This window comes from Mycobacterium sp. TKK-01-0059 (assembly GCF_000709305.1).
Classification (GTDB): Bacteria; Actinomycetota; Actinomycetes; order Mycobacteriales; family Mycobacteriaceae; genus Mycobacterium; species Mycobacterium intracellulare.
Map to the genome: position 1 here is coordinate 2,594,307 of NZ_KL446993.1, position 42,412 is coordinate 2,636,718.

Sequence of the window (42,412 nt, forward strand, 5' to 3'; positions counted from 1 at the left end):
CGCGAACGCGGGCGAAGCCCGGGTGAAGCGGGTCACGACCGTTGAAGTAGGAGTGATCGCGAACGCGGGCGAAGCCCGGGTGAAGCGGGTCACGATCATCGAAGGAGTCTGACGTGTACGACATGCCTACCGAAATCGATGTCCAGGCCGACGGCGCGCTGCGCATCATCACCCTCAACCGGCCGGAGTCGCTCAACTCGGTCAACGACAACCTGCACGTCGGGCTCGCGCGGCTGTGGCAGCGGTTGACCGACGACCCCACCGCCCGCGCCGCGGTCATCACCGGCGCCGGCAGGGCATTCTCGGCCGGCGGCGATTTCACGTACCTGGAAGAGCTGGCGAACGACGCCGAGCTGCGCGCGAAAACCATCCGGGACGGGCGCGAGATCGTGCTGGGCATGGCACGGTGTCGAATTCCCGTGGTGGCGGCCGTCAATGGCCCCGCCGTCGGGCTGGGCTGCAGCCTGGTCGCGCTCAGCGACATCGTGTACATCGCCGAGGATGCCTATCTGGCCGACCCGCACGTGCAGGTGGGGCTGGTGGCCGCCGACGGCGGCCCGCTGACCTGGCCGCTGCACATCAGCCTGCTGCTGGCCAAGGAGTTCGCGCTGACCGGAACACGCATCAAGGCGCCGCGCGCCGTCGAACTCGGACTGGCCAACCACGTGGTGGCCGACCCGGTCTCGGAGGCGATCGCCTGTGCGAAAAAGATTCTGGAACTGCCCCAGCAGGCGGTGGAGAGCACCAAGCGGGTGCTCAACATCCACCTGGAGCGCGCCGTGCTGGCCAGCCTGGACTACGCGCTATCGGCCGAGAGCCAGTCCTTTGTCACCGAGGACTTCCGGGCCAACGTCGCGAAATTCAACGCGGCCAAGAAAAACTGAGGCTATCGGCCCGCGGTGGCCTCAGGCGTCGTGGCGGCGCAGGAAGTCACGCATCACCGCGTCGAACTTGTCCGGCTCTTCGATGAACGGCATGTGGGCGCTCGACTCGAACAGCTCGAACCGGGATCCCGCTATGCGCTGGTGCATCGCAAACATGTGTTCCGGCGCGCATTCGTCGTAGCGGCCCGCGAGCAGCATTGTGGGCGAGGAGATTTCGGGCAGGCGCTCGAACACGTCCCAATCCCGGATCGTCCCGACGATGTGAAAATCGCTGGGGCCGAACATCGTCTCGAAGATTTCCGCACCCATGCCTCTGAACGCGTCCTCGAGCTCACGTGGCCAGGGTCGCACCCGGCAAAGGTAGGTTTCGTTCCAGGTGCGTATCGCGGCCTGGTATTCGGGCGCATAGGTGGTGCCGGCGGCTTCATGCCGGTCGATGGCCGCCTGGGTGGCCGGATCCAGCTCGGACTTCAAGCGCGCCACCATCTTCGCGAACTCCGGAATGGACGCGATGCTGTTCGAGATGGTGAGGCTGGCGACGCCCGAGGGGGTCGCGTCGAGCATGTACTGCTGGGCCAGCATCCCACCCCAGGAATTGCCGAAAAGATGGAAACGGTGCAACCCCAGAGCCCGCACTACGGCGTCCACCTCGGCCACCGAGCGATCCATTGTCCAAAGCTTGTGGTTTGGCAGGCATTTGGATTTCCCGCAACCCAGCTGATCCCAGAAGATGACTTCGCGCTGCGTGGCCAAGCGTCCCAGCGACCGCAGGTAGCCGTGCGGTAGGCCGGGGCCGCCGTGTATGACGAGCAGCGGCAGACCCGCGCCGCCGCCGGTCCGTTCGAACCACACTTCGCCGCCCGGGACCGCGATCCTTCCCTCAACCATTTATCCACCATCGCAGACCTGCGCGCTTTCCGCAGGACCGCCGCTCACGCAGGCGGGCGCATCGGTGTAAACCTGCTGTATGAGCGGCGCGGCGTCCCTGGCAGGATCGTCACCGTGGCAGCCAGCACGGCCGAGACCCACACAGGAGGAACGGCAATGACCAGCGTCGCAAACCCGATTCCACCGCAAGACTTTTCGGGAATCGTCGGGCACCGCTTTATCTACACCTACGCCAACGGATGGCAGTACGAGATGTACGTCAAGAACGCCACCACAATCGACTACCGCATCCACTCCGGGCATGTCGGTGGCCGCTGGGTCAAGGGCCAGGAGGTCAACCTCGTCCAGCTCGACGACGACAGTTTCAAGATCTCCTGGACCGAACCCACCGGAACCTGTGTGGCGGTCAACGTTCTGCCGTCCAAGCGGCGCATCCACGGCGTCATCTTCTTCCCCCAGTGGATCCGCGTGCACGGCGAGCGCACTGTCTGTTACCAGAACGAACACCTGGATGAGATGCGGGCCTACCGAGATCAAGGCCCGACCTACCCCATCTACGAAGTCCCCGAATTCGCCTACATCACCCTGTTCGAATACGTCGGTCCCGACGACGAGACCGTCATCGACACCGGCCCCGACCGCCTCCCGCCGGGATGGTCCGACCGCACCAACTGATCGGTCTTCGGCCGCTTGTTGCAACGCGTACTCTCGTGTTGAGAGAATGGTATTCTCGTGAATGTGCGGGTGGCTTTCACCGCCCGCACCCACCGGCCGAACTGGAGAAGACCCGTGCCTGAAGCCGTCATCGTGTCCGCCCTGCGCACCCCCATCGGCACCGCACGCAAGGGGACCCTGCGCGACACCAGCGCGTTCGATCTGGCGCACCACGTCGTCACCGAAGCGGCAACGGATCTCGACCCGGCGCAGGTCGACGACGTGATCCTGGGCGAAGGCCTCTACGGAGGCGGCGTGCTGGCGCGCCACGCGGCCATCACCGCGGGCCTGACCCAGGTGCCCGGCTTGGCCAACAATCGCCACTGCGCGGCGGGCCAGGCGGCCGTGCAGAGCGCGGCGGCGAGCGTGCGCGCGGGAATGGACGAGCTCGTGATCGCCGGCGGCGTGAATTCGGCGTCGACGTCGCCGCGGTCGCGGTTGCAGGTGGACGGCGACTGGGTCGACTGGTTTCCCCCCACCCACCCGGACCGCCCCGACGCGCCCAACATGGACATGTCGATCACCGTCGGCTGGAACGCCGCGGTCAAGGCCGGCGTGACCCGCGAGGAGATGGACGCCTGGGCGCTGCGCTCGCACCGCAACGCCATCGCCGCCATCGACGAAGGCCGTTTCAAAGAGGAGATCGTCCCCATCGACACCCCACACGGGTTGTTCTCGGTCGACGAACACCCACGACGCGACACCAGCATGGAGAAGTTGGCCGCGCTCAAGCCGCTGCACCCGGAAATCGAGGGCTTTTCCATCACCGCCGGCAACGCCTGCGGTGCCAACGACGGGGCCGCCGCGTTGACGATCGCCAGCGACCGGTTCGGGCTGCCGGCGCTGGCCACCATCCGGTCCTGGGCGTCGGTCGGCGTCGACCCGGCGGTCACCGGTTTGGCGCCGGTCGAGGCGATCCCGAAAGCTCTTGGCCGCGCTGGCCTTTCGGTCGCCGACGTGGACCTGTTTGAAATCAACGAGGCCTTCGCGGCGATGTGCGTGGCCACCATCAAGCTCCTCGAACTTGACCCCGAAAAGGTCAACGTCAGCGGCAGCGGCTGCTCGCTGGGGCATCCCGTCGCGGCGACCGGAGCCCGGATGCTCGTCACCCTGGTGCACGAATTGCGCCGCCGCGGCGGCGGGATCGGTGTCGCGGCGATGTGCGCGGGCGGCGGAATGGGCTCGGCGACGGTGATCGAGGTCGCGGCTCCATAATGCGTACATGATCATCGCTGAGCTGATCGACCGCGCGCGCAACGGATCTCCCCGCGCGGCGGGACGGCTGCTCAGCCTCGTCGAGGGGGAGCAGCGCGACGAGGTCCTGGCGGCGATCGGGCCCGCGCCCGAGCGCATGGGGCCCGTCATCGGCATCACCGGGCCGCCGGGCGCGGGCAAGTCGACGACGGTCGCCGCCCTGGTCGGCGCCTACCGCGCACGGGGTTGCCGGGTGGCGGTGCTGGCCGTGGACCCGTCGTCCCCGTTCAGCGGAGGAGCGCTCCTGGGGGATCGCATTCGAATGGCCGCGCATATCAACGACTCCGACGTCCTCATCCGCTCGGTGGCGACCCGGGGCCATCTCGGCGGGCTGGCGGCCGCGGTTCCGGCGGCCATCCGCCTGGTGGGGGCTATCGGCTACGACGTCGTCCTGCTCGAGACCGTCGGGGTGGGGCAGTCCGAGATCGAGATCGCCGCCGTCGCCGACCCGACCGTCGTCATTCTCAATCCCGGTGCGGGCGACGCCGTCCAGGCCGCCAAGGCCGGGGTGCTGGAGGTCGCCGACATCGTGGCGGTCAACAAGGCGGACCGGGACGGCGCCAAGCAGACGGTCCGAGACCTTCGGGCCGAGACCAGCGCCCCGATCGTTTCGCTGATCGCCGCCCAGGGTGAGGGCATCGACGAGCTCATGGGCGTCATCGAGGACCACCGCCGCACCGACAGCCGCGCCCGCCGGCTGGCCCGCGCCCGCGCACAGATCCTGTCGCTGGCCCAAACCCGGCTGCGGACCCAACCCGACCTCGACCGGCTCGCCGAGGCCGTCGTCGACGGCGACCAGGACCCCTACACGGCGGCCGACCGACTGCTCGCGCCCCGCACACCTCAGGCGGACTGACCACCCGTTTGTCCCCCGATCGGGGGAACGGGCATTCATCACCTTTGCGGACCGATCGGCGGAGGTATGCCGCGCACGACCGTCCTAGGTTGAGCGTCGAGCAGATCGCTTGAGACGGAGGAGGTCCGGCACATGACTTACACACCTGCGCTGCCGACAGTGTCTGGGCGCGACGACCGGCTGGAGCCGTATCGCCGGATGTGGGTCTTGCGGCTGCTCGACATGGCGCTGGAAGAGGCACGCGGCGACGGCCTGGTCGACGAGGCAGTGCGGATGGAATTCGGGCAAGAGGCGGTGGCCGTCGGCACGGTTGCGGCGCTTCGCCCCGGTGACATCGTCAATGCCACCGCGCCGCATATCCGGCACGCCCAGCACGTCGGCCTGGCCCTGCCACTGGGTCCGGTCATCGCCGAGACGATCGGCAAAGCCCGCGGCGCGTCGCGCAAACCCGGCGTTGCCGATTGGAAGCAAGCGCTGGCCAACGAAAGCGTTCTGGGGCAGTCGACCCTGTTCGCCCTCGGCGACGCCAATGCGCAGCGGATGACGGGCGAAGGCAAGGTCACGCTGTGTGTCGTCGGCGGTCGTGACGCGCACTCCGTCGAATTCACCACGGCCGCAAAGATCACCGTGACCTGGCGGCTGCCGGTGGTGTTCGTCGTGGAGAACATCCGTGGCGGGCCCGACGCGCGCCGGCGCGCCTATGAGACCGACGCGATGCCCATGCTGTCGGTCGACGGCAGGGACGTCGCCGCCGTGAGCGCCTCGGTCGCCGAAGCGGTGCAACGGGCGAGCGCCGGCGGCGGGCCCACCCTCGTCGAGGCGATCACCTACCGGACCAACCACCCCGTGGCGATGGATCCGCTGGTGTTTGCGCGACGGCAGCTGATCGCCGAGGGCGTCGACGCCGACCGGCTCTACGAGGTGGAACGCGGCGCCCGCCACCTGGTGGCCGAGGCGATCGCGTCCGCAAAAGCGTTGGTGCGGGCCGAGGCTGAGCGGGCGCCAAACCCCTGGTCGGCGGCTAGTTGAGCAGACCTTGTCGCATTGCCTCGGCGACCGCGGCCGCGCGATCGCTGACGCCGAGCTTCTCGTAGAGGCGCTGCACATGCGTTTTGACCGTCGACGGGGCCACGTAGAGCTCGCCCGCGATCGTAGGGATGCTTTGACCGCGCGCGATTCGGTTGAGCACCTCGCGCTCTCGCGCACTCAGCACGGGTGCCGACGGTTCCGCGCGCTGGCGGATTTCCGCGGCGAGGCCGCCGACGAGGGCGGGGGCCACGACGTCGCGGCCCTGCGCGCAGTCGAGGACGGCTTTGACGATCTCGCCGCGCGTCGAGTCCTTCAGCACGAACCCGGCGGCCCCCTGCTGCAGCGCCTGGTACACGATCGCCGACTCGTCGTGCGCCGAGATCAGCAACACTCGGGTGGCCAAACCCTGGGTTCGCACTGCCGCCGCCACTTGCGCGCCGTCCATGCCCGGCATCCGGTAGTCGAGCAGCGCGACGTCGGGTTCGTGCACCTTGATCAATTCCAGTGCCGCAGAGCCGTCTTCCGCCTCGGCGACGACGTTGACCGAGCCGCTCGACGACAGCGCGCGCACCACGCCCTCACGAAAGAGCGGATGGTCATCGGCGACGACCACCCGCACCGTTTCGGGGGCAGTCGCGCCAACCATGGCCGACAGTGTAGCGGTTTGCCAAGCAACGGCGTTCGCCTTTTCTGTGTCGGCCGATGAGTCATTTTTCAGTTTGCCCCGAGGTGGCGTGCCTTGATGAGTACGGTGATCGGGTGGCAGGGGCCGGTGACGCGGAACTGGAACGGGTGCGCACGATTCATCAATTGCGCTCGTATCGAATCGGCTCGGTGCTTCGGATCGGTGTCGTGGGACTGATGGTCGCGGCCATGATCATCGGCACCGACCGGCACGAGTGGCCGCAAGAAAGCGTGCTGATCGTCCTGTACGCGTGCGTCGCGGCCTGCGCCGCGGCGTTGGCCTTCGCGCCTTTCCGGCGATGGATCGGGATGGGCCGTTTGGTCGCGATCGGGCGACTGGAGCCGTTCGCGTTCACCGTCATCGACATCGTCGCGCTGACGGTCTTTCAGCTGCTGTCCACCGACGGGGTCTACCCGCTGCTGATCATGGCCATGTTGCCGGTCCTGTTGGGGCTCGATGTCTCTTCGCGTCGCGCGGCGGTGGTGCTCATCTTCTCCATGCTCGGGTTCGCGATCGCCGTGCTGCAGGATCCGGTGATGACCAGCGCGGTCCGATTGCCGGAGGCGGGGTTTCGGTTCCTGCTCTATGCGTTCCTGTGCTGCGCGGCCTTCCTGGTGGTGCGGATCGAGGAGCGGCATACGCGCTCGGTGGCCGGGCTGAGCGCCTTACGGGAGGAACTGCTTGCCCAGACGATGACCGCATCGGACGAGGCGGCGCGCCGGATCTCGGAGTTCATTCACGACGGACCGCTGCAAGACATCCTGGCGGTGCGCCAAGAGCTGGACGAACTGGATACCGCATTCCCGGGCGATGAGCGCATCGTGCGGGCATCGGCCGGACTGCGGCAGGCCTCGGAACGACTGCGGCAGGCCACGTTTGAGCTCCATCCGGCGGTTCTCGAGCAGGTCGGGCTCGGCGCTGCGGTCCAGCAGCTTGCGGAGTTCACCGCCGAGCGTTCGGGCATCGAGATCGCCACGGACATCGACTATTCGGCGCGCAATGCCATCGATCCCGTGGTGTTCGCGATGGTGCGTGAGTTGCTGTCCAACGTCGTGCGACATTCCGCGGCCCGCAACGCGTCGGTCAGGCTCGGGATCACCGAGGGGACCTGCGTTTTGCATGTGGTCGACGACGGCGTCGGGTTCAGCCCCGAGACCGTCACACATCGTCTGGAGGAGGGGCACATCGGCCTGGCGTCACACCGTGCCAGGGTGGAGGCCGCCGGGGGAGCAACGGTCTTTTTCGATGTCCCGGTGGGCACGCACGTCTGCGTCGAAGTGCCGCTGAAGGACTGACGGCGCTCGCACCGTCGGGTCGAGCCGCTTCGTCGGTCACACCAGTCACGCGGGCACCAGTTTGGTTGGCATGAAATGTGTTTGGTTTGCGCTATCGCCGGCGCTATCACCGACGAGGCTCTCCTATTGATCCTTAGCCGCCATCGCTGATGAGCAGGCGGTAGCCGGCGTCGAGCTGTTGTTGTTCAAGGAGTTCCGCGTGTCGTCGTTGCCATCGTCTCGAGCGCAGGTCGGCCGCGAGCCGGCCCAGCCCGTCGGCCAAGGCGCCTTCATCGGCGTAGGCCAGCATCGAGATGCCGGCGCGGACGGTGGCGTCGAGGTAGGCCTCGGGCCGGCGCCAAAAGGCGGCGCCGAATCCGTCGGTGCAGTCATGCGGTATCGGTACGGTGTGCACCTGCGCGCCGCCCAACAGCTCCACCAGTCGTTCAATCGGTACGTACAGCGCCTTGTTGATGCGAGCGGCGTCGGGCAGATACTCACGCAGCAACCAGAAGTCGTCGATCACTGCTTGATCCCAGGTGAATATCACGATTCGGTGGCGGCTGACCCGGCGCAGCTCGGCGATCCCGGCGGAGAGATCGCCCCAATGATGCACGGTCAACAACGCCATTGCGGCGTCAACGCACTTGTCCCGCAGGGGCAATGCCTCCGCCACGGCCTGGACACACGGCGCCGAGCCGGGAGGGCGCTGGGCGATCATCACCATGCTGGGCTCGATCGCGGCGACGGTCTGGCCCGGCTCGTAGGAACCGGTGCCCGCCCCGACGTTGACGACGGTGCCCATCGTGGCGAGCGCGTCGCGCACCTGCGAAGCGATCCGCGGGTCGGGCCGGCGGGTGCTGCGATAGGTAGCACCGATCCTGTCGTAGGCCACCATCAGCTCAGGATGACGCAGGTAGGGCCGATTGCGCCAGCATCACCGTGGGTTACGTTGCGAATCGCGTGCCAAAAAGGATTGGTGTGTAGCGAGGCAAGCTGCCACGCTGGAAGGGCCTTCGAACGAAAGAGCCCCAATGACCGAGCCGTTAAGCATTACGGTGGTTGGCGACTTCGACAGTTCCTATGGTCCTCATATCGCGACCAACAGCGCGATAAGCCACTCAGCGACATTGCTGGGTCTGCACGCCTCGATTACATGGCTGGCAACCGAATCGCTTGAAGCCGACCTCCGGCCGATCGTTGCCGCCGATGCGCTGTGGTGTGCTCCCGGTAGTCCATACCGCAGTTTGCGCGGAGCCCTTGCTGCTTTACGTTTTGGGCGCGAAAACCGTGTGCCGACGCTAGGTACCTGTGGCGGATACCAGCACATCGTTCTTGAATTTGCCCGCAATGTCCTCGGCTTCAAAGATGCGGAGCACGCCGAATACGATCCGTACGGATCGGTGTTGTTCATCTCTTCATTGACGTGTTCCCTGGCGGGCCGAACCATGCCGCTCAACCTCCAGCCTGGGTCACTGGCTGCGCAGTGCTATGGGAAGCGACGGATTTATGAAAATTACTACTGCGACTTCGGATTGAATGAAACCTATCGACCAGCGCTGGAAGCAGCCGGATTGCGCGTCACCGGAGTCGACGACCACGAAGAAGCTCGCGTCCTGGAGTTATCGGACCACCCGTACTACATCGCCACGTTGTTCGTTCCGCAGAGTCGCTCCACCGTCGAGGAACCTCATCCGCTCGTGACACAACTGTTGTCCGCGGCCGCCCGTAAACGCGCCGCGCAGCATGGTCAGCGAGGAGCTGGGTACGACGAGCGAGCCCCCAGTAACGCCGAGCGTGGGGCCTATGATCGAACTCGCGGCGGCTTTCGTACCTAGAGCCACGCTCGGCGCCCAAAACACGCTATTTCAGGTCGACGGACTTTCCGGTCGCGGCCGCGTGACCCGCACGGTAGCCGAAAACCATTGCCGGACCCAGTGTTCCGCCCGCGCCCCCGTAGGCCCGCCCGGTCACTCCGCCCATGGCGTTGCCGGCGGCGAAAAGCCCCGGTATCGGCTCGCCACCGACGTGCAGGACGCGGGCGTCGTGATCGGTGCGCGGGCCGCCCTTGGTGCCCATCGCACCGATGCTCACCGGCACCGCGTAGTACGGGGCGGTGTCGATTGGGCCCAGCGTCTTGCCGGCCTGCGTCGTCGCGCTGTCGTCACCCCAGTAGCCGTCGTAGGCGCTGGAACCACGACCGAAGTCGGGGTCTTCACCGTCGGCCACGTGGCGGTTCCAGCTCTCGACGGTGCGAGCCAAACCGCCGGGGTCGATGCCGGTCTTGGCGGCCAACTCGGCCAGGTCCGCCGACTCGCAGAACCAATCCGGGACGGGCTGTCCCGGCTCCACACCAAGAAATCCGTAGCGCTGCAGGTGAATCGAATCGAACACCATCCATCCGCGATCGTTGACGTACCCGCCGCGAGGATCCAGATAGTGGAAGGCGCCGGCCATCGAGTTGTAGTCGCACGCTTCGTTGACGAAGCGCTGCCCCGCGGAATTGACGATGATGCTGCGCGGTCGCGTTCTTTCCAGACGCACGCTGCGGCTGCGTGGCTTGCCCTCGATGGTGTCGCCCGGGATCTGGACGATCGGCACCCACCACGCCTCGCCCATGTTGGCCAGGTCGGCCCCGTGAGCCATCGCCATGCGCAGCCCGTCGCCGGTGTTGTTGGGTGGAGAGACCGCGCCGTGCATGGGGCCGCGCAGAAAGGCTTGTGTCAGTGCCGGATCCCACTCGAAGCCGCCGGTGCCCAGGATGACCCCGCGTCGCGCGCGAACGCTGATCGTCCGTTCCGGCAGGGCGACGCGCACCCCGGTCACCTCTGGACCGTCGGTGATGAGCTCCTCGGCCCGCGCATTGGTATGGGGGGTCACGCCGGCGTCCAGCAGGCCCTTCAGCAGGCCCGCGATCAGCGCCGTGCCCGCGACACACAGATGGCCGGTCCGTTCGTCGGTCGCCGCGTGCAGGCGTGCCCTGGTCTCGGCATCGAAACCCACGTTGGACCAGTCGGCCGGGAAAGACGTGATCTGCGTTGCCCATTCGCCCAGCTGCGCGAGATCGAACGGCGCCGCGCTCAGCGATCGGCCGCCCGTCGGTTGTCCGCCCGGCAACTCCGGCCGATAGTCGGGGAAGCCGGTCGCGATCTCGAACTGCAGGCCGCTGTGCGCCTCGATGAAGTCGAGCATCGCCGGACCCGTGCGCACGAACGTCTCGACCAGCTCGTCGTCCATCGAGCCGAGCGACTGGGCGCGCAGGTATTGCAACGCGTCGGCGGGGGTCAATTCGCCGTCGGGAGAACGGTTATGGGCGGGGATCCACACGATGCCGCCCGACACGGCGGTGGTCCCGCCGACCGTCGCGGCCTTTTCGTAAACCTCCACCGACGCGCCCGCCACGACCGCGGTCAGTGCGGCGGTGAGCCCCGCGCCGCCACTGCCGAGCACGACGACGTCGACTTCGTGGTCCCATGACATGGACTGCTATCCCTTCAGCTCAGTGGCTAGCTCAGTAGCTCCGACAACTCCTTGGCGGCTTTGACGACCGCGTCTTTCCCGCGCATCACCACGTCTTCTCGGTGCGAGATGAGGTTGATGCATGTCGGTGGGGACGGCGCCGGGCGGCGCACCCCCACGGCCAGCCCGTAGGTATTCGGTTCGATCTCGCCGTAGGTCGTCACCCATCCGCGCTCGCGCGCCCGCGACACCAACTCCCGCTCGCCCGGGCGCGGTGGCATGCACGCGAGCAAGGCGATCCCGGCGGCGCCGCGGTCGAGCGGGTACCGACTGCCCTCGTGAAAGGAGAGCTGGTAGGCGACGTGGCTGGGCACGATGACTGCGATCGCCACCTGCTGGTCGCCCTCGGCGATGAGCAACGACACCGTCGTGCCGAGGTCGTCGGCCAGCGCGCGCAACGTCGGCAGACTCAGCTGGCGCACGTTGCGGTCGAACGACGCGCCTAGCACGGCGAGACCGGCCGCGGGGCGGTAGCGCCCGTCCTCACCCTTGGCCACCAGCCGAAACTCCGCCAGCGTCGTCAGCAACCGGTAGGCGATCGTGCGGTGCACCCCGACCTGATCGGCGAGCTGCTGCACGGTGAGCCCGGCGGGGGACTCGGCCACCATCTGCAACGCGGCGAGACCCCTGGCCAGGGTTTGCGACCCGGTACCGGAACCCGTCACAGCCTTGACAGACCTTCCCGCGAGAGCGAAGCTCTATATATAACGCACATCAGTGTGCGATATTAGCACACGAAGCGCGTCGAAAACGAGAACGAGATTTCCCCGATCTGGAGGCCGGACAGGACCGTGGCGGATTTCGAGAGCATCTGGAGCGATCTCCAGGGCGTCGCGTTTGAGCAGGGCTACCTCGACGCCGGAGGAATACGGACCCGCTACCTGCGAGCCGGGGACCCGGGCAAGCCGGTGCTGGTTCTGCTGCACGGATCCGGCGGTCACGCCGAGGCCTACGTGCGCAACCTGGCCGCCCATGCGGATCATTTCTGGACCTGGTCGATCGACATGCTGGGCCACGGCTACACCGACAAGCCGGGCCACCCACTGGAAGTCCACCACTACGTCGAGCACCTGATGGCCGTGCTGCGCACCATCGGTGTCGATCGCGCGTGCATCAGCGGCGAATCCCTCGGCGGTTGGGTGGCCGCGCGCGCCGCCGTCGACCACCCCGACGTGGTCGACCGCCTGGTGCTCAACACCGCCGGCGGTTCGCAGGCCGACCCCGCGGTGATGCAGCGGATCATCACCCTGTCCATGGCGGCCGCCGAGGATCCCACCTGGGAAACGGTGCAGGCGCGGATCAAATGGTTGATGGCCGACAAGTCCCAGGACTACGACGACCTGGTCGCCAGCCGCCAACGCGTCTATCGCCAACCGGGATTCGTCTCCGCGATGCGTGACATCATGGCGTTGCAGGATCCCGAGATTCGGGCACGCAACATCCTCGGTCCGGCCGAGTACGGCTCGATCATCGCCCCGACGCTGGTGCTGTGGACCAGCGACGACCCCACCGCCGACGTCAGCGAAGGCCGGCGCATCGCGTCGATGATCCCCGGCGCGCGCTTCGAGGTGATGCGCGGCTGCGGTCACTGGCCGCAGTACGAGGACGCCAAGACCTTCAACCGCCTCCATCTCGATTTCCTGCTGGGTCGCTGATGGCGACTCCGGGGCAAGAGACACCTGACACCGAGACCGACGTCCTCGTCGTCGGGGCGGGCCCGGTCGGGCTGACTCTGGCCAACATCCTTGGCCTGCAAGGGATTCGCACGGTGGTGGTCGAAGAGCGGGACACCCTCATCGACTACCCGCGCGGGGTCGGTCTCGACGACGAGGCGCTGCGCACCTTCCAGTCGATCGGCCTTGCCGACCGGGTGCTGCCGCACACGGTGCCCAACCAGATCCTTCGCTTCATGGACGCCAAGCGCCGCGTGCTTGCCGAAATGGCCCCGCCCGACGCGCGTTTCGGTTGGCCGAAGCGAAATGGGTTCGTGCAACCGCTCGTCGATGCCGAGCTGCTGGCCGGCCTGGACCGATTCGACCACGTCCAGGTGCGGTGGGGCAGCCCGATGGCGGGCTGCCGGGAAGACGCCGACGGGGTCACCGTCGAGCTCGGCGGCGGCGTCGAGAACAACGGCGACACAACGAGACTGCGGGCACGGTACGTCGTCGGGTGCGACGGCGGGCGCAGCATGACCCGCCGCGTGATGGGGGTGTCGTTCGACGGGACGACGTCCTCGACGCGGTGGCTGGTGGTCGACATCGCCAACGACCCACTCGGGCACCCGAACAGCGAGGTCGGCGCCGACCCCGAGCGCCCGTACGCCTCGATCTCGATCGCCCACGGTATTCGCCGCTTCGAGTTCATGATTCACGCCGACGAGACCGACGAACAGGCGGAAGACCCGGCCTTCCTGCAGCAGATGCTGGCCCGGATGGTGCCCCACCCCGACCGGGTCGACGTGATCCGGCGCCGGGTCTACACGCACCACTCGCGGATCGCCGGCGCGTTTCGCCGGGGCCGGCTGCTGCTGGCCGGCGACGCCGCGCACCTGATGCCGGTGTGGCAGGGGCAGGGCTACAACAGCGGGATTCGCGACGCCGCCAACCTGGGCTGGAAGCTCGCGGCGGTGGTAAGCGGCCGCGCCGACGACAAGCTGCTGGACACCTACGACGTGGAGCGCCGCAAGCATGCGCGCGCGATGATCGACCTGTCCACCATGGTGGGCCGCGTGATCTCGCCGACCAACCGGCGGGTGGCCGGCGCGCGCGACCTGCTCGTGAGGTCGGCGTCAATCGTGCCGTCGCTCAAGCGATATGTGCTGGAAATGCGGTTCAAGCCCATGCCGCGCTACGAGCACGGCGCCGTCGTGCACGCCGAGCCCGGCCGCAGCGATTCGCCGGTTGGGACGCTGTTCATCCAGCCGCGAGTCGACACCAGAGACCGACAGGATGTGCTGCTCGACGACGTGCTGGGCACCTGGTTCGCGGTGCTGTGCTGGAACAACAACCCCCGCACGCTCCTCGGCGAAGCCGCCTTCGCAAGCTGGAAAGCCTTGGGCGCGCGCTTCTTTGCGCTGCGGCCGGTGACACAGTTGCACTGGACCGGGCACGACGATCCCGACGTCGTGATCGTCGGCGATCGCCGTGGTGACCTCAAAGCGTGGTTCGACACCCATTCCGATTCGGTGTTGTTCCTGCGCCCCGACCGATGCGTCGCGGGCGCCTGCATCGCTCAGCGCACCCCCGACCTGAGCGCCGCGCTGCTTGACGCGCTGACCCTGACGCCGCAAGGGGGTGATTTGCAAAGTGGCACTGGCTCTGTGCTGTATGTCGCACAGCCCGCTCCTGAGTCTTCCGGGGCCGTCGCGGGACCTGCTTGACGACATCGAGGGCGCGATCGCCGAGGCGCGAGGATTTGTCGAGGATTTCGATCCCGAACTCGTCGTCACCTTTTCCCCGGATCACTACAACGGGTTCTTCTACAAGGTGATGCCGCCGTTCTGTATTGGCATGAGCGCCACCGGAGTCGGGGACTACGGCACCCACGCCGGCCCACTGGACGTGCCGGAGGACCTCGCCGGCGACTGCGCAAAGGCCATCCTCGACGCGGGTGTCGACATCGCGGTGTCGGCCAGCATGGACGTGGATCACGGCACGGTCCAGCCGCTCGAAAAGCTGTTCGGCGACGCCACCTCGCGTCCCGTGATCCCGATCTTCGTCAACGCGATCGGGGTGCCGCTAGGCCCGATGCGCCGTTGCCGAGCGCTCGGCGCCGCCGTCGGTGGCTATCTCGCCACCCTGGACAAGCGCGTCCTGGTGCTGGGCTCGGGTGGGCTCTCCCACAGTCCGCCCGTGCCGACGCTGGCCACCGCGGGCGCACCCGTGCTGGAGCGCATCGTGCACGGGCGGCCGATGACCTCCGAGCAGCGCCAGGCCCGGCAGGCGGCCGTCATCGATGCGGCTAAGAGCTTCGCCGCCGGCGACAGTGACCTGCAGCCCCTCAACCCGGCGTGGGACCACCGATTCCTGGAGATCATCGACGGCGGATGGCTCAGCGACCTGGATGAGTGGTCGAACGCGTTCGTGGCCCACGAGGGCGGCAGCTCCGCGCAGGAAATCCGCACATGGGTGGCGGCGTTCGCGGCGCTTCAGGCTGCGGGACCATACGAAACCACGGGACGCTATTACAAACCGGCCCCCGAGCTGATCGCCGGTTTCGCCATCAGAACGGCACTTCCGAAATGACGGACGCAGTGGACGAATTCGATCACGTTGTCGACGTACTCATCGTCGGGTCGGGCGGGGGAGGCATGACGGCCGCCCTGACCGCCCAGGCCTCCGGGCTCGACGCCCTGGTGGTCGAAAAGTCCTCCCACTTCGGCGGTTCGACCGCGTTGTCGGGCGGCGGCATCTGGGTTCCGGGCGCGCCCGCCCAGCGCAGGGAGGGTTACGCGCCCGAGCCCGAGGGCGTGGTGGGATACCTCAAGCTGATCACCGACGGCCTGGTCAGCGAGGCGCGCATTCGCCAATACGTCGAGACGGCACCGCAGATGCTCCAATTCCTGGAGCAACTGTCCGGCTGGTTCGAATTCGTCTGGAAGCCCGGGTATGCCGACTACTACCCCGAGCTCCCGGGCGGCTCCGAACTCGGCAGCACCATCAACGTGCCGCCGATCGACCTGCGCAAGCTGGGCGACGACGAGCAGCGGCTGCTTCAGCCGCTGGCGCTGGCGCCCAGAGGAATCTGGTTGGGCCCCAAGGAGTTGCGCACCTTCTACCGGATCCGCCAATCCTGGGCCGGCAAAGCCGTGTTGCTCAAGCTGATCGCGAGGATGGTGAGGGCGAGGGTGTTCGGCGAGCGGATGGCGGCGATCGGGCAGTCACTGGCGGCCCGGCTCCGGCTGGCGCTGAGGGAACGCGGCATCCCGCTGTGGCTGGACTCCCCGATGGTCGGGCTGCTCACCGACGCCGACGGAGCGGTGACCGGCGCGGTGGTGGAAACCGGCGGCAAGTCAAAGCGGATCGGGGCGCGGCTGGGTGTGATCCTGGCGTCGGGTGGGTTCGACCACGACCTCGGCTTGCGCAAGGAGCTGCTGCCCGAGGTGGACCAGGACTGGAGCTTCGGCAACCCGGCGGCGATGGGCGACGGTATCCGCGCGGCGCAAAAGGTCGGCGCCGCCACGGACCTGCTCGACGAAGCCTGGTGGTTCCCTGCGATCCAATGGCCGGACGGCCGCATGCAATTCATGCTCAACGAACGGATGATGCCCGCGCAGTTCATCGTCAACGGCGCCGGCAAACGGTTCATCAACGAAGCGGCCCCGTACATGGATTTCGGCCACGCCATGATCGAGGGCCAGAGATCCGGCGTCACCCATATCCCGTGCTGGCTGATCACCGACCACCGATCGTTCAACCGCTACGTCGTCGGCGGACACCTGCCGATACCCAAGATCCCATTCGCGCCCGTACCGACGGGGCGCAAGATTCCTCCGGCCTGGCTGGAATCGGGTGTGGTGAAGCAGGCCATGACGTGGGAAGAAATGGCGGCCAAGATCGGCGTGCCCGCGGGCCAGCTCGCCGAAACCGCCGGGCGCTTCAACGAACTCGCCCGCAACGGCCACGACGACGACTTCAACCGCGGCGACAGCGTGTACGACAACTACTACGGCGATCACACGTTGCCCAACCCGAACTTGCATCCGCTGGGCGATCCGCCGTACTACGCGTTCCGGATCGTCCTCGGTGACCTCGGGACTTCCGGCGGCCTGCGCACCGACGAGCACGCCCGCGTCCTGCGGACCGATGACACCGTGGTGCCCGGGCTCTACGCGGTGGGCAACGCCTCCGCGCCGGTGATGGGCCGCAGCTACGCCGGCGCCGGCGCGACCATCGGCCCCGCGATGACCTTCGGCTATGTCGCGGCGAAACACGTTGCGGCACAGGCAGCCAATCGAGCCGTTAATACTCATAGGAGGTAGCAATGAAAATCTCGCTGTTCTACGAATTCGCCCTGCCGCGGCCCTGGGCGCCCGACGACGAGCACATCATGATGCAGGACTGCCTCGACGAGGTCGAGGCCGCCGACAAGGCGGGCTTCTCCACCGTGTGGCTGACCGAGCACCACTTCCTCGAGGAGTACTGTCACTCGACGGCACCGGAGATCTTCTTGGCCGCGGCCAGCCAGCGCACCAAGAACATTCGCCTCGGCTTCGGCATCATGCACCTGCCGCCCGTGGTCAACCACCCCGCCCGGGTCGCCGAGCGCATCGCCACCCTCGACCTGCTCTCCAACGGCCGCGTCGAGTTCGGCACCGGGGAATCGTCGTCGGTCGGCGAACTCGGCGGATTCAACATCGACCCCGCCGACAAGCGCGCCCAGTGGGAGGAGGCCCTCGAGGTCTCGATCCGCTGCATGATCGAGGAGCCGTTCACCGGCTTCCACGGCGAGCACGTCCAGATGCCGGCGCGCAACGTCGTGCCCAAGCCGTTGCAAAAGCCGCATCCGCCGGTCTGGGTCGCCTGTACACGCCCGGCCAGCGTGCAGATGGCGGCCCAAAAGGCCATCGGCGCCTTGAGTTTCGCCTACACCGGGCCCGGCCCGCTGACCGAGCGGGTCAACGGCTACTACAAGGAATTCGAAGAGAACGGCGTCCCGGTGACCCCGCGGATCAACCCGAACATCCTCGCCATCGGCGGTGACCTGTCGATGATGGTGGCCAAGACCGACGAGCAGGCGCTGCAGCGGCTCGGGCAGGGCGGCGGGTTCTTCTCGTTCGGCATCATGCACTACTACATGACCGGGGTGCACACACCCGGGCGGACCGGAGTGTGGCAGCGGTATCTCGAAGAGGTCGACAAGGATCCGACGCTGGCATACGGGCCGGGCCGCGGCGCGATCGGGTCTCCCGCCACGGTGCGCGAATTCCTGCGCGGCTACGAAGAAAGCGGCGTCGACGAGATCATCCTGCTGCTCAACCCGCGCAGCCACGAGGGCACCATGGAATCCATCGAGTTGATGGGCAAGGAGGTGCTCCCCGAATTCATCGAGCGGGACGCGAAGGCCGTGGCGGAAAAGGCGAAGCGGCTCGAGCCCGTCATCGAAAAGGTGGAGGCGCGTCGGCCGAAATCGACCGCACCGCAGTTCGATGAGGATTACTCGTTCGGTGGACTGCCCACCGGCCGCGGCGGTAAGTTCACCGCCAGCGAGATCCCCGAAGCCATGGCGGAGATCAACGAAGGCCGCGTGCAGGCGGCGCAGCGGGCGAAGGACCAGCAGAAGAAGTAGAGCCTGAGTTCTACCAGGATGTCGGGGCGAGCCTTGGGAGCAATCGACGAGCTGTGGCGCTACGACGGCCGCCGGGCGGTGGTGACCGGATGCGCCTCGGGCATCGGGGAATACGTGGTGCGTCAGCTCACCGATCTGGGGGCCGACGTCGTCGGGCTGGATAAGCGCCGGCCCGACTTCGGGATCGGCGGTTTCCACGAGGTCGACCTGGCCGATCCGGCATCGATCGATCGCGCGGTGGCGTCCATCGACGGGCCGGTCGATGCGCTGTTCAACATCGCCGGCGTCTCTTCGGGTGTGGGCAACCCGCCGTTGATCGTCACGATCAACTTCTTGGGGTTACGCCATCTCACCGAGGCGCTCATCCCGAAGATGACCGCAGGGTCGTCCATCGTCAGCGTGTCCTCGCTCGCGGCGGCCGCCTACCGTGAGCACCTGCGCGAGGTGGCGCCGTTGCTCGACACGGCGACCATGCAGGAGGGGATCGACTGGTGCGATCGACACCGCGAAGCGCTGGGCAACGGCTACCAACTGTCCAAGGAGGCCATCATCCTGTACACCATGCGCAGCGCAACGCCGCTGGGCGGCAGGGGGATCCGTATCAACTGCACCGGGCCGGGGGTCACCGAGACACCGATCCTGGACCAGCTTCGTACCGCATACGGCCAGGGCTTCCTCGACGACATCCCCAAGCCGCTGGGACGCGTGTCCGAACCGGCGGAGCAGGCGGCGGTGCTGCTCTTCCTGAATAGCCGTGCGGCCAGTTATATTTCGGGTCAGGTTGTATGGGTAGACGGCGGAAACGTGGGCGCCGCGATAGCTCGTGAACTCGAGGAAGGGCGTGCTTCGTGGCCAGTGTGACCGACTTTCGCCGGGCTGCGCGCGATGTCAGCAACTGGGGCCGCTGGGGTGACGACGACGAGCTCGGCACGCTGAACTTCATCACCTCCGAAAAGATCGCACAGGCCGCAAGCCTGGTCCGGCGCGGCAGGGTCTTTCCACTCGGGGTGGACTTCGGTGCGTCGGGCCCACAGGGCGCCTTCGAATATCGGCACAACCCGGTCCATATCATGACCATCGATGGCGGAGACGCGAAGACGCTGGCCCGGTACGGGCCGGGGTGGGCGAGCAACCCGATAGCCCAACAGCTCAGCAGTTACCTGGGCGACGACAATCCGTTCCGCTTCAACGACGACCTGATCATCATGCCGCTACAGGCGGCAAGTCAGTGGGACGCGCTGTCGCACGTCTACTACGACGAGCAGCTCTACAACGGCTTCCGAGCGGATTCGGTGACCAGCATGGGAGCCGTGCATTGCGGAATAGACAAGGTCGACGGCAAGGGCATTACTTCGCGAGGCGTGCTGCTGGATCTGGTCCGCCACCGGAATGCGGAAGTCTTTCTCGAGCAGGGGAATCCGATCACACCCGAAGAATTAGACGATGCCGCGCGCGCGCAGGGCGTGCGGATCGAACGCGGTGACATCGTGCTGATCCGGACCGGCTGGTGGACGAGGTTCGCGCAGACCGGGGACAAGACCGAACCCTTCTCCGGACTGGACTGGAGCTGCGCCTCGTGGCTGCACGACCACGAGGTCGCCGCGGTCGCGGCCGACAACCTCCAGGTCGAGGACCTGGTCTCGGGAGTAGAGGGCGTGTTCCTGCCCCTGCATCTGCTCTGCCTGCGCGACATGGGAATGATGTTCGGCGAGTACTGGGATCTCACCGCGCTGGCCGAGGACTGCGCCGCCGATGGCGTCTACGAATTCCAGCTCATCGCCCCGCCGCTGAGAGTCGTTGGGGCAGTAGGATCGCCGGTCAACCCGATCGCGATCAAATGATGGACGTTCAGCGCAAAACCTTGTCGGTGGACGGCCTTTCCACCGGTTACCTGGAAGCCGGCGAGGGCGAGCCGGTGGTGCTCCTGCACGGCGGTGAGTTCGGCGCGAGTGCCGAACTCGGTTGGGAACGCAACATTTCCGCGCTCGCCGCACGCTACCGGGTGCTGGCCCCGGACATGCTGGGGTACGGAAGTTCGGCCAAGGTGATCGACTTCGTCGACGGGCGCGGCATGCGGATCCGGCACGTCGCCCGGTTTTGCGAATCGCTCGGGGTCGGCTCGGCGCACTTCGTCGGCAATTCGATGGGCGCCATCAACCTGCTCACCGACAGCACGTCGGAGACGCCGCTGCTGCCGGTCCGGAGCCTGGTGATCATCTGCGGCGGCGGCGAAATCCAGCAGAACCAGCATTTCGAGGCGCTGCAGAACTATGACGCCACGTTGCCGGCCATGCGCCGCATCGTCGAAGCCCTGTTTTCCGACCCCGCCTATGCCGACGACGAGGACTACGTGCGGCGCCGTCACGAGTCGAGCACCGCGCCGGGGGCATGGGAGGCCATCGCCGCGGCCAGGTTCCGCCGCCCCGGCGCCACGCCGTCCTCCGCCCCGTCCAGCGTGCGGGCCTACGAACGCATCGGCGTGCCAACGCTTGTCGTCGAGGGCGGCGACGACAAGCTCCTGCCCAGCGGCTGGGCGGCCCAGATCGCCAAGCAGATCGACGGAGCCCGTTCGGTGGTGGTCGACGACGCCGGGCACTGCCCGCAGATCGAGCAATCGTCGGTGGTCAACCGGTTGCTGACCGAATTCTTGGGCAGCCTCTGAATCGTCAGAAGACGTAGTCCAGGCGCGTCTCCATCCCGGCGACCTGGTGATAGGTGTTGTGGCAGTGCATCAGCCACGTGCCGGGGTTATCGGCAACGAGAACGGCGGCGAGCTTCTGTTTGGGCAGCACGATGACGGTGTCCTTGCGGGCGCCCGGGCTGCCGTCGGGCTTGATCACCTGGAATGTGTGCCCGTGCAGGTGAATCGGGTGGTACATCGTCGTGGTGTTGTCGAAGGTGATGGTGGGCCGCTGGCCCTGTTGCACGCGCAGCGGGCTCGTCTTGCCGAAGGGCTGCCCGTTGATCGTCCAGTTGTACTGCATCATGTTGCCACCCAGCACGACCGGGAGATTGAGGTTCGGATCGGGGCGCCCAAGGTTGACCGGTGTTGTAGCGGTGAACATTTCGACGGTGCCCACGCGCTTGGTGAGTTCGCCGGGCTGCAGTTGCGGGTCGGGCGCGCTGCCCGCCCCCGTGGCCAGCAATGCCCGCGCCAGAGCGTTTTTGCCCTCCGCGACGGCGACGAGTGGGAAGACACCGTCCGCGGCGGTCACAAGGACGTCGTAGCGTTCGGCCATGCCGATGAGCAGGGCGTCGACCGCAGCGGGCACCACGGGGTAGCCGTCGGTGTGGGTCACCGTCATCGAATGGCCGGCCAGCGCGACCCGGAAGGTGGTGTCGGAGGCGGCGTTGATGAAGCGGATCCGTATCCGCTGGCCAGGCTTCGCGTTGAACGTCATGGGGGAGGCGGGAATTCGGCCGTTGATCAGGTAGTGGGGGTAGGTGATGTCTCCGGCGTCGCCACCGAGGAGGTCGCTGCTGCCGGCACTTCCCGCCGTGGGCCCGGGCCCGCCGGGCGCCGGGCTTGTCGAAGTCGTCGGGCTGGTCTCGGTCGTACTCGCTTCGCTCGCCGGCGTGGTGGTCGGGGTCGTCTCGGATGTGGCGGGCATGGGCGACTTGTTCGGGTTGCTCAGATCGCCGTAGAGCTGCTGGGGGCTCTTGCCGACGCCGTCGGTCCAATCGTCGAGGACGACAATCCATTCGGCGTCGTAATTGCCCTCGGTCGGGTCGTCGACGATGACCGGCAGGTACAGCCCGGTGTCCTCGTCCAGGCCGGTGTGCGGATGTGCCCAGTAGGTGCCCGAGTTGGGCACGGAGAACCGGTAAGTGAAGTCGTGGCCGGCCGCGATGTTGGGCGTGGCGGGCTCGGCGCCGTCCATGTCGTTGCGCACGGCGATACCGTGCCAATGCACCGACGTCGGATGATCGAGCCGGTTTTTCACCGTCACCACGACTTGGTCACCGATGCTGGCGCGGAGCACCGGACCGGGGATGGAATCGCCGAAGGCCAGCGTGCGGACGACCGGTCCGCCCAGGTCGATCTGCACCTGCTGGGACGTCAGGGTGGCGGTGACGGTCCGGCCGCTGTGCGGCCGGGCGGCCTCGGCCGCATCGACGGCGGCGGCCATCCTGGCACTGCCCGACGGCTCGGGTTTGGTTTGGCTGCACGCCGTCAGCGCCAACCCGCCGGCGATGCCCGCGGCCATGAAACCGCGCCTGGTGAGCCGGGTTCGGTCGAAGGTTACGTCGCTGGTGGGTTGCCCGGGCAATGAATGCTCCTCGTCGTTGCGCAACTACCCACCGTAGAGCGAACGCCGGCGAAAAGTCCGCAACAACTCGACGTTGACCGCCGCGGCGATCAAACCGCGGCGCCGCCGCCGTCGACGTGCAGGGTCGAGCCGGTGATGAAGCTGGAGCGAGGGGAGCTCAGGAAGAGCACCGCTTCGGCGATCTCGGACGGGAAGGCGGTGCGCCCCAGTGGCAGGGCCCGCCCGAGCTCCTCGTTGACGTCGCCCCATTCCGCCGCCACCCCGGGGGTGCGGGTGGGCCCCGGCGCCACGCTGTTCACCCGCACCCCGGCCCCTCCGAATTCGGCGGCCCAGGTGCGGGTGAGCGATTCCACCGCGGCCTTGGAGGCGCTGTAGCCCGACGCACCGGGAATTCCCTTGAAGGCGGCCATGGTCGTGATGTTGACGATGCTGCCGCGGCCGCGGTTGAGCATTCCCGGGACCAGGCCGGCAACCAGAAAGTACGCGCCGCGCACGTTGGTGTCGAACATCGTCTCGAACGCCGACATCCCCTGCTCCACCGTCAATGCCGACGGAAAGCTGCCGGCGTTGTTGACGATGATGTCGACCTCACCGCACTGCTGCACAAGCGAATTCACCGAATCGATATCGGCCATGTCGGTCTGGATGAACCGTGCCTTCGGGCCGATGACCTCCACCGCGTGCGCTCCCCTGGCCGGATCGCGGCCCGAGACGATGACGGTGGCGCCTTCGCTGGCGAACAGCCGAGCCGATTCCAGTCCAATGCCCGCCGTCCCGCCGGTGATCACCGCGGTGTGGTCCATCAGCTCCATCGGACCGCCTCCTCCAGCCGTTACTCGGCGTTGCTGGGCGCCTGCGAGGCCAGCCAGTCGCCGAACCGGGTGGGGTAGATGGTCACTTCTTCGCCCTCGACGGGAACGATCATGCGCTCGTCGAGGACCGCGCCGTAATACTGCGCATCCGGGTCGGTCACCACGCGGCGGGCATCGCCGGTCGCGGCGAACCGGGTCCGGATGAAGTCGTCCATGCCCTGCTTTTCGGGTCCGGCGATGTTGATCACCCCGTTGACCGGCTCACCGATCGCGGCGCGGGCGACGGCCGTGGCCACATCCGCGGCGGCGATCGGCTGGAACGCCCCATGCGGCGCCCGGACCGTGTCACCCTCGGTCATCGAATCCGCAATGCCCGCAACGAATTCGAAGAACTGAGTGGCCCGCACGATGGTGTAGGGGGCTCCGGATTCCACGATCACCTTTTCCTGAGCGATCTTGGCCCGCATGTAACCACTTGCGGCCGCGCGGTCGGCTCCCACGATCGAGAGCGCGACGTGGTGCTGCACGCCCGCGGCCCGCTCCGCCTCGAGAAGGTTGCGGGTGGAGGTGGTGAAGAAGTTCAGCACGTCGTCATCTGCCCACGACGGCGAGTTGGAGACGTCCACCACCGCCTGGACACCGGCGACGGCCTCGGCGACCCCCTCACCGGTCACGGTGTTGACGCCCGTGCTCGGTGACGCCGGGACGGCTTCGTGTTCCTGCTCGGTGAGCAGGGTGACAACCTGTGATCCGATCAACCCACTGCCACCGATTACCAAAACCTTCATGACCACGCCTTTCACGCTTCCCGACGAACTGGCCTCTTCAGCATGGCCCGCGCGCTGGTCCGGGGGAACCCTGGAAAGTCCGTAGTCATGCCGAACTCAGGGGGCCAAACTCCTTGGCCAAGCCGCGCAGTTGCCGGCGGGAGGTGATGCCGAGCTTGGCGAACACCTTGCGCAGGTGCCATTCGACGGTGTGGCTGCTGATGAACAATTGCGCGGCGATCTCGGGGTTGGTCAGGCCCTCACCGGCCAGCCGGGCGATCTGGGCCTCCTGCGCCGTCAGCTCGCCGCCGGAGGCGTTTCCCGTTTTCCCGGACCGCTTGTTCACTTTCTCGCCGGTGGCCAGCAGCTCGCGGCGGGCTCGCGCGGCGAACGCGCCGGCTCCCATCCGGGTGAACATCTCGTGGGCGGTACCCAACTGGGAGCGCGCGTCGATCCGGCGGTTGCAACGGCGCAGCCACTCCCCGTAGGACAGGTGCGCGCGGGCCAGCTGGACGGCGATGCGCGTCCGCGCGAGCTTGTCGATCGCCTCGAGGTGGCAGGCCTCCGCGTCGCGGTCGGAGGCCAGCAGCGCCTTGGACCGAAGGAAAACCCCGTCGGCCCAATCTGTTCGGGCGCTGAGCGCCCGGACTTCCAGTTGGCGCAGGGCGTCGCGGGCCGCGTCGGTTTGGCCGCTTCGCGCGGCGGCTTCGACGAGTTCGATCAGGCACCACCCGAACAGGCCCAGGTCCTCGTATTCGCATGCCGTGCGGGCCGCCGCGAAGGCATCGTCGTAGCGGCACAGGCCGTTGTAGAGGACGGCGCCGCAATACCCGGTCAATCCGACGACTCGCCCTTCGCCCCTTGCCATCCCGTCCGCGGCGGCCTGCTCGATCAGGGCGGTCGCGACGTCCTCGTTGCCGCGCCACGCGGCCAACAGCACCGAGTGGTATTTGACCGGGACATAACCGGTGGCGGCCGAGATCGCCTTGGCCTCCTCGATGAGTTGAGACGCCGTCGCGAATTCGCCCGCCTGCACGTGCACTCCGGCGCGGTAGACCAGGGCGTGCGGTAACACGGCGAGTGCGCCCGCACCGCGCGCGAGCCGAACGGCGTGGGTGGCCAGACGGTGCCATACCTCGTCGTCCCACAGCTCGTGGACGGCGGATTCCTGGACGACGGGGAAGGCCTGCCAGAACCAGTGCAGCACATCGTCGCCGCGCTCTGCTTCGTCCTGGATGCGGGCCAGCGCGTCGCGCAGCGCCGTCACGCTCGGGACTTGCCCGGCCGTGGCCCGCAACGCGATGCCGTCCAGCAGAAGGTCGACCGGACGCGCGGGTTGCGGCCCGGGCGGCGCGGCGCGGGCCGCTTCGGCGACCAGGTGAATGCCGCCGTGCGGGCAGAGACGGCCGCCGAACATCGCCGCCCCCAAGGCTTCTAGGTACGTTTCGCGGGAATGCGCGCCGTCAAGTCTCTCCAGCCCGCGGGCGGCATCGAGCAAACCGATGGCGGCGTCGGAGACCGTTGGCGCGTCGGCGGCACCGCTGCGGCTTCGGGCGAAGACGATCTGCGCGCGCAACCGGGCGGCACGGGCCTGCTGCAACTCGTCCAGCGACGCGCCCTCGGCGACCGTGATCAGCTCGTCCGCCGCGTCGAAGGCGGCCGCGTCGCGTTTGGCCTGAGCGGCCGCGAGCGCCCGCGTTCCCCGGCGGGACGGCTCGGCGCTCAATTGGGTCGCCCGTTCCAAGAAGGCGGCCGCGGCGGCGACGCCGCCCCGGGCCTGGGCGCGGTCGGCGGAGCGCTCCAGCGCGGCGGCAACGGATTCGTCCGGGCCGTGGGCCGCGATGGCCAGATGCCATGCGCGGCGGTCGGGATCACTTCGCCTGTCGGTCGCCTCGGCCAGCGCGCGATGGATCCGTCGGCGCTCGATCAGGTCCGCCGTGCGGTATGCGGCCGAGCGCACCAGGGGATGGCGGAACCGCACCCGGGTCCCCACGTCGATCAACCCGGCCGCTTCCGCATCGGCCGCCGCGTCCGGCGGAAGGCCCAAATGCTCGGCGGCGCGCAGCAATAGCGCGGCGTCGCCCACCGGCTCCGCGGCGGCGGTCGTCAACAGGCGCTGGGTGTGGTCGGGAAGCGAGCGGATCCGCCGCAGGAATGTCTGCTCGATCTGTCCCGCCAGCGGTCGCACGTCCGGGCGCTGGAAGCCGCCCGCCAGCTCCGCGCCGGTCAGGCCCCGCGGCAGCTCCAGCAGAGCCAACGGATTGCCCCGCGTTTCCGCCACGATGCGATCGCGCACCTGGTCGTCCAGCCGGCCGAGGATGACCGAATCCAGCAACGCCCGGGCGTCGCCCGGTTCGAGCCCGCCGAGCGTCAATTCGGGCAGCCCGCTCAGCTCATCGGTGTCCAACGCCACGGCACCGTCGCGCATCGCGAAGACCATCGCCGCCGGCTCGGCGATCAGGCGGCGGGCGACGAACGCCAACGTCTGGGCCGAGATACGGTCAATCCACTGCGCATCGTCGACCAGGACGATCAAGGGCTGCGACTCCGTCGCCGCGCCGATCAAACTGAGCACCGCCAACCCGACCAGGAAGCGCTCCGGTGCCCGTCCGGCGCTTCGCCCGAAGGCGATCTCCAGGGCGTCGCGTTGCGGAGCCGGTAAGCGGTCGGAGAAGTCGAGCAGCGGCACGCAGAGTTGCTGCAGCGCGGCGAACGGTAGCTCCATCTCGGACTCCACACCCGCCACCCGCGCCACGCGAAATCCTGAAGCGCGCTCGGAGACGAAGTCCAACAATGCGGTCTTGCCGATGCCCGCTTCCCCCCGCAATACCAGGACCCGGCTTTGGCCCGCGCGGGCGTCCGACACCAGGCGTTCGAGCGCCGCGCATTCCGCGCTCCGGCCGCGCAAAGGTTGCGCCTGCTGAACTTTCACCCACACCGCCGCGTCCGAAGGATTTGCTGTACGACCTTACCGATGGCGCGCGTCGCCGGGGCGACGAGCACCCGGCCCGCACAGTCTTAAATCAACTGCTTGACTTAACGCTGAGGGCCCCGATTAACTCGTCAGGTGGTTAACGAACTTGATGGCAAGGTCGCCATCGTCACCGGCGGCGCGTCCGGCATCGGCCGGGGCCTCGTGGAGCGGTTTGCGGCCGAGGGCGCACGCGTCGTCATCGCCGACGTCGAGGCCGACCGGGGCGAGGCGCTGGCGGCGTCGCTGGGCGACAATGCCCTCTTCCAGCCGACGGATGTCTCCGACCCCGAACAGGTCGGCGCGCTGGTCTCCGCTGCCGTCGCGAAGTTCGGTGGCCTGCACGTGATGGTCAACAACGCCGGAATCTCGAGCCCCCTGCGGAAGTTGCTCGACGACGACCTGACCGATTTCCATCGGGTGATGGGGGTCAACGTGCTGGGCGTCATGGCGGGCACCCGAGATGCCGCGCGGCACATGGCCGAACATGGCGGCGGATCCATCATCAACATCACCTCGATCGGCGGGATCCAGGCCGGCGGCGGCGTGATGATCTACCGCGCGTCCAAGGCGGCGGTCATCCAGTTCACCAAGTCCGCGGCAATCGAGTTGGCGTACCACGAGATTCGGGTCAACGCCATCGCGCCGGGCAGCATCCCCACGCCGATCTTGGGGAAGTCGGCGGCCGGCATGGACCCCGAACAGCTCGAGCAGTTCGAGGCGCGGATTCGCCAGGGGATGCGCGATGACCGCCCGCTGAAGCGCGACGGCACGCCCGATGACGTCGCCGAGGCCGCGCTGTATTTCGCGACCGACCGGTCGCGCTACGTCACCGGGACCGTGTTGCCCGTCGACGGCGGAACGGTGGCGGGCAAGGTCATTCGGCCCAAGAAGGGTGGGGGATAGGGCGGGGACGTCCGTCGGCGTCGCGACGGATCAGGCCTTGGTCCGCGAAGGAGGACAGCCAGCCCTCCATCGGCCACCAGCCCCAACGCCCATAGAAGATCTCGGCGTTGCGCAGTATGTCCTCGAGGTGGTCGACGGGGGGATCGGCGACCGCATGGTGCTGGTGGAATGCGTGGGCCCCGCCGACCCAGCGCATCGGAACTTGGCGTGCCGCCGCGCATTGCGCGAAGTCCGTGTCCTCTCCGCCGTAGCCGCGGTACCGCTCGCAGAATCCCCCGATCCGCTGCCACGTAGGGACTTTCACCGCGAAAGACAGCGACCAGAACAGCGCATAGTCCGTCGTGGAGAGGACGGCGCCGTCCCGCGGTGCGGGCCGAGCACGATGCGGGTCGGGATTCGACCGCACCTCGGAGATCACGTAGCCGCCCGGCCCGGGTGGTGGCAAATACGTGACCGGGCCATTCAGGATCGCGTCCGCGTGTTCGGATCTGCCTGCGACTCCGTGGTAGCGGTCGAGCAACTCCGCGCCGGGAATGCAATCGACGTCGAGAAAAACCAAGAGCTCGGCGGCATTTCGTATCGCCGCGGCCGCTCCCACGTTGCGTCCCATCGCCACCGGCAACGGGCGGGCGGCCTCGCACTCAACCACCAGCGCCGGCGCCTTCAGCTCGCTTACCAGGGCGGCGACGGTGGGGTCACCGAGCGCCACCACGATGTGCAGGTCCGCCCGCAGTGTGCTGCTGGCGAGGCCTTCGAGCTGCCGCCGCAGGTGGTCGCCCCTGCCGTGCACGACGGTGATGACGGCGGTGCGCACTACGTGCCTTGCCTACAACGGCGGGCCGTCGACTCGATGGCTTCGGCGGCACGGTCGGCCGCCCCATCCACTTCCCACCGTCGCCACCGTCGCGGATCGGTCGCCATGGTGGCGGTCAGCAGCGCCGGCCACGCCCGTGGGTCGGGCATGCCGTGCGTGACCACCGCAAGCTGGTGGCGCTTGAGCATCCGGGCCGTCGCGTGTTGCTCATCGAAGGGCCGCGACTGCGGGAGGACCAAAGCGGGACGTCTCGCCGCGGCGACATCAGCAATGCAGCTCTGACCCGCGTGGGTGACGACGACATCCGCCCCGCGGATCTCGGGCCACGGGTCATGTTTCCACGCACCGGCCTTGCCGCCGAGCGTCGTCCATGACCGGACCGAATCCGCTGCGGCACAGTCCTGCAGCGAGGTTCCGAATGCGCCGCCGGCCCCGCCCAATACGACGACGCGCGTCTCGTTCAACGGCCGTGCCGATGACTCGGGCTCGCCGCCGCGACGATCGCGGCCCTCGAAGCGGCTGATGCCACCGACGTAGCTGGTCTTGTCCTCCCACTGCCGCAGCCATGACGGCACACACAACGCGCGCGGCCAGGCCGCCACGATGTGATCGGCGAGGCGATGCACCAGCACATGCGGGGCGTCCACGCGGCTGCCGGGCAACGCCACGACGATCACCGGTACGCCGAGCAACCGGATGAACAGCGCCACTTCCACCGATACGTCGACAACGACGGCCTCGGGCCGCGCGTCGGACACCCACTCCGCGATCTGGTTCATCCGGGCGCTCAGCCCGGGGTCGTGGTGGGGCGCCCAATGCAGCGCGCCGTGTGCGGTGGCCTCGCGTGGCTGCGGTCCCTCGTCATCGCGCGGTAACCTCATGACCTCCGAAAACGGGTGGGGCTCCGGCACATCCAGCGATGTCATGGCTGTCACCGGGCGGCGCATCCGTGCGCAGACGCTCATGGCCCGCGCCAGATGCCCGAACCCGTGGTGGTGAATGTAGTACCCGATCATGTTGCCTGCCCGCGAAGTCGTCGATCATTTCTCGGTACACATTGGTGTAGGCGGTCACCATCGCTTCGGCCGAACACTGGCGAATGGCGTGCTCGCGCACCCGCTTTCGCGGTAGCGCGAGCACCGTGCCGATGGCGTCCGCCATGGCGGCGACGTCACCGGCGACGATGAGTCGCCCCGACGCCGCGCTGATGAGTTCGGGGATGCCACCGAGCGCGAACGCTACGACGGGGGTGCCGCACGACATCGCTTCGGCGACGACAAGGCCGTACGGCTCGTCCCAGGTCGGGGTGACAAGCGCCGCTGCGGCGTGGTTGACCACGTGGGCCAGTCGCCGCTGGTCCAGATGGCCCGCATACCGGACGTCTCCCCGAAGGTGGGGCTCAATGTGGCGGAGAAAGTACTGCTGGTCGGAGATCGGACCGGCGAGGACCAACGGTCTGCGCGCCCGTTGGGCCGCGGCGATCGCCAGATGGGGTGCCTTCTCCGGGGTGATCCGGCCAAACCACACCAAAGACGGCCCACCCGGGCCGAGGGGCCACTGGCCCGTATGAATGCCGTTGGGAATCACGGTGATATCTCCGGTGAGGCCTCGCCACGCCGCAGCGGTGTGTCGGGAGACCGCCGCAAAGCGGGTCCCCTGCCCGGTGGCGGCACCGATCGCCGACTCGAGCCAGGGCGTCGGCGGCGTGTGCACCGTGGTGAGCATCGGGGTGGACAACGCCGAGGCCATCGCCACCGGAAGGTAATGCAGGCTGTGGTTGTGGATGATGTCGAACTGTTGGCTCCCGGGCCCCGCCAACCACAACATCAACGATAGGTACGCGTGATGATCGGCCATGAAATCTGCCGGGGGCATCGACACGTCGCGGCGCGCCGCGTCCGACAGATGCAACGGGCGCACGTCGAGCGTCTGACAGTTCAAACCGGGATCCGAACCCGCCGCGGCGAACAGCGACACCCGATAGCCGCGGGATGCGAGCGCGCGGGTCAGGTGGCAGACGTGCGCTTCGAGGCCCCCGGCGAACGGTTGGCGAATCGGATGGCGGGTCGAGGCGATCAGCGCCACGCGCAGTGGCTCCGTCATCGCAGGACGCTCGCGTAGATGGCACGATGCGCCGCGGCGAGCTCTCGCCTTTCGGCGAGCCGCGCCACCCAGTCCGCCCGGGGGGCGGGGCAGCCGGCGGCCCAACGCGCGTGTGCCCGGTGGATCGCACCGCACAGCGACACGGGATCCAAGCCCTGGTCACCGAAACCGAAAACACCGCACGGGCGTTGCTGGTGATAGAAGCCGCAGCTGGGCGCCACCACGGCGGTTCCGAGATCGTAGCTCGCCTCGAGCCAGCCCGAATGGGTGCCGAACCGGTAGGGCAGTACGGACACCGTCAGCGAAGCGAGATAATCCCAGAATTCGTCGTCCGAGAAGTACGGGTGCACCCGGACCTGCACATGCTCGTGGGAGTCGTAGGCCAGCAGTGCCGCGCCGGTCGACGGTGCGAACCAGTGATTGTCGGGATCGAAGATCTCGTCGTGGACGTCGACCTGCAGGATCGCGTCGGGCAGGGACGACACGATCGCCGCGAGCGCGTCCACGACGGGCAACGGGTCCATGTTGGCGCGCAAACTCTTGGCGTGCAGGCCGACGACGAATCGCTCGCCGCGGGCGCGGGGCCTCTCGATCCACTCCTTTTCGAGCACGTGCGGGTGCGGCAACACGCGGGCCCGCCGCCCCCAGTTTCGCCAAATCAGCTGTGCGGCACCGGGCGTCAACGTTATCAGCTCGTCGGCGGCGGAAATCAGGACGTCCTGCTGGGCGGCGTGGGCCTCGGGTTCCGGGTGATGTGGATTGCGCAGATCGTGCACCGTGTACACCAGCGGCTTGTTGTGCTTTTTGAGTTCTTCGACGACTCCGGCCAAATCCTCCGGAGTGACGGCGTCGAACCCGAAGTGGATGTGGAACACGTCGAATCGTGAGTGGTTGTCGCTGACCCAGCCCGGCTCCAACATCAGCGGCGGCCACCAGCCTCCCGGCACGGTGCGGCCATCCGCCGGCGCCGGATCATCCAGGCGCACAACACAATCCGAGTACGGATTGCCGAGGTGGCGGACGTAGACGTGCGACGCCGGCACCGAAGCTACGCGCAACAAACTCAAGGCCCCTTCTCAAAATCTGTAGGGGCAGCCGCGCATCCTGGCGGCACCGTCCCGTCTGTCGAGAAGCAGAACCGTCCCTGCTGACTGAAGGACGCTGCGAAGCTGCAATACCCGCAACACGCGGGGCCAAACTCGGACACGCGACCGTAAGCCCGCGCCCGGGCCGCTTGTGTCGGCGGCGTCCCGCTCCGAGGTCGGCTGCGGATTAAATCAAGCGCTTGACTTAACGGCCTGCGGCGGGTTGACTGGGCCGATGACCACCGTCGGCCGGACCGTGCGCACCGAGCGGGCCAGCTCCACTCAAGAGGCGATCTTGGTGGCCGCCGAGCGGCTCTACGCCGAGCACGGCATGTTCGCGGTGTCCAACCGACAAGTCAGCGAGGCTGCCGGCCAGGGCAACAACGCCGCGGTCGGCTACCACTTCGGCACCAAGGCCGACCTGGTGCGCGCGATCGAGCACAAGCACCGCGGACCCGTCGAACAGCTCCGCGAGCGGATGGTCGACGAGCTGTTGGCCTCCGGCGCCGCCGACGGCCGGGACGCCGAACTGCGCAACTGGGTGGCCTGCCTGGTGCGCCCGCTCACCGATCACCTCGAGGAGCTCGGAAATCCGACGTGGTACGCGCGGTTCGCGGCGCAGGCGATGACCGACCCCGCCTACTACAACATCATCGTCAAGGGCGCGCTCAGCTCGCCCTCGCTGGTTCAGGTCGTCGACGGCATCAACCGGTGTCTGCCCGAGCTGCCGGCCGAGGTGCACTTCGAACGCAACATCATGGCCCGAAACCTGTTGATGCACACCTGCGCCGACCGTGAACGCGCGCTTGTCGCGGGAACGTTGACGTCCCATCGTTCCTGGCGCGCTGCGGCGTCCGGGCTCATCGACGCGATCGTGGGCCTGTGGCTGGCGCCCGTGACGGCGTACGAGTGAGGGGTTTGAAGATGAAAGTGACTGTTGACCAAGATGTTTGCGCCTCGTCCGGGAACTGCGTCATGAATGCGCCCGAAGTGTTCGACCAGCGCGACGACGACGGCGTGGTCGTCCTACTCAATCCCAGTCCTACGGCCGACCAGGCCGAAGGTGCGAGGCGGGCGGCGGCCGCCTGTCCCGCCCTGGCCATCCACATCGAGGAATAGAGATGTCAGACATTCTGACGAGTGCCACCACAGAGCAGACCGCCGACATTCCGGACTATCCGATGGCCAGGGAGCCGCGCTGCCCGTTCGCCCCGCCGCCGGACGTCATGGCGCTGGCCGAGTCCCGGCCGCTGTCTCGGGTGCGGATCTGGGATGGCAGTACGCCGTGGCTCATCACCGGCTACGAGCAAGTGCGCGAGCTGTTCTCGGATTCGCGGGTCAGCGTCGACGACCGGGTGCCCGGCTTCCCGCACTGGAACGAAGGCATGTTGTCGACCGTGCACAAGCGGCCCCGGTCGGTGTTCACCTCCGACGGCGAGGAGCACACCCGGTTCCGGCGGATGCTGTCCAAGCCCTTCACGTTCCGGCGGGTGGAGGGTCTGCGGCCGACGATCCAGCAGATCACCGACGACCACATCGACACGATGCTGGCCGGCCCGCAGCCCGCGGATGTCGTTGCCGCCATTGCGCTTCCGGTTCCGTCGCTGGTGATCAGCCAATTGCTGGGCGTGCCTTACGAGGACGCCGAGATGTTCCAGCACCACGCCAACGTTGGCCTCGCGCGCTTCGCCGCCGCCGAGGACACCATGAAGGGTGCGATGAGCCTGCACAAGTACCTGGCTCAGCTGGTGGAAGCCAAGATGGAAAACCCTGCGGAAGACGCGGTTTCCGACCTGGCCGAGCGGGTCAAGGCCGGCGAGCTCAGCGTCAAGGAAGCCGCGCAGCTGGGCACCGGATTGCTGATCGCCGGGCACGAGACGACCGCGAACATGATCGGGCTCGGAGTGCTTGCGCTGCTGGTGAATCCGGACCAGGCCGCCGTCATCCGCGATGCCGAGGACCCGAAGATTCTCGCCAACGCGGTGGAGGAATTGCTGCGCTACCTCAGCATCATCCAAAACGGACAGCGCCGTGTTGCCGTGGAAGACATTCATATCGGTGGCGAGACCATTCGTGCAAACGAGGGCATCATCATCGACCTGGCACCGGCTAACTGGGATGCGCAGGCCTTCGCCGAACCCGATCGCCTGTACCTGCATCGCTCGGGAGCCGATCGCAATGTGGCCTTCGGCTACGGCCGCCACCAGTGCGTGGGCCAGCAGTTGGCGCGGGCGGAACTGCAGATCGTGTTCCAGACCCTGCTGCGCCGCGTCCCGACGATGGAACTGGCCGTGCCGATCGAAGAAGTCCCGTTCAAGCATGACCGCCTCGCCTACGGCGTCTACGAACTGCCGGTGACCTGGTAGCCCAGCTCGCTGCCTTTGAAAAACTGCCGACAACAGCGGATCCGAATGGAGGGTCAACGATGACGACTCAAGCAAGCACGCTCTACCCGCCCGGAGGCTATGGCGCTCCGAAGGACCGGCGCGGCCACGCCGCCGGCAGCGATGTGGGCCTGCCCGCGGGGACCGTGGTCTTCTCGGCGGACAACCACATCTCGCTCGCCGATGACATCTTCTACCAACGCTTCCCGGAAGACCTGAAGGACAAGGCGCCGCGGATCTGGTACGAGGAGGGCGCCTACCAGGTCGGCCGCAAGGGACAGTCGTTCCTGCCGGGTGATTTCAGCGCGGTCCTGATGCAGTACGACGACCTGCCCGGCGCCGCCAGCACCAACATCGAGGCCCGGATTCAGGAATTGCATGACGACGGGGTCGAGAAGGAACTGGCTTTTCCCAACGCGGTGCTGGCGCTGTTCCACTACCCGGACAAGCAACTTCGCGAGCTTGCCTTCCGCATCTACAACGAATACATCGCTGAGTTGCAGGAGCGCTCCGGCGGCCACTTCTACGGGGCGGGCCTGATCAACTGGTGGGACCCTCGGGGGACCCGCAAGACCCTCGACGAGCTGAAGTCCCTGGGACTCAAGACGTTCCTACTACCGCTCAACCCGGGCAAGGACGACGAGGGCAACATCATCGACTACGGCAGTACCGCGATGAAACCGGTCTGGGACGAGATCGAGGCCGCCGGCCTGCCGGTGACCCACCACATCGGCGAGACCCCGCCGAAGACCCCGTGTCAGTTCAACAGCGTGGTGGTCGGCATGATGATCAACGTCGACGGCTTCCGCGAGCAGTTCGCCAAATATCTCTTCACCGGAATTCTCGACGATCATCCCGGGCTGCGGATCGGCTGGTTCGAGGGCGGAATTGCCTGGGTGCCATGGGCTTTGCAGGACGCCGAACACCTGGTCGCGTCCTATCAGCACATGTTCAACCGGCCGCTGCAGCACGATGTGCGCTACTACTGGGACACCCACATGAGCGCGTCGTTCATGGTCGACCCCCTGGGCCTGCAGCTGATCGACCAGATCGGGGTGGACAGGGTGATGTGGTCCAGCGACTACCCGCACAACGAAAGCACCTATGGCTACTCGGAGAAGTCGCTGAAGGCCGTTGTCGACGCCGTCGGTCCGGCGAACGCGAAGAAGATCGTCAGCGACAACATCACAACGTTCTTGGGCCTGTAGTGAAGACACTCGCAGACCTGGGCACCAGCAGCGGCAACGGACTGGTGATTCCCGAAACACCCGACCTGGCGCGCCTGCGCCGCGAGACGGGAGCGCGGCTGCGGTCGGCGATGACCGAACGCGGCGTCGACGCGATGATCCTGCTCGGCAACAACGCCGTCGTCTACGCCACCGGCGCAAGTTGGCCACTGGGCGACGCCGGACTGTCCTATGTCGAGCGCCCGGTGGCCGTGGTGCTCGCTGACGACGAATGGCCGCACCTGTTCCTCCCGTTCCGGGAGGGGGCCGCACAGGAGTCGGATCTGCCCGCCGACCACCTGCACGGGCCGGTCTATCTCGAATTCGACGAGGGCGTAGCCCATTTCGCGCGGACACTCGCCGAGCTGATCCCGGCCAAATCGGTGGTCGCTGTTGACGAATGCACGGGGGCGATGTCACGCGCCGCGAACGTCCTGTTCCCGAACGGGGCCCCGGTCGACGCCGCGGCCGTCGTCAGCGCGGCCAAGTCGGTCAAGACCCCGGACGAATTGTCGTGCATGCGCACCGCCATCCGGATCACCGACGAGGCCATGGTCGAGGTGCAGAAGCGGCTGGCGCCCGGGATACGCCAGATCGATTTGTCGGCAAGCTTTTTGCGACGCGCCTTCGAGCTGGGCGCCACGGCCAGCATGCTCGAACCGATCTGGCAGGTGATGCCGCCCAGCAAGGCCGAGGGCGTGTGGACCACGCACGGCGACCTGGCGTTGCCGCTGCTGAGCACCGAGCGCGAGCTGGCCGAGGGCGATGTGCTGTGGACCGATGTCAGCATCACCTACCAGGGCTACTGCTCGGACTTCGGACGTACCTGGATCGTCGGGCGGGACCCCTCCACGCGCCAACAGGCGCAGTTCGACACCTGGTTCGAGATCATGACCGCCGTCCTGGGTGTCGCCAAGGCCGGCGCCACCGCGGCGGACCTCGGCCGGGCCGCGATCAAGGCCAACGGCGGCACCAAGCCCTGGCTGCCACACTTCTACCTGGGCCACGGCATCGGCGTCAATGCCGCCGAAATGCCGATGATCGGAACGGATCTCGGCCAGGAGTTCGACGAGAATTTCGTTCTTCAATCCGGGATGGTGCTGGTTTTGGAGCCCGTGGTGTGGGAGGACGGCACCGGCGGCTACCGCAGCGAAGAGGTCCTGGTGATCACCGAGGAAGGCTGGATCCGTTTGACCGACTACCCCTATGACCCCTATGGGAACTGAAGTCCTGCCCGACGAGCGCGCGCTACGCTCGGGGCGTCGCCAGCGAGCGCTCGACCAGATGGCCGCGCACGACCTCGATGTCCTGGTCCTCGGCCGGCAAGCCAATGTCCGTTACGTCACCGGCGCGCCGCAGCTTTGGGTCGCCGGCACCCGGCCGTTCGGTCCGACCTGCGTGGTGGTCCGGGAGACCCGTGCCGTGCACCTCCTCAGCACGTGGGACGAGGGCGTGCCCGACGACATCCCCCACGAGAACCTCTACGGCATCTCGTGGAACCCGGTGAACACCATGTCGGCGCTGCAGCGCATCGACGGTGCGGCCGATGCGAGGCGCGTCGGAACCGACGCGCTCTCACCGGTTTTCGCGCAGCTGCTGCCGACCGCATTCCCCAACGCCCAGCTGATCGATGGCGAGCTCGCTATGCGGGCGGCACGCCGCGTCAAGACGGCGGAAGAGATCGCCGCGGTGCGGGAGTCCGTCGCGGTGGCCGAATCGGCCCTGGCGGCCGCAGTCGCGGAATTGCGGCCCGGGGTGAGCGAACAAGCGCTGGCCGGCGTCGTGTTGGAGGCCTCGGCGGCCGGCGGCGTGAGCACGCCGTCGAATCAAGACGTCGCGTGGGCGACCTCGCGCACGCACCCGTGGCGGCGCGCCGACAGCGGTGACCGTGTTCAAGGCCGCATCCGGGACGGCGATCTGGTGGCGTTCTCCGCGGGAGTCCTGGCCGGCGGGTACGTCGGCGAGGTGGGACGCACCTGGCCGGCCGGCAAGAAGCAGGTTCCCGGCGGCGCCGCGGCCCTGTATCGGCGCTGGCACAGCCTGTGGGACAGGCTGATCGGGGCCTGTCGGCCCGGCGCCGGCGCGGCCGAGCTGATGGCCGCGTACCACGCCGCGCGGGAGCCGGACCCACCGATGCCGGTCGCCCGTGGCCTGGGCATGGGGTTCGACCCACCCGTCGTCTCCAAGCATCTGCCCGCCACCGCGGCCGGCGAACGTCTGGAACCGGGGATGGTGCTCGCCGTGACGGGTTATGTCTGGGAAGAAGGAGTCGGCGCGGTATTCGGGCGAGAAGCGGTCCTGATCACCGCCGACGGTCCGGAAGTGCTCACCGCCAGCCCGTTCTGGCAGCCCTAGCGATGACCGATCCCGCAGAGCCACCGGCCGACGAGATCATCCGGTACGACAAAGACGCCGAGACGCGGATCGCCACGATCACGTTCGACCGCCCGGATTACCTCAACGCGCCGACGATCGCCGCGCGCCTGCGCTACGCGGATCTGTTGCACCGCGCCGGCATTGACGACGACGTCAAGGTCCTGGTGGTCCGCGGAGCCGGCGACGACATCGGCTCGGGTGCGGACCTGGTCGAGGTGATGCGGGTCCGTGCCGCGGCCGACCAAGGGCCGCGGCTCGCCGAATACCGGATCGGTGCCCAGGAGGTCAGGCACCCGCCGGAGGGCTCGTTTCGCAACGGCGCCACGCTCGGTCAGTGGTATGCCAATCCGAATTCCGGCATCCGCGGCCTGCAGGATTTCAAGAAGATCAGCATCCTCGAAGCCAAGGGCTACTGCTACGGCTGGCACTTCTACCAGGCCGCCGACGCGGACCTGGTGATCGCCAGCGACGACTCCCTGTTCGGGCATCCGTCGTTCCGGTATTACGGCTGGGGCCCCCGCATGTGGTGGTGGGCGCAGACCATGGGCATCCGCAAATTCCAGGAAATGGTGTTCACCGGACGGGCTTTCACCGCCGCCGAGATGTACGACTGCAACTTCCTCAACAGCGTGGTGCCCAGGGACCAACTCGAGGCGGAGGTCGAGAAGTACGCCTTGGCCTGCGCCCGCAACCGCCCCACCGACACCGTCTTCATGCAGAAGGTCTTCTTCGAGATCATGAAGCAGTTCCAGGGCGAGTATCTGGGCAGCATGCTCAGCGGTGTCTTCGAGTCGATGGGCGCCATGGTTCGCCCGGATGTCGGTGACGAGATGACGCTCGCTGACGCCATGGAACAGGGACTGGGTGATGCGGTCAAAGACAACGACGGCAAGTTTCCCGCCGAGTGGCGCCTGAGCAAGAAAGCCCGCAAAAAAGCCAAAGCGAAGAAAAAGAACTCGTGACGCCATCCCGGGTCGAACCGCCACTGACCGGCTATACGGTGATCGATCTGTCCACCGGCATAGCGGGTGCCTACTGCACCAAGTTGCTCTGCGACGGTGGCGCCGATGTTGTGAAAGTCGAGCCGCCGCAAGGAGATCCGCTGCGCAAATGGTCTGCCTCGGGCGCGCCCATCGCGCCCGGCGACGACGGCGCGTTGTTCGGCTTCCTGGCCGGTGCAAAACACAGCGTCATCGCCGACCCCTCCGACGAGGACGACGCCGAGCTGGTGAACCGGCTCCTGGCCTCCGCGGACGCGGTGGTCTGGTCCGCCGGTTCGGCCGTGGCCGAGCACCCGGCCTTTGCGCCGCGCGCCATCCACCGGCGGCACCCGCACCTGACCGTCACGGCGATCACGCCGTTCGGGCTGGAAGGCCCCTGGCGTGACCGCGCCGCAACGGAATTCACGCTGCAGGCGTGGTCGGGAGGAATCGTCGGGCTCGGCCGCGGCGAGCAGGAGCGCCCGCCCGTCTTCGTCGGCGGTCAGGTCGGCGAGTACCTGGCCGGAGCCTACGCGAGCGCGGCCACCCTGGCGTCGCGATGGCGCCGCTTCGACGGCGGGCCAGGGGAACTGCTGGACCTGTCGATGCTCGAGACGCAGATCCTGTGCCTCACCTATTACCCGGTGTCGTACTTCGAGGTGCTCGGGCGGCCGTGGCGGGACATGCGACGGCCGACGATTCCGGGCGTGGCTCAGGCGAAAGACGGACTGGTGGACCTCGGCTGCGGGACCGCGCAGCAGTGGTTCGACTTGTGCGCGATGGTGGGCCACCCGGAGTGGATCGACGAGGAATCGCCGCTGTCGATCACGGAGCAGGCCAACATCCACGCCGAGGAGCTCTTCGACTGGCTGGCCCACACCACGGTCGCCGAAATCCGGGAACTCGCTTCGGCGTTCCGTATTCCCAACGCGCCGGTAGCCAACGGCGCCAACGTCACGTCGTTCGATCAGTTCGTGGAACGCGGTTCGTTCGTCCGCAATCCGCGCGACGGCTACCGGCAGCCGGGGCACCCCTACCGGATGCGGCCGGCGCAGTTGCGCGGACCGCGTCCGGCGCCGCGGTTGGGGGCGCACACCGAGCATTACCGGGCCGCGAACCTCCCCGCCCGCCCCGCACCGACGGGCGTGGCAAAAGCGCTGCCACTCAGCGGTATCCGAGTGCTGGACATGACGACATTCTGGGCGGGACCCTGCGCCACGCACCTTATGGCGATGCTCGGCGCCGAGGTCATCCACGTCGAATCGACGCGACGGCCGGACGGCACGCGGCTGATCGCCGGCGTGCCGGTCACCGAGGAGCAATGGTGGGAGAAGTCGCCGATCTTCGAGGCGCTGAACACCAACAAGAAGGGTCTGACGCTGGACCTGCAGAGCCCGCGCGGCAGGGAGTTGCTGCGCCGGCTCATCGCCACGTGCGACGTCGTCGTGGAAAACTTCACCCCCCGGGTGCTGGACCAGATCGGGCTGGATTTCGCGACGGTTCAATCGATTCGGCCCGACGTGGTGATGGTGCGGATGCCCGGCTTCGGCCTCGAAGGGCCATGGCGTGACAATCCCGCCTTCGCCTACGTCATCGAAGCCGCCGCCGGAGTCAGTTGGCTCACCGGCTACCCCGACCGCACACCCTATGACCCGTATTCGATCGGTGACCCCAATGCCGGTGTGCACGCGGCCAACGCCCTGCTACTGGCGCTGGAGCATCGCCGCCGAACCGGTGAGGGCGTGTTCGTCGAAGCGGCAATGGTTGACGCGGCCCTGAGCATCTCGGCCGAGCAGGTCATCGAGTACTCGGCGTACGGGGCGCTGCTCGAGCGCGCCGGCAACCGTGGACCGGCGGCCGCACCGCAGAACCTCTACCTCAGCGCGGATATCGACGAATTCGGCCGGCTCGACAGCTGGGTCGCCATCGCCGTGGCCACCGACGATCAGTGGGTGAAGCTGTGTCGCGCAATCGGATCTCCCTCCTGGGCAACCGATCCCGGGCTGACGACGCACGCCGGCCGCAGTGAGCACCACGATCTGATCGACGAACAACTCGCAGCCTGGTGCCAACGGCGCAGCCGCGACGAGATCGTCGCAACCCTGTGGGACGCCGGAGTGCCGGTGGCCAAGGTCATGCAACCGCATCGTCAAACCGAGCTGGAGCAGTTGGCGTTCCGCGGCTTCTTCGAAGAGGTCGACCACCCGGTCAACGGTCCGGCTAGGCTCAGCACCGTGCCGATGAGATGCTCAGCCGGGCCCGACAAGTTCCACACCGAGCACGCGCCGCTGCTCGGGCAGCACAACCGCGAGCTGCTGGCCGGGCTCGGGTTGTCCGACGCCGAGATCGCAGGCCTGGAATCCGACGGTGTCATCGGCCGCGCGCCGGCGATGCACGGCTGATCGACGATGGCGATCGCCCCCTCGAACATCCTGCTGACCGGCCGCGTCGCGGTGGTGACCGGCGGGGGCGCGGGCATCGGCCGCGGCATCGCGGCCGGAATGACGGCCTTCGGCGCCCGGGTGGCGATCTGGGAGCGCGACGCCCAAACCTGCGCACAGGCGGCCGAATCCATCTGCGGCCTGGGGATCGTCACCGATGTCCGAGACGGCGGCCAGGTGGATGCCGCGCTGGAACGCACCATCGCGGAACTCGGCACGCCGACGATCCTGGTGAACAACGCCGGCGGCGTGTTCTCCTCGCCGTTGCTGGAAACGAGCGAAAACGGTTGGGACGCGCTCTATCGCGCCAACCTGCGCCACGTGCTGCTGTGCAGCCAGCGCGTCGCCCGGAAGATGGTGTCCGAGGGCCTGCCCGGCAGCATCGTCTCGCTGACCTCGATCGAGGGCGTGCGCGCGGCGCCGGGCTACGCCGCCTACGCGGCCGCCAAGGCCGGTGTCATCAACTACACCAAGACCGCGGCGCTGGAGTTGGCGCCGCACGGGATCCGGGTCAACGCGATAGCCCCCGACATCACGCTCACCGAGGGGCTCGCGCAGCTCGGCGGCGAGGCCGCCACGAGCGCCATGCGCGACATGGTGCCGCTGGGCCGTCCCGGCCATGTCGACGAAATCGCCAGCGCGGCAGTATTTCTGGCCTCCGACATGGCGGCCTATCTGACCGGCCAGACGCTGCACATCGACGGCGGCACCCAGGCCTCCAGCGGGTGGTATCACGACCCGCGGACCGGCGACTACCGGCTGGGCCCGCCGACCTAGCGCGACGACGATGCGGCCTGGAACAGGCCGCTGAGAAGTCGGGCCATTCGACCTAGCGCGACGACGATGGGGCATGGAACAGGCCGCTGAGAAGTCGGGCCATTCGACC

Annotated in this window: 38 protein-coding genes; 25 read left to right on the top strand and 13 right to left on the bottom strand. The window is 67.6% G+C overall.

Annotation, left to right across the window (positions count from 1 at the left end):
- The first annotated feature begins 113 nt into the window (after window positions 1–113).
- Entirely contained in the window at window positions 114–884 is a 771-nt protein-coding gene (locus K883_RS12615; protein WP_008253578.1) for an enoyl-CoA hydratase/isomerase family protein, read from the top strand.
- 21 nt (window positions 885–905) lie between these two features.
- Here the strand turns inward: K883_RS12615 and K883_RS12620 are convergent, their stop codons facing one another.
- A complete protein-coding gene (locus tag K883_RS12620; protein ID WP_036454612.1) occupies window positions 906–1,772 on the bottom strand; it encodes a proline iminopeptidase-family hydrolase in 867 nt (288 codons plus the stop codon).
- Window positions 1,773–1,928: 156 nt separating this feature from the next.
- Here K883_RS12620 and K883_RS12625 point away from each other — a divergent pair, with 156 nt between their 5' ends.
- The 4 genes from K883_RS12625 to K883_RS12640 all read left to right on the top strand — a co-directional run bounded on the left by K883_RS12625 (window position 1,929) and on the right by K883_RS12640 (window position 5,625).
- On the top strand, window positions 1,929–2,447 hold the full coding sequence (locus K883_RS12625; RefSeq protein ID WP_014710963.1) for a phenolic acid decarboxylase: 519 nt from the start codon (window positions 1,929–1,931) through the stop codon (window positions 2,445–2,447).
- 114 nt (window positions 2,448–2,561) lie between these two features.
- Window positions 2,562–3,701, top strand: a complete 1,140-nt coding sequence (locus K883_RS12630) for a thiolase family protein (protein WP_036454614.1) — start codon at window positions 2,562–2,564, stop codon at window positions 3,699–3,701.
- Window positions 3,702–3,708: 7 nt separating this feature from the next.
- Window positions 3,709–4,596 carry a methylmalonyl Co-A mutase-associated GTPase MeaB gene (meaB, locus tag K883_RS12635; protein WP_014710965.1) on the top strand — a complete coding sequence of 296 codons (888 nt, stop codon included), beginning with the start codon at window positions 3,709–3,711 and terminating at the stop codon, window positions 4,594–4,596.
- A 132-nt stretch (window positions 4,597–4,728) separates the two neighbouring features.
- Window positions 4,729–5,625 (top strand): thiamine pyrophosphate-dependent enzyme, encoded by an 897-nt coding sequence (locus K883_RS12640; RefSeq protein ID WP_065508446.1) that lies wholly within the window; start codon window positions 4,729–4,731, stop codon window positions 5,623–5,625.
- Here the strand turns inward: K883_RS12640 and K883_RS12645 are convergent.
- Window positions 5,618–6,271: a response regulator gene (locus tag K883_RS12645; protein ID WP_009954400.1), complete on the bottom strand. Its 654-nt coding sequence runs from the start codon at window positions 6,269–6,271 to the stop codon at window positions 5,618–5,620. The two genes, K883_RS12640 and K883_RS12645, sit on opposite strands and share 8 nt — an antisense overlap.
- Window positions 6,272–6,384: 113 nt before the next feature.
- On the opposite strand from K883_RS12645, the gene K883_RS12650 reads away from it, so the two are divergent.
- Entirely contained in the window at window positions 6,385–7,605 is a 1,221-nt protein-coding gene (locus tag K883_RS12650) for a sensor histidine kinase (protein WP_036454618.1), read from the top strand.
- A 133-nt stretch (window positions 7,606–7,738) separates the two neighbouring features.
- On the opposite strand, the gene K883_RS12655 is transcribed toward K883_RS12650, so the two are convergent.
- Window positions 7,739–8,482 carry a class I SAM-dependent methyltransferase gene (locus tag K883_RS12655; RefSeq protein ID WP_020821597.1) on the bottom strand — a complete coding sequence of 248 codons (744 nt, stop codon included), beginning with the start codon at window positions 8,480–8,482 and terminating at the stop codon, window positions 7,739–7,741.
- Window positions 8,483–8,618: 136 nt separating this feature from the next.
- Here K883_RS12655 and K883_RS26765 point away from each other — a divergent pair, with 136 nt between their 5' ends.
- A complete protein-coding gene (locus K883_RS26765; protein WP_020821598.1) occupies window positions 8,619–9,422 on the top strand; it encodes a CTP synthase C-terminal region-related (seleno)protein in 804 nt (267 codons plus the stop codon).
- A 25-nt stretch (window positions 9,423–9,447) separates the two neighbouring features.
- On the opposite strand, the gene K883_RS12660 is transcribed toward K883_RS26765, so the two are convergent.
- Together K883_RS12660 and K883_RS12665 are read right to left on the bottom strand one after the other, a co-directional pair.
- A complete protein-coding gene (locus tag K883_RS12660) occupies window positions 9,448–11,064 on the bottom strand; it encodes an FAD-dependent oxidoreductase (protein WP_020821599.1) in 1,617 nt (538 codons plus the stop codon).
- A gap of 26 nt (window positions 11,065–11,090) precedes the next feature.
- Window positions 11,091–11,768 carry an IclR family transcriptional regulator gene (locus tag K883_RS12665; protein ID WP_036454619.1) on the bottom strand — a complete coding sequence of 226 codons (678 nt, stop codon included), beginning with the start codon at window positions 11,766–11,768 and terminating at the stop codon, window positions 11,091–11,093.
- A 126-nt stretch (window positions 11,769–11,894) separates the two neighbouring features.
- On the opposite strand from K883_RS12665, the gene K883_RS12670 reads away from it, so the two are divergent.
- Genes K883_RS12670 through K883_RS12705 form a run of 8 tightly spaced genes read left to right on the top strand, consistent with a single transcriptional unit; the run spans window position 11,895 to window position 21,052 of the window.
- On the top strand, window positions 11,895–12,758 hold the full coding sequence (locus tag K883_RS12670) for an alpha/beta fold hydrolase (RefSeq protein ID WP_020821601.1): 864 nt from the start codon (window positions 11,895–11,897) through the stop codon (window positions 12,756–12,758).
- Complete coding sequence (locus tag K883_RS12675; protein WP_020821602.1) at window positions 12,758–14,482, top strand: bifunctional 3-(3-hydroxy-phenyl)propionate/3-hydroxycinnamic acid hydroxylase; 1,725 nt, start codon at window positions 12,758–12,760, stop codon at window positions 14,480–14,482. The genes K883_RS12670 and K883_RS12675 overlap by 1 nt, the downstream gene beginning before the upstream one ends.
- Window positions 14,430–15,347 carry a 3-carboxyethylcatechol 2,3-dioxygenase gene (locus tag K883_RS12680; protein ID WP_036454621.1) on the top strand — a complete coding sequence of 306 codons (918 nt, stop codon included), beginning with the start codon at window positions 14,430–14,432 and terminating at the stop codon, window positions 15,345–15,347. Before K883_RS12675 ends, K883_RS12680 begins: the two co-directional genes overlap by 53 nt.
- Before the next feature lie 8 nt (window positions 15,348–15,355).
- Window positions 15,356–17,083, top strand: coding sequence for an FAD-binding protein (locus K883_RS12685; protein WP_020821604.1), 1,728 nt, complete (start codon window positions 15,356–15,358; stop codon window positions 17,081–17,083).
- 2 nt (window positions 17,084–17,085) lie between these two features.
- Entirely contained in the window at window positions 17,086–18,390 is a 1,305-nt protein-coding gene (locus K883_RS12690; RefSeq protein ID WP_008253613.1) for an LLM class flavin-dependent oxidoreductase, read from the top strand.
- Window positions 18,391–18,423: 33 nt separating this feature from the next.
- Complete coding sequence (locus K883_RS12695) at window positions 18,424–19,251, top strand: coniferyl-alcohol dehydrogenase (RefSeq protein WP_086426962.1); 828 nt, start codon at window positions 18,424–18,426, stop codon at window positions 19,249–19,251.
- Window positions 19,239–20,231 carry a cyclase family protein gene (locus tag K883_RS12700; RefSeq protein ID WP_036454624.1) on the top strand — a complete coding sequence of 331 codons (993 nt, stop codon included), beginning with the start codon at window positions 19,239–19,241 and terminating at the stop codon, window positions 20,229–20,231. The genes K883_RS12695 and K883_RS12700 overlap by 13 nt, the downstream gene beginning before the upstream one ends.
- Window positions 20,231–21,052 (top strand): alpha/beta fold hydrolase, encoded by an 822-nt coding sequence (locus K883_RS12705; RefSeq protein ID WP_008253616.1) that lies wholly within the window; start codon window positions 20,231–20,233, stop codon window positions 21,050–21,052. The genes K883_RS12700 and K883_RS12705 overlap by 1 nt, the downstream gene beginning before the upstream one ends.
- Window positions 21,053–21,056: 4 nt before the next feature.
- Here K883_RS12705 and K883_RS12710 read toward each other — a convergent pair whose 3' ends face one another.
- From K883_RS12710 to K883_RS12725, 4 genes are all read right to left on the bottom strand, one after another.
- Window positions 21,057–22,661: a multicopper oxidase family protein gene (locus K883_RS12710; RefSeq protein WP_156035645.1), complete on the bottom strand. Its 1,605-nt coding sequence runs from the start codon at window positions 22,659–22,661 to the stop codon at window positions 21,057–21,059.
- Window positions 22,662–22,750: 89 nt separating this feature from the next.
- Window positions 22,751–23,473 carry an SDR family NAD(P)-dependent oxidoreductase gene (locus tag K883_RS12715; protein ID WP_008253618.1) on the bottom strand — a complete coding sequence of 241 codons (723 nt, stop codon included), beginning with the start codon at window positions 23,471–23,473 and terminating at the stop codon, window positions 22,751–22,753.
- Window positions 23,474–23,493: 20 nt separating this feature from the next.
- On the bottom strand, window positions 23,494–24,261 hold the full coding sequence (locus tag K883_RS12720; RefSeq protein WP_036454628.1) for an SDR family oxidoreductase: 768 nt from the start codon (window positions 24,259–24,261) through the stop codon (window positions 23,494–23,496).
- 85 nt (window positions 24,262–24,346) lie between these two features.
- Window positions 24,347–27,106: a helix-turn-helix transcriptional regulator gene (locus K883_RS12725; RefSeq protein WP_036455455.1), complete on the bottom strand. Its 2,760-nt coding sequence runs from the start codon at window positions 27,104–27,106 to the stop codon at window positions 24,347–24,349.
- 201 nt (window positions 27,107–27,307) lie between these two features.
- Here K883_RS12725 and K883_RS12730 point away from each other — a divergent pair, with 201 nt between their 5' ends.
- A complete protein-coding gene (locus tag K883_RS12730; protein WP_036454630.1) occupies window positions 27,308–28,117 on the top strand; it encodes an SDR family NAD(P)-dependent oxidoreductase in 810 nt (269 codons plus the stop codon).
- On the opposite strand, the gene K883_RS12735 is transcribed toward K883_RS12730, so the two are convergent.
- Genes K883_RS12735 through K883_RS12750 form a run of 4 tightly spaced genes read right to left on the bottom strand, consistent with a single transcriptional unit; the run spans window position 28,089 to window position 32,077 of the window.
- Complete coding sequence (locus K883_RS12735) at window positions 28,089–28,931, bottom strand: glycosyltransferase family 2 protein (protein ID WP_008253625.1); 843 nt, start codon at window positions 28,929–28,931, stop codon at window positions 28,089–28,091. The genes K883_RS12730 and K883_RS12735 overlap by 29 nt on opposite strands.
- Window positions 28,931–29,812 (bottom strand): glycosyltransferase, encoded by an 882-nt coding sequence (locus K883_RS12740; RefSeq protein ID WP_036454632.1) that lies wholly within the window; start codon window positions 29,810–29,812, stop codon window positions 28,931–28,933. The genes K883_RS12735 and K883_RS12740 overlap by 1 nt, the downstream gene beginning before the upstream one ends.
- Entirely contained in the window at window positions 29,793–31,034 is a 1,242-nt protein-coding gene (locus K883_RS12745; RefSeq protein ID WP_014710971.1) for a glycosyltransferase, read from the bottom strand. The genes K883_RS12740 and K883_RS12745 overlap by 20 nt, the downstream gene beginning before the upstream one ends.
- The gene (locus K883_RS12750; RefSeq protein WP_080691142.1) at window positions 31,031–32,077 is read right to left on the bottom strand and encodes a glycosyltransferase; all 1,047 of its coding nucleotides are present in this window, start codon (window positions 32,075–32,077) and stop codon (window positions 31,031–31,033) included. Before K883_RS12750 ends, K883_RS12745 begins: the two co-directional genes overlap by 4 nt.
- Before the next feature lie 277 nt (window positions 32,078–32,354).
- On the opposite strand from K883_RS12750, the gene K883_RS12755 reads away from it, so the two are divergent.
- From K883_RS12755 to K883_RS12795, 9 genes are all read left to right on the top strand, one after another.
- Window positions 32,355–33,032 (top strand): TetR/AcrR family transcriptional regulator, encoded by a 678-nt coding sequence (locus tag K883_RS12755; protein ID WP_008253633.1) that lies wholly within the window; start codon window positions 32,355–32,357, stop codon window positions 33,030–33,032.
- Window positions 33,033–33,043: 11 nt separating this feature from the next.
- Entirely contained in the window at window positions 33,044–33,238 is a 195-nt protein-coding gene (locus tag K883_RS12760) for a ferredoxin (RefSeq protein WP_026071472.1), read from the top strand.
- Between the two features lie 2 nt (window positions 33,239–33,240).
- Window positions 33,241–34,485 (top strand): cytochrome P450, encoded by a 1,245-nt coding sequence (locus K883_RS12765; protein WP_020821614.1) that lies wholly within the window; start codon window positions 33,241–33,243, stop codon window positions 34,483–34,485.
- A 164-nt stretch (window positions 34,486–34,649) separates the two neighbouring features.
- Window positions 34,650–35,711, top strand: coding sequence for an amidohydrolase family protein (locus K883_RS12770; RefSeq protein ID WP_170320577.1), 1,062 nt, complete (start codon window positions 34,650–34,652; stop codon window positions 35,709–35,711).
- Window positions 35,711–36,955 (top strand): M24 family metallopeptidase, encoded by a 1,245-nt coding sequence (locus K883_RS12775; protein ID WP_020821616.1) that lies wholly within the window; start codon window positions 35,711–35,713, stop codon window positions 36,953–36,955. Before K883_RS12770 ends, K883_RS12775 begins: the two co-directional genes overlap by 1 nt.
- The gene (locus K883_RS12780) at window positions 36,945–38,084 is read left to right on the top strand and encodes a M24 family metallopeptidase (protein WP_020821617.1); all 1,140 of its coding nucleotides are present in this window, start codon (window positions 36,945–36,947) and stop codon (window positions 38,082–38,084) included. The genes K883_RS12775 and K883_RS12780 overlap by 11 nt, the downstream gene beginning before the upstream one ends.
- A gap of 2 nt (window positions 38,085–38,086) precedes the next feature.
- Entirely contained in the window at window positions 38,087–39,067 is a 981-nt protein-coding gene (locus tag K883_RS12785; RefSeq protein WP_020821618.1) for an enoyl-CoA hydratase/isomerase family protein, read from the top strand.
- Window positions 39,064–41,487, top strand: a complete 2,424-nt coding sequence (locus K883_RS12790; protein WP_020821619.1) for a CaiB/BaiF CoA transferase family protein — start codon at window positions 39,064–39,066, stop codon at window positions 41,485–41,487. The genes K883_RS12785 and K883_RS12790 overlap by 4 nt, the downstream gene beginning before the upstream one ends.
- A 6-nt stretch (window positions 41,488–41,493) precedes the next feature.
- The gene (locus K883_RS12795) at window positions 41,494–42,303 is read left to right on the top strand and encodes an SDR family NAD(P)-dependent oxidoreductase (protein WP_020821620.1); all 810 of its coding nucleotides are present in this window, start codon (window positions 41,494–41,496) and stop codon (window positions 42,301–42,303) included.
- Window positions 42,304–42,412 lie beyond the last annotated feature (109 nt).

Coding starts and splice junctions, on each gene's coding strand:
- K883_RS12745 (WP_014710971.1), bottom strand. CDS start 31,034: ATGACGGAGCCACTGCGCGTGGCGCTGATCGCCTCGACCCGCCATCCG.
- K883_RS12645 (WP_009954400.1), bottom strand. CDS start 6,271: ATGGTTGGCGCGACTGCCCCCGAAACGGTGCGGGTGGTCGTCGCCGAT.
- K883_RS12660 (WP_020821599.1), bottom strand. CDS start 11,064: ATGTCATGGGACCACGAAGTCGACGTCGTCGTGCTCGGCAGTGGCGGC.
- K883_RS12720 (WP_036454628.1), bottom strand. CDS start 24,261: ATGAAGGTTTTGGTAATCGGTGGCAGTGGGTTGATCGGATCACAGGTT.
- K883_RS12795 (WP_020821620.1), top strand. CDS start 41,494: ATGGCGATCGCCCCCTCGAACATCCTGCTGACCGGCCGCGTCGCGGTG.
- K883_RS12755 (WP_008253633.1), top strand. CDS start 32,355: ATGACCACCGTCGGCCGGACCGTGCGCACCGAGCGGGCCAGCTCCACT.
- K883_RS12620 (WP_036454612.1), bottom strand. CDS start 1,772: ATGGTTGAGGGAAGGATCGCGGTCCCGGGCGGCGAAGTGTGGTTCGAA.
- K883_RS26765 (WP_020821598.1), top strand. CDS start 8,619: ATGACCGAGCCGTTAAGCATTACGGTGGTTGGCGACTTCGACAGTTCC.
- K883_RS12740 (WP_036454632.1), bottom strand. CDS start 29,812: ATGAGGTTACCGCGCGATGACGAGGGACCGCAGCCACGCGAGGCCACC.
- K883_RS12680 (WP_036454621.1), top strand. CDS start 14,430: ATGTCGCACAGCCCGCTCCTGAGTCTTCCGGGGCCGTCGCGGGACCTG.
- K883_RS12640 (WP_065508446.1), top strand. CDS start 4,729: ATGACTTACACACCTGCGCTGCCGACAGTGTCTGGGCGCGACGACCGG.
- meaB (WP_014710965.1), top strand. CDS start 3,709: ATGATCATCGCTGAGCTGATCGACCGCGCGCGCAACGGATCTCCCCGC.
- K883_RS12765 (WP_020821614.1), top strand. CDS start 33,241: ATGTCAGACATTCTGACGAGTGCCACCACAGAGCAGACCGCCGACATT.
- K883_RS12655 (WP_020821597.1), bottom strand. CDS start 8,482: ATGGTGGCCTACGACAGGATCGGTGCTACCTATCGCAGCACCCGCCGG.
- K883_RS12715 (WP_008253618.1), bottom strand. CDS start 23,473: ATGGAGCTGATGGACCACACCGCGGTGATCACCGGCGGGACGGCGGGC.
- K883_RS12760 (WP_026071472.1), top strand. CDS start 33,044: ATGAAAGTGACTGTTGACCAAGATGTTTGCGCCTCGTCCGGGAACTGC.
- K883_RS12780 (WP_020821617.1), top strand. CDS start 36,945: ATGGGAACTGAAGTCCTGCCCGACGAGCGCGCGCTACGCTCGGGGCGT.
- K883_RS12675 (WP_020821602.1), top strand. CDS start 12,758: ATGGCGACTCCGGGGCAAGAGACACCTGACACCGAGACCGACGTCCTC.
- K883_RS12785 (WP_020821618.1), top strand. CDS start 38,087: ATGACCGATCCCGCAGAGCCACCGGCCGACGAGATCATCCGGTACGAC.
- K883_RS12705 (WP_008253616.1), top strand. CDS start 20,231: ATGGACGTTCAGCGCAAAACCTTGTCGGTGGACGGCCTTTCCACCGGT.
- K883_RS12625 (WP_014710963.1), top strand. CDS start 1,929: ATGACCAGCGTCGCAAACCCGATTCCACCGCAAGACTTTTCGGGAATC.
- K883_RS12690 (WP_008253613.1), top strand. CDS start 17,086: ATGAAAATCTCGCTGTTCTACGAATTCGCCCTGCCGCGGCCCTGGGCG.